Consider the following 57,671-nt stretch of genomic DNA (forward strand, 5'->3'; position numbering starts at 1 on the left):
TTCAAAGCCTTGTTCGATATTGTAAATATTTTCAAAACCCGCATTAAAAGCCACATTTGCAGCGGCTGCGGAACGTTTGCCACTACGACAAAGCAGTAGAATAATCTTGTCTTTTCCAATTTTAGTTTCAAGTTCTTTGGCAAAGCGTGGATTGCGGTTTAGAGCAGTTCCTGTTGCCCAAGGAATATGAATGGTATCTTCTACATAGCCCACAAACTTACGTTCTTCGTTGGTACGTACGTCGACAATCACCACATGACCCGCTTTAAACAAAGCCCATGCTTCATGAGGTAAAATCGTCCCTGTAAATTCTAAATAATGATCTTCTACACGTTGTTTTGCTTGTTCAAAGATGTTTTCAATTTGAGCCGTAGTTAATTCGGTAAAGTGTTGTTGATTTAAACTCGTCATTTCAGTTGCCTTTCTTCAAACTTAGAATTACATCTAAGTCTTGATGTATCAGATGTATTGATAACAACTATAATGATTTTCTATATTCTATAAATTAATAAAAATTGAATTGCTTATTCTTATTTTGAAATAAGGTTTAAATGATTTTTAAAGATATCTTTATACGAAGAATGTTTATCTACAAGATTGCTAATAAAATAGTATTTACATATTCAAAGTGAATAATAAAATTTCATGTTAAGCGCATGGATTGTGAAAGTCGTTTCAGTAGGTAAATATATGACCCAATGGAATATCCCCAATATTGTGGATGAGCTACAACAAGCTCGAAATGAATGGCGTACTCAACGTAAAAGCTTAAAAGACTTTGGCGGTAGGGAATTACCTTCAAAAGATGAAATTAAGAAAATTATGAATGATCTGTGTGGCATTTTGTTTCCAATGCGACTTGGACCACCTGACCTACGCCAACAAAGCGAAAATTTTTATATTGCACATGCACTTGAGAAAACTCTGCATTCATTATTGGAGCAAGTCAAACTCAATCTAACCTATGATTATAAATATAAAAAGCACAACGAAAATGCCGATGTGATTGAGGTATTGGCACAAAGTATCGTCAGTGAATTTGCGCAAAAATTACCAGATCTACGCCGTATTTTAGATACAGATGTTATTGCGGCCTATGATGGTGATCCAGCAGCGCGAAGTGTCGATGAGGTTTTATTGTGTTATCCGGGTATTTTGGCAATTATTTACCATCGTATTGCACATGAGTTTTATAAAAAAGACTTGTCACTGTTAGCACGTTTAATTGCTGAGATTGCACATTCAAAAACTGGCATAGATATACATCCGGGTGCACAAGTCGATCAAGGTTTCTTTATTGATCATGGTACTGGTGTGGTGATTGGTGAAACCTGTATTATTGGTAAAAATGTGCGGATTTACCAAGCCGTAACGCTTGGCGCCAAACGTTTTGAAATTGATGATTCTGGGCGCTTACAGAAAGAATATGCACGTCACCCAATCGTTGAAGACAATGTGGTGATCTATGCAGGTGCAACCATTCTTGGGCGTATTACCATTGGTCAAGGCGCTGTAATTGGTGGGAATGTATGGATTACTCAAAGTGTCGCAGCGAATAGTGCGGTTTCTCAAAGTTCTGCGACAAAGTCAGAAGTGTAAAGCTATTGAATACTTAATGAATAAAGTGGGTTAGAGTTTTTATTAGGTTAAAACACTTCATTAATAAAGTGGAATGATGTAGTAAGTCTGATCAGTGGAGATGATCAGTTTATTTCTACTTTGATATATCCAAGCAGAGTCAATGGGCAGCTTAAATTGTTTATTTTGCCCATGCTGTTTGATTTCGAATACATCATAACCAATGGGCGTAAACCAAAATACATAATGATTTCCTGAGCCCTTAACATCATCAATACTTTGATATTTTAGATATTTGGCATTTACAGGTGATGATTCCGCTGGTTTTTTGCATTCAGGCAGCCCTATTTCATTTTCTAACTGTGGCAGAAATTGCGAAAAATCACGACTATAGATATAACTTTGTGGTGTTTTTAAGAGCTGTGTTTCGGGATCAACCATTAAATAGCATTCTGATTGGTATTGTTGTAGATAAAGCTTTAACTGTTGAATAAGCTTTAAATTAAAAGGTTCGGCAGGTTGAACACGATAATCATCTGGTGAAAAATCACGCTTTGGCTCTTCAGGCCTGTCTCTAAAAATATCTTTGAAATTTTCGATTACAGATTGCTGTTGTTGCTTGAGTTCTTCTTGAGCTTCTGCGGCTTCTTTAGCAGAAATATATTGAGGATCAAAATAAACCGTAGTGCCATATTCTAAAACTTTCTTTTGATAGGTCTTTTCCTGTACCATTTTTTCTAAAATTGTCTGAGAAAATGCAGTATAAGAAAATGAAGTCATGGCCGTTAAATTTTGTGTCTGTGCATTGAACAAATAGGCTTGCATTGGATCATTCACACCAGATTGAAAGGTTTTAATAGTGATGAGAAAGTGATTGTGATTTAGCGCGAACATTTGATCGATAAATTGATTTGTTTGTGCAGCAATGGAATGAGGCTGAATCTGTTGATCGTGATTTAAATCGTAAGTACATATTTTAAAGTTTTTTACAGGTTTTTGTTTCACATCACTTTCAGGGCAACTGTAGATGATAAAATTTTCATTGATGGCTTTTCTATTTATATCATCAGACGTTTTAAACCATTTTAATTCTATGCCTGATATATTCGGTGTTAATTGCTGGATATGTTTGTGCGGAAATTCTTCACTATTTGGCGATTTGTAGCCACAGGCATACAGTGCAGATACTGCAATTAACACAGTTAATGATTTACCGAAAGTCAACATTGTTCTTATACTAAAATCTCTCAATACTCCTTACTCTAAAGCATATCGTTGAAAATACAAACGCTTAAAAAACTAATCCTCTATATTTTTCCATCAGCTTACTTGAAAAATAACGTTTCAGCACAGATATTAATACTGAAATCTATTTCAAGTGTTTTGGTAAGTTTTTGAAAAATATATAAATTAATTCATTATTGCTATTGAAATCGAAAAAAACGTTCCCATTTATTATTCAAGTACAAAATTTGTTGTGAGGAATAACAAGAATGCGATTTGAAAAATTTACGAACCGCCTGCAGCAAGCCTTATCTGATGCACAATCTCAGGCAATGGGTAATGATAATACCGCAATTGAGGGTATTCATATTCTTTCCGTTTTGTTGGAAGAACCATCCAATCTAAGTCTGTTGCAACAGTCAGGCGCCAATCTACCTGAGTTAAAAACAAAACTGCAAAAAGCTTTAGCTGATGCACCAAAAATTGGAACACCGACTGGGGATATCAATTTAAATCCAGAAGCTGTACGTGCGCTTAATTTGGCAGATAGTTTTGCTCAAAAAGCAGGAGATGAATTTTTATCTACCGACTGGGTGATCTTGGCACTTGCTGAAACAGGTGCAACCAAAACATTGTTAACCAGTGTAGGTGTAACAACCGACAAACTACGCAAAGCAATTGAAAATATTCGAGGTGGCGAACAAGTTATGGCAAATAACCATGAAGATCAGCGAGATTCACTCAATAAATATACTGTAGATTTAACGGCACGTGCTGCGGAAGGCAAACTCGATCCAGTGATTGGTCGTGATGAAGAAATCCGTCGTACCATTCAAGTGCTGTCACGTCGGACTAAAAATAATCCGGTATTGATTGGTGAACCAGGTGTAGGTAAAACAGCGATTGTTGAAGGTCTGGCACAGCGTATTATCAATGGTGAGGTGCCTGAAGGCTTAAAAGGTAAACGTGTTTTATCATTAGATTTAGGCTCGTTGCTGGCTGGTGCAAAATACCGTGGTGAGTTTGAAGAACGTTTAAAAGCAGTACTCAAAGATCTGGCTAAATTTGATGGTGAGATCATCCTGTTTATTGATGAGCTACATACGCTTGTCGGTGCGGGTAAAGGTGATGGTGCGATGGATGCAGGTAATATGTTAAAACCTGCATTGGCACGTGGTGAATTACGTTGTGTCGGTGCAACAACTCTGGATGAGTATCGTCAATTTATTGAAAAAGATGCAGCTTTGGAACGTCGTTTCCAAAAAGTTCTGGTGGATGAACCAAGTGTTGAAGACACCATTGCAATTTTACGTGGTCTAAAAGACAAATATGCAACGCATCATGGGGTGCAAATTCTCGATTCTGCCATTATAGCTGCTGCGAAAATGTCACATCGCTATATTACAGACCGTCAATTACCAGATAAGGCGATTGATTTGATTGATGAAGCAGCATCACGTATCAAAATGGAAATTGACTCAAAACCTGAGCCACTTGACCGTTTAGACCGCCGTTTAATCCAATTAAAAATGCAATTGGAAGCGGTGAAAAAAGATGCAGATTCAGTCAGTAAAGCTGAAGTTGAGCATTTGGAAAAACAAATTGCAGATGTTGAAAAAGAATATAGTGATTTGGAAGAAATTTGGATTGCAGAAAAGCGTCTAGTCGATGGTACAAATCAGGCGCAAATCGAACTTGATAAAGCACGTACTGCATTTGAAAAAGCGCAACGTGAAGGTGATTTGGCAGAAGCAAGTCGTTTGCAATATGGCGTGATTCCAGAGTTGCAAAAACGTTTGAATGAAGAAGAGGTTGCGGAAGTCAATGAAGAACCGAAACTGATTCGTACCAAAGTGACTGAAAATGAAATTGCAGAAGTGGTCAGTGCTGCAACCGGTATTCCTGTGTCAAAAATGCTACAAGGCGAGCGTGAGAAATTGCTTCATATGGAAGATTTCTTACATAACCGTGTGGTTGGGCAAGATGAAGCTGTGGTTGCTGTCTCAAATGCAGTTCGTCGTTCACGTGCCGGCTTATCTGATCCTAATCGTCCAAGTGGTTCGTTCTTATTCCTTGGACCAACAGGGGTGGGTAAAACCGAGTTAACCAAGGCTTTAGGTAACTTCTTATTTGACAGTGATGATGCAATTATCCGTATCGATATGTCAGAGTTTATGGAAAAGCATTCGGTGAGTCGCTTGGTGGGTGCACCTCCAGGTTATGTGGGTTATGAAGAAGGTGGTGTTTTAACTGAAGCAGTACGCCGCAAACCGTACAGTGTGGTGTTATTTGATGAAGTTGAAAAAGCCCATCCAGATGTATTCAACATCTTATTACAAGTGTTGGATGATGGTCGATTAACTGACTCACAAGGCCGCGTGATTGACTTTAAAAATACCGTGATTGTGATGACATCGAACTTAGGTTCAAGTGATGTACGTGAACTCGGTGAAGGTGCGAGTGATGAAGATGTTCGTTTAACGGTGATGAATGCCGTATCACAACATTTCCGTCCTGAGTTTATTAACCGTATCGATGAATTGGTGGTGTTCCACTCGTTGAAAAAATCACAAATTCGTGGCATTGCGGATATTCAATTGGATCGTTTACGTTCACGTTTATCTGAACGAGACATTGGATTGAAAGTCGATGATCAGGCCTTTGATATTCTGATTGATGCTGGTTTTGATCCTGTATATGGTGCGCGTCCACTTAAACGTGCAATTCAACAACAGGTTGAAAATCCATTGGCTCAGCAAATCCTTGCCGGTCAATTTACAGCAGGTGATACCATCTTAATCAGTGCTGAAAATGGTCAACTTGATTTTGGTAAATTAAAATTAAGTTAATTTATCCAACAGTATAACCGAAGCCAACTACCGCAAGGTGGTTGGCTTTTTTATTGGATAAGCATTTATATTTTTGCGTGTTATTTTGAATATAAGGTATGGCATTGCAAGCTTGAGGACTTTTTAGTGTTCTACATAAGTGCAAGCATTGGCGTAAGGGGAAGTAATATTGATGGATAGCACTTGTGAAGGGTAATTGAGGTTGATTGAACAGCAGAATGCCACATTAAGACTTTCCGCATAATAGGGAAAACACTACACATCACAGAATTGATGCAAAGGTTTAAAGCCTGTTTGATTCCCCAATCAAGCATCCAGAGCTATAGGGATGCATAGATCTATAAACCATCTAGAAGAAGCAATCGGCATAGCCTTGGCTCTTCATCATATTATTTTAATCATCAGATATTTATGCGTGTTTATTTAGGTTTTACCTATTATCGGGTTTTTCATGAATTTATTGAAAAAACGGTCAAAAATTGATAGTTTTTTCAATGAGGAATAATAAGAAAGGAAAAGTTGATCATGAGGATCAAAGATAAGGACAAATCTGATTATTTAAAAATATTCGGTTTTCTCTTGATGGCATTCAGTTCGATAGAGGCATTGGCAGATAAATTAGATGATCAAGATCTTGCAGCGCAATCTGTAGGTGTGGTTAAACTGTCACCCATTATTATTAAAGCTGTAAAGGAAAATGCACAACAACCTGTCGAAGAGCAAAATAACCTGCATAAACAAGTTGCTCAGGAAAGGTCAGACGATGCTAAAAAAGATGAAATTTATTCTACTGTATTAACTGATTTCGAGTGGCAGAAAAAAGATCCAGATCCAAATCAACCTGGGGATAAATATTTAAAACCACTTGAAAAATATAGAATAATTGAGGTTGGTTATAATCCATATCAACGCCATGATGTCCGAATTACAACCCAAGATCGCGTTACACTTTATATAGGACATGAAATTGACCCCGTGGCTTATAAATAAGCCCGAGGTCTAACATGATTAAACAGGGAAGTGCTTAATTTTCCATGCTCTATGGATTTTTTGATTACGTTTGAAATCTAAGCCAATTGTTTCATTGGTGATCTCTTGTACATCAAACATTGCATCGATTTCTTCGTCCATCTCAAAACCACGATAGTTATTTGAGAAATACAACGTTCCCTCTGTGGTTAGACGATTCATTGCACGTTTAAGTAAAGAAATATGGTCACGTTGCACGTCAAAAGTACCATAGAATTTCTTTGAATTTGAGAAGGTTGGTGGGTCAATAAAAATCATGTCATATTGTTCATGACCTTCTTTTAACCACTCAAAACAATCACTTGAGAAGAATTGATGCTGTTCATCTGGATGATCAACTGTTAAGCCATTCAAGACAAAGTTTTCTTTAGACCAATTTAGATAAGTATTGGATAAGTCAACACTTGTCGTACTTGCAGCACCACCTAAAGCAGCGTGTAGACTTGCTGTAGAGGTATAACTATACAGGTTCAGGAAATGTTTTCCTTTAGCTTCAGCTGCAATACGTAGACGCATTTGACGGTGATCTAGGAATAATCCAGTATCCAAATAATCAGTCAAGTTGATTAAAATTTTGGCTTTACCTTCTTGAACAATAAAACGTTTAGATGCAGTACTTTGTTTTGCATACTGGGTTTTACCTTCTTGACGGGCACGGGTTTTGATAAAGATCGCATCACGACCTAAACCTGTTACGGCACGGATTGAAGCCAAAGCGAGGTTAAAACGTTTTTTGGCTTTTTCTGGGTCAATGGTTTTTGGTGGTGCATATTCTTGAACATGTAAACGATCACCATACAAATCTACAGCGACATTAAAGTCTGGTAAATCTGCATCATAGAGACGTAAACAATAAATATCTTCTTTTACAGCCCATTTTTTCAAAGCTTGCATATTTTTTTGTAAACGATTGGTAAAGTCTTCTGCACCTTCAATTTTTTCAAATTGTTGAGGTTGCCAATCTGCAAGGAAAGGTTTAACCACAGCTGCTGGCTTAATATCACCAAAACGGATATAAATTGGCAATTTACCATTCATTAAACGTAAGATTTGTGGATTGTTAAATGCCAATACATCAGCTTGTTCAACAGCCGCTGCGATAACTGCAGCATGTTGATTGGGGAAATTCTTTTGTAGAAGTGCTGACAGACCCAAATATAAAGCTCGGTTAGAGGCTTTTTCCCCTAAACGCTCACCATAAGGTGGGTTGGTGACAATAAATGAAGTTTTGCCTTCTGCTTGGAAATCAGGCCAATCTGCTAAAGTACGCTCTTCAATTTGAATTTGATCCAGTTGTTGCTCAAATCCAGCAGCAATAATATTTTGTTTGGTTGCTTTTACTGCTTCCCAATCTGCATCATAAGCATAGAATTTAGGTAAAGGTTGTTCTAAGGCAACTTTATGACGTTCAGCTGCTTCAGCTTTAATCGACATCCATAACTCATGATCATGTCCATTCCAGCCATTAAAGCCGAAACGGCGCACTAAACCAGGTGCACGATCAGTTAGGATCATCAATGATTCAATAATAAAGGTTCCTGAACCACACATTGGGTCAAGAATAATTTCTGGATTACGTTGTTTAAGCTGTGCTTTTTGTAGGATAGCGGCGGCTAGGTTTTCTTTAATCGGCGCATCTGTCATAAAACGACGATAGCCACGCTTATGTAAAGAATCTCCAGATAAATCTAAACAATAGGTGTGTTCAGTTTTTCCAGCAAGCACATACAGGGTAATTTCAGGCTGTTTAATGTCGATACTTGGACGTTTACCGACAGCTTCCATGAAGGAATCAACCACACCATCTTTAACACGTAAAGTCGCAAACTGTGTATTGACTTTAATATCACGTTCTACGTGAAGACGAATTGCGAAAGTACTTTGTGGTGCAAAAATAAGTGACCAATCAAAATTGATCGCACCTTCATAAAGTTCTTCTGCAACGTCACGTGCGTCATGGGTAAATTCAAGTTCATGAACATGAATCGGTGTTAGTACACGAGAAGCCAAACGTGACCACATACAAACACGGTATGCATCTTCGAGTTTGCCTTTAAAGATTAAACGTCCAGGAAATTTTTCAATATCTTGAATCCCTAAACCTTGAATTTCTTCTTGCAGTAAGGTTTCTAGTCCATCTGCACAGGTAACCCAATATGTAGAAAGACGTGGTTTCGAATTCATGAATATTTCCAAAGACATTAAAAAAGCAATCGCGTATTTTAGCGTATTTTGATGACGAAAACTTATAGAATGGCCTTTTAAGTCCGAAATTTTATAAAAAGTACTAAATTCAGTTAAAAATTCGGTTTTTTTGCTTGAAATATATTCAAATATCAATATGTAGATAAGATCAAATAACGAATTTAAAAAATGCTCAGTCTTATTGTTTCAATGTTTATTTTTTCGCTATCTATGTCGATTTCACCGGGACCTGTGAATTTGACCATTTTAACTAGCAGTATGAATTATGGTGTAAAAGCAACTTTTGCATTTATTTCAGGGGCGACCATTGGTTTTACCTTGTTATTGGCATCAGTCTGTTTTGGTTTGTATCAAATGATTGTGGTTTATCCTGTACTTCTTGATGTGATCACGATTTTAGGTACAGTTTTATTGTTGTGGATTGGACTCAATATTTTACGTGCAAAAGGGACAGTTATCTCAAGTCAATCCCAAGATGAAGTAAAAATACCGACCTTTATACAAGGTGTGTTAATGCAATGGCTAAATCCCAAAGCATGGATTGCCGCAGTGGCGGGTACAGGGCTATTTTCAACGGGGCATATCCATGCTGTTTTATTGGTTTTTGTAGTGATTTATTTTGTCGTCTGTTATCTATCTTTATTACTGTGGGGGATTGCTGGTGAAAAGTTAGCAAGCTTTTTAAATACAGGAAATCGAGCACGTCTTTTTAATATCGTGATGGGACTGTTATTGATTTTGATTTCATTGGAAATATGTTGGCGCTATTTTTATCATTAAAATTTGATTTAACTTTCTTACATTCAATGTAAGGCTTAAACATGGATTTATTTTTACAATTGCACTGATGTATTGAACAGAATAGTGTCGCTGATAATCATGATGTTTTAGTTGATCGGCTAGGTCAAATGACTAAAAAGCAAAAAAATCGAAACATTGAGCAAAGCTCTGAAATATTTGAAGTATTACTGATTTGCATCAAGTCATTGATCATAAATGAAGCTTATGTTTTTGTATGAACTTTTAGAAACTCTTGGTTATCAATTCATTTTTGTATTTTTGAATCATAGATGGTGATCCTATAGTGGGGCGACAGGGATGTCGCCGTTGGGCGGGGGTACAGGACGTACCCCTAGTTCAATAGAAGATTTTTGTCACTTTTCATCTCTGAAAAGTGAGGCATCGCCTACGCAAAGCTATTTAAACTTTGAATATAAGGTGTGGCATTGCAAGATTTTTAGAATTAAACAATTTATTTTTCTCATGTAATTGATTTAATTTAAAATATTGATTAAGAGAAATTATATTCTTGTGTCTGAGTTTTTTGACAGGTTGAATATAGTTCATGATGAGCGCAAAGTGCATACGGGGCAATTTCTAGATCTATTTGAAGGTCCTCAATGTGTGGGGCGGGTTCTAGTCGGTAAGCGTTTAAATAGAGAATAATGTGTATACATTATTAATTCATTTTATAGTGTGGTTTTGGTACATAATTTGCTTGATTATCCATCGTATTGGCTCAGAAATTTAATTGAATTTTAATGAATTAATAAATACGGGGATTTCTATGCAAGATCTTAACAACAGCAGATTTATTGCACATGCAGATGCGTTTTCCATCGGGGCATTAATCTTAACGCGATTAAGACGTGTGACAGGGCGTGTGATTGATGTGATGTATTTAGTGGATAATAAAAGCTATGCACAGTATGTGATTGATATGTCATTGGCGACTCAAGATCCAGAATTAAATCGTCATGCCTTGCGCTTACAGCATTTATTAGAACAGGAACAACCAGCTTCCTCTGTGAATACAGTAACGACAACGCAAGTTGAACAAAGCGAGGACGCATATGTTTCTGGTGCAACAGAAGAAGAAATTTATCGAGCACAAGTTTCACATCACTATATTGGTGCATTGAGATAAGTCGGGCAATAAGCTCTAGCTATAGCGTTAGAGCTTAATTGATACAGTGTGATTAAAATTAAAACTCATTTATAGTATTTTTAAGCTGAGGATAAGCTGTGAGAAAATCAATTGAGTTATACGAAATTCAATGTAGAAATTAGCAAATATTTAAAAAACAACCAAATGATTTACGTGGGTACGGCTGATGAGTCGGCACAACAAACTGAGCTGCGATTAAGTCATTATCATCAAGCAAAGGCTGTTGTGTTTAAACTGTGGGTTGAACAGAAAAAATATAAAGAATTAATCTCCTGTGCACATGGGCGTTGGTATCCTTATGAGGATTTTACTCTGCCATTGGCACAATATTTTGCTGCTCAAAAGGATTTTCCACATTTAAAATTTCTTTGTGAACACGAGATCCGCTTTCGTTTAGAAGATACCTTAAAGTGCTTAAAACGTGTAAAAGAATATGATGTGACATTAACCAATATACAAATATCGGAATATCTATTGCATGATTTTGATTCACAAAAGTACCATCCCATAGCAGAATTACTTAAATGGCGTAATCAAGCCTTGCTGAGAATAGATGCTTATATTGAGCTGTTAAAAGATCAATCAGATATTGACTACCTCAATATGATTCAGCAACTTCGAGAAAAATTGATGAACTTAACGCTCAAACTGGCAGATTTAAAGCAGATCAAATTTAAAATTTGATCGCTGACTTTTATGACTATTTGTCCAAAACTTCAACTGCCAAAGAAAAAGAAAATCTGTATAATACGTTAACTTAACCTCTAAGGAATCTCTCATGCACTTGGCGGCATTGCATACACCGAGTCAGATTCAACTCAATAATGATGGAAACTTAAAGCATTTCCTGACCATCGAAGGTCTTTCTAAAGCAACCCTCACCAAAATTCTAGATACAGCCCATTCCTTTATAAATGATCAAAATCAACTGATAACGACACCACTTTTAGAAGGTCGTACAGTGATGAACTTATTCTTTGAAAATTCGACACGTACACGAACTACTTTTGAAGCGGCTGCAAAACGCTTATCTGCAAATGTATTGAATATTGATATTGCACGATCAAGTACTTCAAAAGGGGAAACATTGCGCGATACGCTATGGAACCTCGAAGCGATGGCAGCAGATATTTTTGTTGTGCGCCACTCTTCATCAGGCGCAGCGCATTTTATTGCTGAAACAGTTTGTCCGCATGTTGCAATCATCAATGCTGGAGATGGGCGTCATGCTCATCCAACTCAAGCAATGTTAGATATGTTAACCATTCGCCGTGAAACGAAAAAGAATTTTGAAGACATTAGTCTGGCGATTATTGGTGATATTAAGCATTCGCGTGTGGCACGTTCAGATATCGCAGCGTTACAGACTTTAGGTTGTAAAGATATCCGTGTAATTGCACCAAATACTTTGCTTCCGTGTGGTTTTGATGAATATGGTGAAGGCGTTCGCTTGTTCAATAAAATGGATGAAGGCATTAAAGACTGTGATGTGATCATTACTCTACGTATTCAAAATGAACGTATTGATTCACCAGCTTTGTCGTCACAAGCTGAATTTTACAAAATGTATGGTTTAAATAAAGATCGGCTTGCCATGGCTAAACCTGATTGTATTGTTATGCATCCGGGACCTATGAACCGCGGTGTAGAGATTGATTCTAGTATTGCTGATGGTGCGCAGTCGGTAATTTTGCATCAAGTGACCAATGGTATTGCAGTGCGAATGGCTGTTTTGGCTTTGGCAATGCAAGGTCAGTTGCAAGAGAAAGGTTTGTTAGAAGCAATTACAGTTTAAGGTTAAGGATAAAGTCATGAGTAGTGTAAAAATTGAAAATGTACGTGTCTTAGACCCAATTAAAAAAATTGACACTGTACAAACGGTTTATGTTGAACATGGAAAAATAGTCGAATCATCTGCCAATGTCGTAGATACAATTGACGGACAAGGAAAATGGTTGATACCGACCATGGTGGATTTGTGTGCACGATTACGTGAACCAGGTCAGCAACAGCATGGTACCTTGAAGTCAGAAGGTAAAGCGGCACGTGAAAATGGTATTTTGCATGTATTTACCCCACCTGATTCAAAGCCGATCGTGCAAGACAATGGTGCTTTGATTCATGGACTTGTAGAAAAAGCCATGTTAGATGGTGGTATTCATTTACAAGTGATTGGTGCGCAAACCCAAGGTTTAAATGGTAAACAACCCGCAAATATGGCAGGTTTAAAAAAGGGTGGTTGTACTGCCGTTTCAAACGCCTATGCTACTTTTAAAGACGATGATGTAGTTCTGCGTACCTTGGAATATGCGGCTGGTTTAGACATGACCGTGGTGTTTTATCCAGAAGAACACCAGATCGCTAAAGATGGTTGTGTGCATGAGGGATTTATTGCCTCACGCCAAGGTTTACCGATGATTCCAGCACTGGCTGAAACAATTGCTATTGCGAAATACCTATTGATGATTGAAGCGACAAGCGTCAAAGCGCACTTTGGTTTGCTTTCAAGTGGTGCATCTGTAGAGTTGATTAAAATTGCAAAAAACAAAGGTTTGCCTGTGACGGCAGATGTTGCAATGCATCAATTGCATTTAACAGAACACTTGATTGATGGTTTTAATTCTTTGGCACATGTGCGCCCACCATTGCGTGCTGAAAAAGACAAAGAATTACTGCGCCAAGGCGTCAAAGACGGTGTGATTGATGCGATTTGTACTCATCATGAACCTTTGAGTGGTTCTGCGAAATTAGCGCCTTTTGCCGAGACTTTACCAGGTATTAGCGCATTTGATACCTATGTCTCTTTTGGGGTGCAATTGGTTCGTGAAGGTTTGTTTGAACCTTTAGAATGGGTTGAAAAAGTTACGCTTGCTCCTGCAAAAGTGGCCAATATGACGGATCGTTGGGTCAAAGAATCGGGTTGGGCATTGGTTGATCCAGATCTAGAATGGATTGTTAGCAATGACAGTATTTTATCTCATGGAAAAAATACGCCATTAATCAATCAAAAAATGGTCGGTAAAGTACTGCAAACGTTTACTGCCTAAGCTGTAAAATTTACATAAGCGCAAAAATTGAAACAAAAAGCCAGCATAAGCTGGCTTTTCAAATAGATATTGAACACGCTGTGCTACAAAAAGCTATTATAACTATTAGAATTTAATCACTAGAATAAAAAATGATCAATAAAATGATTTTTAATGTGACAAATACAACAATGAAATCGGAGTGTCCAAAATTATGAATATTATTGAGCTTCTAAAAGAACGGGTGACCACAAAAGTTTTACAGGGTGATCTTCAGTTTCAAGATGAAAAAATCGGTGCTTTAAGTGCCTTTTATCCCATTCTCCTCTCTGTTTTAAAATCAAAACCAGAACTTATTAATACACTTCAACAAAATCTAAATCCTCGCTTAGGCGATATTTTCAGTCATCAACCAGAAACGGTCGCGCATTTTTTAGGACTGGTTGCGGGCAATGCACCGACCCAAGAAATTGAAACCACATTAAACCATTCCATTGCTCCGACTTTATCATTGCTTGCAGATCAAGCAGGTTCAGATGGTAAGCATGAAATTTTTGATTTTATTAAAGCGCAATGGAACAATATTCAGGATGCTTTGCCAGCTTGGGCAACAGGATTATTTGCCACATTGGGCTTAAGTGTAGGCGGTCTTGGTTTCGCAGCCACCACGCAAGCTGCACCCGTGGCTGAGGCTGTTATACCCCCTGTAGAACCTGTGGCACCGATACCTGTACAAAGTGTATCTCCAACACCAGTACCCCTTGATACGTCTACAATCACAACAAATTCGATCCAAGATGAACCTAAAAAATCCAATTGGTTATTACCAATTATCGCTCTGTTGGTGATTGCAGGATTGGCCGCATTGTTATTTAAACAATGCAGTAGCAAGCCGCCTGTAGGGGGAGATCCAGTAAGCAGTGGAGCTTCACAAGCTGTTGCTGATTTGCAAGCCGCTGAACTGCAAATTTCTACAGATGCTGAAGGTAAATTAGCAAGTTGTCAGGCACAATCGAGCAGTCAATCTTTACTGGATAGTTTAAAAACCAGTATTGCCTCAGTGTTTGGCCAAACCGATCATTGTCAACTTACAGCCAGTGGTGCTTATGCTGTTGATTTGCCAGATCAAAATGCTGTAGATCAGGTGTTGGCTAAAATTAAAGGCATTCCAAATATTTCACTGGCTTGGATCGGTGATCAACTTACCATTCAAACAGCAGATTTAGCGCAAGCACAAAAATTGGCAGACGAGTTAAAAGCTGTTGTTCCTAATCTACACATTTCTGCACAGCAAACAGCCGATGCAAATGCAGCTCCAACCAGTAGTGCTGCAAATGTAGATACAAGTAATTCACAAGCAGACCAAGCACTTTCAAGCATTCAGGCAGATAAAGCCAATGTAAATGATATTGCCGCTGCATTGAATTTACAGGTGATTAATTTTGCGACAGGTTCTTCAGATATTCCAGAAGCCAATAAAGCGATTTTGGATAAGGCAGCGAATTTGTTAAAACAACTACCAGATGCAAAACTTGTGGTTAAAGGTTATACCGATAATGTTGGGAATGCGGATTCAAACAAAAAATTATCTGAAAAACGTGCAAAATCGGTTGTTGCATATTTGGTTGAAAAGGGCGTACATACTTCGCAGTTAACTGCTGAAGGACATGGTCAAGACAATCCAATTGCAGATAATTCAACCAAAGAAGGGCAATTTAAAAACCGCCGTATTGAGTTTGAAGTACTTGGTGCAACGACGCCATAATCTTTTTGAGCGGTATGTTCGGTGCTAAAACAGGCATAAATTGTATAAAAAGCTTCTGAATATCCAGAAGCTTTTTATTTTTTACTCGAAAATTCTTCAATTATTTGGTTAAATGACCCACATAAAAATATGATCGGATAAACAATGAATAAATCATTAAACCCATTATTTATGATTGCTGCGATTTCGAGTACCTTAATGCTGTCAGGCTGTGATTACTTCAAAAAGAAAAAAGATGAAGGTAATTCTGAACTAGCAGAGTGGAGTTGTACCAATCAAGATAATATCAATCAAATTCAAAAATATTTGAAAGATGAGTATTTGCGTGAAGTCGTAGACAATATTAAAAATTCTGGTTATGAAGCTGACCAAGCACTACTTCAGAAAATTAACAATGCTTTAAAGTTTGAAGTGAAGAATGTTCGTACGATCACTGAAGACTCGTCTAAAACTAATCAACTGGAATGTGAAAGTCAGTTAGTGGTTCAATTCCCGAAAGGCTTACAACAGCGTGCTGAAAATTCATATGCAGAATTTGGGCAAGATTGTGAGGAGGGATGTGAAGGTGATGGGTATCGCAGTATACGTGAGTATATCGAAGCTGGTGAATCTAAATTGGTATTGGCCAATGATCAGCTAAAAGGCAAGTTTAACTATAATGTTGTGAAAACAGACAAAGATGGTTTAACCCTTGATGTGCTTAATCAGGATGCAGTTATTCAAGGGGTAACTTTTGTTACGGTAAAAGCGGTGCAATACGCAGCTTATATGAAAGAAAATAAAGATATGCGTGAACGCGAGCAGGTCAACCAAATTGAAAATGCAGAGCAAACAGCGCTTGCACAAAAAGCCATGGATATCCGCAAAAAAGAGCTAGATGAAGAAAAGCTCAAACAAGTTGATCGTTTAAACCAGACTTGGGATAGTTTGAGTGATGAACAAAAAGCACAATTTAAGCAAGATCAAACAGAATGGTTTGAAAAACGTGATGTTGATTGTAAAGTCATTTCACAGAAAAGTTTTGGTGATATTCCAGACAGTGAAATTGAAACCTATCAGCAACAACGTCAATATTGGGATGATGCGATGTCTCAACAAAATAAAGAGATGCAATATACCAAGTGTTTTAATAAACGTACCGCTGAGCGAATTATTTATTTAAACAATGCATTAAATTGATGTAATCATCATAATCTGAGAGGGATGAATTGATTCATCCCTTTTTTATTGGCATGCTGTAAGTATATTTAAAGTTTTAGATGTTGATATGCGTATTAGTATTGTTGGTTCAGGTCGTGTTGCTACACATTTTGCAAAAGCACTGTCAAAACAACATTATATTGTTCAGATTTATAGTCGTGATTTAAACAATGCACAACGCTTAGCCCAGCAGGTGAATGCTCAGGCAATTGATGCTGTGGATTGTATAGACCCTGAAATTGATTTATTAATTATTGCGGTGAGTGACCAAGCCATTGCTCAAGTCATCCAAACGATTCATTCACAACTTTCGGATGTTTTGATTGTTCATACTTCTGGCAGTACCAATCTCAATATATTGACTGAACACCATGTAAAATCTGGGGTTTTTTATCCCTTACAAACTTTTAGCTTTGAACGTGAAGTGGATTGGCAGAATACCCCGTTGTTTATTGAAACGGCTTTGCAAGAGGATTTGTCTACTTTAACGACGCTAGCAAATAGTCTAAGTAATCAGGTTTATCCATATAATTCAGCGCAGCGGCTGAGCTTACATCTGGCAGGGGTATTTGCCTGTAATTTTACAAATTATTGTTATGACATGGCTAAACAAGTGGTCGATACCCAGCAGGTCAATTTTAATTTACTGTATCCATTAATTTTGGAAACAGCAAAAAAAGCCACTCAAAATGATCCTGAAACAATGCAGACGGGTCCTGCAAGGCGTGGAGATGTGAATATTTTAAATATGCATCAGCGTATGTTACAGGATATGGGGCGGGAAGATCTTAAAGATGCCTATACACTTTTAAGCAAACAGATACAGAAAAAACACTCACTTGATTAAGTGAGTGTTTTATCAATCGTATCTTTTTAAATCAATTGAGATCTAGTTTAAAGCAGCGTGATCTGCACCGATTGTGACAATAACACCAATACAAAACAGGCTACAGTAGATAAAAAACCAGATGATCATGCGTTTAAAGGCTTTGTCTGAAATCGAGCTATCAGCATATTGTGGTTTTTTAGGGCTTTTGTCATCATTCATCGCAAAATCTCTTTCTGCTTAATATAGATTCATTATGGATAGAAACGTATTCACACTGTAGATACAAAAAATTAGAAAAAAACTATAACAGATAAGTAAGCAATGATGAATCTGTTATAAAAATTCAGCTTATGTTGCGACTGATTTACCAATAATATAAATCAATTGGTTTAATGCATTTTGAATCTTTTCATTCATTTCAAATGAACAATTCATCCGAATAAAGTGATTTTGTTGATTGCTAATATTAAATAAGCTGCTCGGCGCGACACTAACACCGTGTTCTAACATGTGCTGATAGATATCATTACTATCGACTTGTTCAGGCAATTCAATCCATAGAAAGTACCCGGAAGGATAATAATTGACATGGCATTGCTCAGGTAAATGGGTTTTTAAATAATTAAAATATTGTTTTTTATAACGTTGTAAGGTGGATCGTAAAGTTTTTAAATGTTTTTCATAATGACGATGAGAGAGGTATTCAACCAAGGCATTTTGGATAAATGAGTTGACTGAAAGGGTGCTCATAAGTTGAGTGTGTTGAATATGTTCAGAGAATTTACCTGCATAGACCCAACCGATACGAAAACCTGCACCTAATGTTTTTGAAAAAGAAGAACAATGTAATACCCAATTTTGTTGATCAAAATACTTCATAGAGAGGGGTTTTTTCTGGTCATAGTAAAGTTCTTCATAGACATCATCTTCAATCAAATAAATTTGATATTGGTTGAGTAACTTCGCCAATTTTAATTTAATTTCGTCACTCACAGTAAAGCCAATTGGATTCTGACCATTTAACATCATCAAACACACTTTAATTGGATATTTTAAAATTGCCTGTTCGAATGCGTCTAAATCAATGCCATGTTCAGGGTGCTCTGGAATAGTAATTACTTTTAATCCAAGTCGTTCAGCCGCTTGCCATGCCCCATAAAAAATCGTTTGTTGTAATAAAATATAGTCCCCAGCTTGTGTAAGTGCTTGCAATGAAAGATTTAATGCATCTAAACCTCCAGACGTAATCACAATATCAGATGGATCAGTGGGGATGCCTTGCATAGCATACTTTTGAGCAATAATTTTTCTCAGTTGATAATTTCCGGGTGGGAGGCTGGGTGTTTGTTCATAGCTACGCCGTTGTCGAGCAAGTTGTCCGAGCGTTTGTATCAGTTTAGCGGAGTAGAGCAACTGGCTATTGGGAAAGGCAGAACCTAAAGGGATAATGTGTTCAGATTGTGTTGATTTTAAATATTTAAAAACAACGGAGTTAATTTCAACTGTTTCATTAATAACATGTAATGTAGTGGGGTGACCTGAGCTTTGTTCTACAACAAAATACCCAGACTTTTCTTTTGAATAAATCAGGCCTTGCGCTTCGAGCTCTTGATAAGCATTCATCACCGTAATCAGGCTTAAACCTGATTGTTCAACCTGTTGACGTAGTGAGGGTAACTTTTCATGTGCTTTCCACGTCCCATTTTCAATCAATAATTTTAGGCTATGGGCCAGTTGTTCAGATTTATACATAGGTCAATGCAAGTGGGTATTTAAAATAACTATAACAGAAGCAATCAGTACAGCTCTATCTGTTATATATTTTTTCTAAAATTTTGTGGCTATATTTCTTTTTGATTTCTTTCCAAAATAGTCGCACGCGATGCAGTATAGAATGAGGCAGGGATATGTTTGTGACGACTCAGTTGAATGTGCTCACACAAGTTTTATGTGAGCATGGTTGCTCTGAAAATGTGATAGAGCAACTCAATCAAAGATTTGTAAACTTAGAAGCAACATTGTTGCGTGCCAAAGTCTTACGTGAATTTTCAAAAAAGAAAAGTACAGTGATTATTCAATCTGCAATTACTTCAAATCATTTGAGTTTGGCTTATTTGTTTTCACCGTTTATTTTGGCGAATTTAAATCAAACAGTGCTTTACTCAACGCTTCTGACTGCACAAGTTCAAGATATTTTAAAACCTTACTATCAGGTGGAAAAAACCATGAACTTGACCAAGGATGATGTCGTTCTAGAAAGTTTAAATCTATTTTTAGACCTACAAGATCAAACATGGGATGCACAGGAATTTGTTTATTTTCAGTTGTTCAAAGCACTGACTCAGGCAGAAATTTATCGTATCTTTTTAATTACAGATCAACCGATCAATCCAGATTATTTGTTTGAAATAGAATGTTTTTTTAAGGTTCGAATTTTCTTGGTAAATCCCGAAAATGATCAAGATGGTCTAAATCTGCAATTAGATCATCATGATCATAAATTAAACATGCAGAAGCTTTTGTTTAAATATAAAGATGATTTTCATGTGGCTTTATGTCGTAAATTTTCAGAAATGAATGCTAAAATTTTAAATTTATCAGGTCTTTATGATTTAGCTCAAGCGCAAAACCTAGTCGAAGATATGTTTTATTCTGAACATATTTATGAAAAACTATCGGTTTATGCTGAATATATGCAAACACGATTACAGAACAATGTGTTTAGTCCAAAATTCAAATCTGTGTCAAGCTTGCAAGCTTAGATGCTGAATAATTGCATAAACAACACTTTGTTAAATTGCTATCTATAAAGATACGACATGAGCAGTGAATACTTAGTTATTAGGTTAAAGTCTAGTCTAAAGCTTTATATTTTAGCGATCAGATAAGTGTTTTTTGAGATGATCTAAAAAGAGCTTCACTTTTTTTGGAATCTTTTGTTGAGATGGTGTGATTGCATAAAAATAAAGTTGCTTTGAATGATAGTCTTCTAAACAGCGAACAATTTTTCCAGCATCTTGATCTTTTTTTGCTAAAAAATCGGGTAAAAATATAATGCCTTGATCTTGTTTACAAAAATCTAAAAGGAAATCGCCACTATTGCATGTCAATTTCGGCGTACAGTAAATAGTTTCTTCTTTTTTATTCTTATTCAGCACAATTTTAGTACTTGAATCGGTTTGTGAATACAACAATAAACTGTGCTGTTTTAACTCATCAATTGTATTGGGTACGCCATATTTTGCAAAATAAGCTGTAGTTGCATAAAAATGTCGATGATAGGTACTAAACAGGTGAGCATTACGCTGATCAATATCCTGACTGATTCTGAGAACAATATCATATTGATCTTCACTGATATTTAAAAACTTATCTGAAAGTAACAAGTCTATTTTGATGTTGGGATACTGTGTCATAAATTTAGAAATGATCTCGGTAAGATGCGCATGTCTAAATGAATGAGGTGCATTGATTCTGAGTTTACCCTCGGGATATTTCTGGTCGTGGGTAAAGTCACTGGTTGCCCATTCAAACTCACTCATAATGACTTTAGAGTGTTGATAAAATTTTTCACCTGAATGAGTTAAATCCATTTTGCGGGTATTGCGGATGAACAGGACCGTATTAAAAATAGTTTCCAAATGGCAAATTCTTTTCGCAACTTGATCTCTAGTAATGTTTAAGTGACGTGATGCACTGCTGAAATTTCCATATTCAACGACACTAATAAAAGTATTGATACAGTCTAATTTATCCATTTAATTTTAAAGTACTCTTCACTTGAATGATTAAAGTAACGCATCATCCTACGCTGATCAATCATTGTATCTTTTTAGGATACAGTTTGTATTTAAAATAGTGTCTAGTGGTTTACGTGTATTTTTGCTTTTATATAAATTCCTTTATAAATGTGTTGCGAATCAAAATGAATAAAGCATTTTTAGAACAACTTACACCTCAAAACTGTCAAATCATCTTTATTGATCAACAACCACAAATGGCTTTTGGCGTACAGTCAATTGATCGTCAAACTTTAAAAAATAATGTGGTGGGATTGGCTAAAGCCGCTCAGGTTTTTAATATTCCAACCACCATTACAACAGTAGAAACAGAAAGTTTTTCGGGACACACTTTTCCAGAATTATTAAATGTGTTCCCTGAAGCACCTTTGCTCGAAAGAACCTCTATGAACTCATGGGATGATCAAAAGGTTCGTGATGCATTGGCAGCCAATCATCGTAAAAAAATTATCGTATCTGGTTTATGGACTGAAGTTTGCAATATTACATTCGCTTTTGGTGCAATGCTGGAAGGTGATTATGAAATTTATATGGTTGCCGATGCTTCAGGTGGAACTTCAAAAGAAGCACATGATTATGCGATGCAACGGATGATTCAAGCAGGTGTGGTTCCTGTAACCTGGCAACAAGTTTTACTTGAGTGGCAACGTGATTGGGCACATCGTGAAACTTATGATGCAGTGATGGACATTGTGCGTGAACATTCGGGTGCATACGGTATGGGCGTAGATTATGCATATACCATGGTACATAAAGCGCCAGAAAGAACCACAACGCAGCATGAAGTTATTGCACCTGTGTCAGCAAAATAAACCTTATGGATATAAATATTCATCTACATGGAGATGATCATGACAGATGTACAGTTAATTCTTAAGAACGGCAAAATTACTACGCTCGACCTGAAACAACCAGAAGTAGATGCAATTGCGATCGTTGACGGAAAAGTGTTTGCCACGGGTGATGAAAATAGCATCATGAAGTTGGCCAAAGCCTCGACAAAAGTGATTGATTTAAATGGTCGTCGCGTTATTCCCGGTTTAAATGATAGCCATCTCCATATTATCCGTGGCGGGCTTAACTATAATATGGAGTTGCGTTGGGAAGGGGTTCCGACGGTTAAAGATGCTTTAAGCTTACTCAAAGAGCAGGCAGAAAATACGCCAGCACCACAATGGGTACGTGTTGTCGGTGGGTGGACTGAATTCCAATTCGCAGAAAAGCGTTTACCAACTTTAGCTGAAATCAATAAAGCTGCACCTGATACCCCTGTTTTTATTCTGCACTTATATGCAAGTGCAATGCTAAACAGAGCAGCATTAGATGTCTTAGGTTTTAATAAAGATACTCCTGATCCACCCGGGGGCAGAATAGAACGCAATGAAAAAGGCGAGCCAACAGGTTTATTATTGGCAACGCCTTCTGCTGCAATTTTGTATTCAACACTGGGTAAGGCACCCAAATTACCCGTCGAAGATCAAGTGAATTCTACTCGACATTTTATGCGTGAGTTAAATCGACTCGGTGTCACTTCTGCGATAGATGCCGGAGGGGGTGGGCAAAACTATCCAGATGATTATGCAGTCATCAATCAATTGCATGAAAAAGATCAAATGACCGTTCGTATTGCTTATAACCTCTTTGCACAAAAAGCCGGTGAAGAGTTAGAAGATTATCAACGATGGACAGAAATGACGTTTCCTGGTGATGGTGATGCATTATTGATGATGAATGGTGCGGGTGAAAACCTGACTTGGTCAGCTGGTGATTTTGAGGATTTTTATGAACCTCGCCCAGATCTTCCAGAAAAAATGGAAACTGAATTAGAAGCTATTGTTGAACATTTGTCTGAGAAGAAATGGCCGTTTCGAATTCACGCCACCTATGATGAAAGCATTAGTCGATTGCTCAATGTTTTTGAACGTGTCAATGGTAAAAAGCCATTTGAAACCCGTTTTATTATTGACCATGCAGAGACGGTTTCAGAAAAAAACATAGAACGGATTGGTGCCCTCGGTGGAGGAATTGCCATTCAACACCGTATGGCGTATCAAGGCGAAATCTTTGTTCAGCGTTATGGTGCCGATGCAGCCAAAGACACGCCTCCGGTAAAAAAAATGCTTGAGTTGGGTGTACCAGTGGGCGCTGGAACAGATGCGACGCGTGTTGCATCATACAATCCTTGGGTCTGTTTGGCATGGTTAACCACAGGTAAAACCGTGGGTGGTTTTACTTTATATGATGAGAAAGACTTACTTGATCGTCAAACAGCGTTAAGACTATGGACCAAAGGATCTGCTTGGTTTTCAGGCGAGCAAAACCATAAAGGCGCTTTAGTCGCAGGGGAACATGCGGACCTAGTTGTACTCTCAGATGACTATCTCACTGTTGAGGGCGATGAAATTCAATTTATTGAATCAGTCATGACGGTGATGGACGGTAAAGTGGTCTATGCGGGTGCCGAATTTAAGCAACAAGATCCACCGATTCCACCCGCATCGCCTGATTGGTCACCAGTCAAGCGATTTGGCGGGCAGTGGCGCCACTCTGAAAATCGTAATGCGCCTTCCTTACAACCCTTACAAAAAGATTCAGCAGTGTGTGCATGTTCTAGCAGCTGTGGCATGCATGGACATTCGCATGCATGGATGCTTGATGTTCCTATCAATGATCAGGATAAAAAATCATTTTGGGGCGCATTAGGCTGTTCTTGTTTTGCTTTTTAAAACCAACCTAAAAAATTCCATCTGAAACTAGGTGGAATTTTATTGGGGGAGAAATTTATGAAAATCTATCTGATCTCTTTGGCCGTTGGGTTGTTGGTTGGCGTGTTGTATTACCTATTAAATGTGAAATCTCCAGCCCCTCCTTTTGTGGCCCTATGCGGTTTATTGGGGATGGTTATTGGCGAACAACTCATGCCAATGATTAAAAACTTATTATCCTAACGATAGGGTGATGCAATAACAGGAGAAAGGGGCAAATGATGCAATTCAGACTAAGTAAGTTATTGAGCTTCAATGCAGGCTATGTCGATACTGCAAGCTTTCTCGCATTGCATGGCTTATTTTCTGCCCACGTGACAGGTAATTTTGTAACATTAGGCGCGGCTTTAGTCTCCGAGAGTCAAACAGGTGCTTGGGCTAAATTGGCAGCACTACCGATGTTCTGTATTACAGTTTTATCGGTCAAATTGTTGGATCAAAAGTTTATCCGACATCAAAACAGTTCATATGCGTTTTTTCTAAAACTGATGTTTTTGCTTTTTAGTATAGTCGCCGTATGTTCCTACTTTTATTTGCCTTTTCCGAAATACGATACCATCATGAGTTTCACTGTAGGCATGTTGTTGGTGGCGGCTATGGCGATTCAAAACGCGATGCACCGTATCCATTGGACGAAAGAATCACCAACAACCGTGATGACGGGTGCTACAACACAATTGATGTTAAATATTGCCGAGCTTTTTTCCAAACCTTCTCAGGAAAAAAGACTGCAAATTCGACAGAGTATTGTTGCAATTTTTCCAACCATGTTGAGTTTTGCACTGGGATGCGCAGTTGCCGCAATCGTATATAAATTTGCACTACTGTGGTTATTTTTGCTTCCCCCAGTTTTATTGCTGATGATTTACATCAATCGGGACAACTATAAAAAAGCTTAGGTTTTGAAAGATCCTAATTCTAATTAATTATTGAATGACGAGTAGAACATGGAAAATATACAAACGACGCCGCCGAGTGGGTTTTGGAAAACATGTCGAGATCCTTTGTTATTGACAATTGTGGGTGGCGCAATTGATACCATTGGCTTTATCGCACTGTTTGGTTTTTTTACTGCGCATGTCACAGGAAACTTAGTCTTAGCTGGTGCTGCTTGGGTCAAAGGTGGGCCTGGGATTTGGATTAAGCTTGGGGCAATTCCCTTATTTATTCTGACTGTTGCCATCACCAAATATTGGATTGATCGTAGCGTACAAAAACATACCACCTTAAGTTATTTATTTTTGGGGGAAGCAATTTTTTTTAATTGGGTTTATGCTTGCGGGTTTATATTTTGAACCGTTTAAAGATGCCAATAGTGTCACTGTCGCAATTACAGGTGGTTTAGGGCTGATCGCCTTAGCTATTCGTAACACTTCAAGTAAAACCTTAATTAAACATATTAGTCCGAGCACCATGATGACGGGAAATACAACACAGTTAGGTATAGATATTTCTAATTATTTAAGAGATCGGAACCATAGCAATATGCAAAAGTTACAGCACAGTTTCAGCATTGTGGTGGGTTTTGTGATTGGCGCATTTTTAGGTGCTTTTTTATATGTGTATCTAGATTTCTGGAGTGTCGCTTTCTTTGTGGCACCCGTGTTGTATCTGTCTTATCTAGCAGCCCAGCAAAGATTTGTCCAACCAAGCCAGTGACTCAATGATGAATAAACGTCAATGAGTAATCATGCTTGATGGAGTTTTGTCATGATTATTGTGACCACGTAGGCGCTTAAAAATTCCCTCAAATATTTATTGGAACAATCGTCTTTTAGTTAAATCAAGCCTTGATTGATTTAACTCGCATTCATCATTCACATTTTTGAGAAATCCAAAAATTAAACCATGTTTTGTCGAATAGCAAAACCAGCATCTGTCATTTATTTAAATTATGGACTTTGTAAAATTAAGGTAAACCTATGTCAAATTTGATTAAATTTACAATTTCTATTGTTTCATTGCTCAGTATACAGTTACATGCTGCTCAATACAGCTTAGACAAAAATAGTCCTTATTTGTTTGGTGATTGGCAGGGGATACGGACTGAACTTTTAAAGCAAGGCATTAAATTAGATGCAAACTTGATTGTAGACAGCGCTTATTTAGTTGATGGTGGCTACAATCCGGGGAGTGATCCTAAATATGCCAGTCAATTTTTAATTGGTTCAACTTTAGATTTAGAAAAGCTGGCAAATTGGGAAGGGATGACATTAAGAGCAACAATCACAGCAAGACAAGGACAAAGTTTATCTTCAGAAGATATTTCTGATCCATCCGCACCACAGCTTGCCAATGTTCAAGCAAATTATGGTCGTGGCAACAGTAAAAGTCGATTGACCGAGTTTTCTTTGGAGAAAAACTTTAAAGAACAGGGGCTCAGTATTAAATTAGGGCGTTTGGGAATGGGTACAGATTTCAATGTGATGTCTTGTGAATTTCAAAATAATTCATTTTGTGCTGCGCAAATGGGAAAATGGCAAAGCGGAATTTGGTATAACTCTCCAATTTCTCAATGGGGTGGTCGTTTAAAATATCAATTTCACCCAGAACTCGCCTTACAAATCGGTGTTTATGAATATAACCCTCAAAATGCTTTAGAACGTCATGGCTGGAATCTGAGTACCCATCAAGCTGATGGTGTCACCATTCCGTTAGAGATGATCTGGCAACCGAAATCATTGATCAATGCATTAGCAGGAACTTATCGCATAGGGGCTATGTATAACACTGCAGATGAAACTAAAAATCAAAAGGATATACGGACGGGGCAGCAACAAAATCATACCTATGGCGCTTGGTTTAATTTTGACCAGCAACTTACTTCAGTTGGTGTAGGAAAGCAGGGCTTACACAGTTTTGCAAATTTTACATTCCATAGCCGTACCACCAACAAGGTGGATCAGTCTCAACAGATCGGTCTAAAGTATTATGGGGTGATAACCAGCCGAGCTGAGGATAATTTGGGTTTTGCGCTTAATCGTATTCATATCAATAATCGTTTTGCAGATGATAAGAAGCAAATTAATGCTGATGCCGAATATAATATTGAATTAAATTATAGTTATTATCCAACAAAATGGCTGATGTTACGTCCAAGCCTGCAATATATTGTTCATCCTGGTGCAACACATGATATCAACAATGCTTGGGTTTTGGCATTGGGGACAAAGCTTAACTTTTAGAATCAAGAATAGTTAATTAAATTTTATCAATGCATGCTGATGTTACGAACACTAGGTATTTATCTATATTGATTATAGATGGGTTTATATACTGCTTGATCCATGCTTATGCCATATAATGTAAGGCAATAAAAAGCCGAAAATAATTCAAAGTATTCTCTTAAATAGAAAATGAAGACTGATTTATTTTTAGTAAAACCACCTTACACAAGCATCTGCTAAAAGTTGCGTAGTATCGAAGCTTACATTTAAAATTGGAGATTGAATGGCGTGTAAGCCCAAGGGAATTTCTGTACAGGCTAAAATAATTGAACCTGCACCTACATCCATAAGCCGTTGACTGAGTTCTTGAAAAATGATACCTGCTTTTTCTGATTCATTCCGTTTAACAGCATAAACTGCAGGCATAAATTTTTTTTCAATTTCTTCTTCAGAATTCATTACATAAGGGATGTTATATTTACTTAATTCACGTTGATATAACTCGGTAGAAAGGGCGCCTTTGGTTGCTAAAATTCCAACTTTATCACCATATTTATAATGATCCAAAATCTGTTGTACAGTAATTTCAATCATATTTAAGATTTCAATATTGGTCTGTTGTTGTAAGTCAGCATGCCAAAAATGTGCGGTGTTACATGGAATTGCCACTTTAGCAACACCACTACGTTCTAAAATTTTTAATCCATGTAACATGGCTTTGAAAGGACTTTCACCTAAGTTTTTAAGTGCAAGTTGTCGGTCAGGAATTCCACCATGATTCCAAACAATAGTTGGAATATGTTCCTGATCTTTAGTTGCAGGGCTTGCATCGAGCAGGCGCTGTTGAAAATCAACTGCAGCACCTGGCCCCATGCCACCTAGGATTCCGAGCGTAGGAAATTCTGAAAAATCAATCATTTTACAAGCGGTATGCGTCTTTGTGAGAGAATGCTTTACGGTACCCAAATAAGCCTACAGCACCACCAGTATGCAGAAAGATCACTTTATCGTTTTTAGTGAAATAACCTTGGCGAATTAGGCCTACTAAACCTGCAAAACCTTTACCTGAGTAAACTGGGTCAAGCAAAATACCTTCAGTTCTGGCAAGGAGTTCAACAGCTTCAACCATGCTGTCTGTTGGGATACCGTAACCATCGCCAACATAGTCACTATTTGCCACAACTTTTTCACGTGCGATAAGATCAGCACTCAAACCAAGATGTTCTAAAGTTGAGCGAGTAAGTTTATAGACGTTTTCTTCTTGTTTAGATTTTTCAGCACGAACGCTGATACCTAACACAGGTAAGTTAGAATTTGTTGCAACAATACCCGCTAAAAGACCTGCTTGAGTTCCAGTACTCCCTGTTGCATGTACAAGATGAGTTGGGGCAAGTTGGATCTGGTTGAGTTGGTTAATTAATTCAATTGCAGTAGATACATAACCTAAAGCACCAATAGCGTTTGAGCCTCCACCTGGAATAATATAAGGGCGTTCACCTTGTGCTTCTAATTCTTTTGCTTTTGCTTCTAAAGCAGCAGCCATGTCTGTACCGCCAGGAACAACTTCAATTGATATGGCACCTAAAATTTCGTCCAGCAATAAGTTCCCATTGTTGTAATATTCATCTGCAGCATCACTGACGCGTTGTTCAAGTAAAACAGATGCTTTTAAGCCGAATTTATTTGCTGCAGCAATGGTTTGACGAACATGGTTAGATTGAGTTGCACCTTGAGTAATCACATGTGTTGCGCCTTTTGCAATTGCATCGCCTATTAGAAATTCTAATTTACGGGTTTTATTTCCACCAGTAGCAAGACCTGTTGCATCATCGCGTTTGATATAAATTTCAGGACCGTTTAATGCTTTGGTTAAGTTAGGTAAAAACTCAAGAGGAGTAGGTGCATGAACAAGTTTAACGCGGGGTAAATGACTTAATAACATAAAAGTGTCCTGTAGATTTAGTGTATGTAATCAATCATGCGGTTAACTTCTTTGCGCATAATTTCTAAAATATGTTTTTTGGCTTCAATGAATTCTGGCTGTGGAGCAATATTTTCAATCGTACGTGTATGGGGTAAATTGACTTGAATATCTTCTGCAATACGCCCAGGATGTCCTGCCATTAAGATAATGCGATCTGCTAAAAGTAAAGATTCGTCTATATCATGAGTGACAAATAAAACGGTCGTTTTGTTATCTTGCCAAAGCTTAGTTAATGTTTCCTGCATCAAAATACGTGTTTGAGCATCCAAAGCACCAAAGGGTTCATCCATGAGTAAAATTTTTGGTTTCATGACCCAAGCACGGGCAAGTGCAACACGTTGTTTCATCCCCCCTGAAATTTGCCAAACGCGATGATTTTCAAATTTTTTTAAACCTGTTTTTTCTAAGTAATATTCAGTTTGTTCGGTAATGTATTTAGGCTCTCCCTTTAATTGCTTAAGGGGAAAATAAATATTTTCTTTCACTGTAAGCCAAGGGAATAATTGTGCTTGTTGGAATACAACAGCTCGATCAATGCCTGGTGCTGAAATAGGTTGACCATCTACATAAATGTTACCAGAGCTAGGTTTTTCAAAACCTGCAAGTAAGTTCAAAATAGTTGATTTACCGCAGCCAGATGGACCAAGTAAACAAACGAACTGACCCTCAGAAATTTCTAAGTTAATGTCTTTTAGAACCGTATTTTCAGATTTGTTTTGCTTGAATGTTTTTTGAACATTATTTAGCTGAATAAATGTTTGAGTCATTATACTTTTCCTGTCCAAGGTGCCCATTTTTGCTGTGCTTTTACAATGAGCCAATCTAAAATAAAGCCAATTGTTCCAAGTAAAATAATACCGACAATCACAACATCAGTACGTAAGTATGAGCCCGCGTTAATGATCATCCATCCTAAACCTGACGTTGCAGCAACCATCTCAGCCGCAATTAATGAGGTCCAACCAATACCAATCGATAAGCGAATCGTGGTGAAAATTTCAGGAAGTGAAGAGGGTAAAATGACACGAAATAAGATTGATGCTTTTCCTAGTCCCATTGTTTGTGCAGCTTGAATTAAACCCTGTGGAACGTTTTGGCTTGCTGCAGTTGCGCCAACAATTACACTAAGTAAAGTAGCAATAAAGATTAGGAAAAATTTTGATGCCTCACCAATCCCCAACCACACAACAACTAATGGGATTAAAGCAATTTTAGGAATAGGGCGTAAAAATTGTACGAATGGATCTAAAATGGCATTGAGTACAGGACTACGGCCCATTAACAACCCCAAAGGAACACCAATAATAATGGCAATGAAAAATGCAAAAAATGCACGTGCCGTACTCACTAAAATGTGTTGATAAAATGGAGCATCTCGATAACCGTTTTGAAATAAATCTAAAACTGTATCTACTATTTGTAAGGGGGATGGCAATAAAATGGGTGACACAAGTTTAAAGGTACACACAAGCTGCCAAATAACAACAAAAGTGATTAGTGATAATGCACTAATTACTTTTGCTTTAAACGGGTTCAACTGACTCATTCTATAACCTTATTTAGTTGCTTCGATAAGGTATTTACTGTCGATATTGGGCGCATAACTTTTTGGAACATCAGACTGTTTTAGCTCGCCGATACCGACTAAAAATTTAGCAATATCTTGAGTTGCTTTTGCCAAGCCTGAGTTTTCATCGTTTGATGTTGTACCTAGGTACTTTTCAGATGCTTGATCTTTCAAAGGAATGTAATCAATACCTGCCAATGTAGTTTCAACTTGCTCGTATGGAAGGTTTAAGTATTTAGAAATTTTTTCAGAAGCTAATTTCGGATCTTTTTTATATTCATCAACTTGTTCTTGGTATGCTTTTAAAAACTTAATCACAAGATCGGGGTGTTTTTCTGCAAACTCTTTGCGGACAGCGAAGTTGTTATAAACCAAAATGCCTTGTTCATTTAGTGTCGTTGTACGATAAATCTCTTTGCCACCTTGTTTTTCTAATTGTTGTGTAAATGGGCCCCAAACATAGGCAGCATCAATATCGCCACGAGTCCATGCAGAAACAATTTCAGCAGGTTTAAGTGGTAATAATTTGATTTTTGATTTATCAATTTTATTTAATGTAAGTGCTTGTTCTAATGCATATTGTGCAGTTGAGTTTGCAGGGAAAGCAACTTTTTTACCCACTAAGTCTTGTAGAGTTTTAATTTCAGGTCGAACAATCAAACGCTCTGCACTTGAAATTAGACCCTCTAAGCCAATGACTTCAATGGGTAATCCGCGAGTGATCCCTGCAACAGCAGGACTTGAACCAAAACGGGCGATATCAATTTCATTGGCAGCAAAGTAATTAATCACATCTGCTCCCGATGCAAATTCAACCCACTTAATTTTGGTGCCTAAAGCTTTTTCAAAATCTCCGTCGGCTTTACCTAGGACCCAGACACGGGGACCACCACCCCAAGCAAAACGGACCTCTTGTGGTTGTTCTGCTGTTTGTGACGCTTCAGCTTTGGGTTCATTGTTTTGTGGCGATTTATTTCCACAACCAACTAAAAGTGTAAAACTGAGAATACCGAGGGACAAAGCCAAATTTTTAAAATGAAAACCTGTTGTATTCAACATTTTTCTTTCCAGTGTTTTTGAAATTTCTCCGATCTTAATGAGAATTTTAAATTAATAAAAATATGAAAAAATGGAATAGTTATATATAAAATAGATGTTATCTTTATGAATAAAAAAGAAATATTTATAGTTTTTAAAAGTAAAGATTATACCTTGTAGTCAAATTTTTAAGATGATGTGCTTTTAAAGCATAGGTAGAAATTTGATTATAAAATCATTTATTTAAATAATTGATGATCACATTCTGATTACTTCAAGTAAAAAATATCAAAAATACACATGCTGGTTTTCGTATTGATAAGTACTTTCGGACCAAGCCTATAAGTTTAATTAAAAAGGGTGATTAAAATGAGAATGATCAATTAACAAACAAACTAAAATTTGGTTTGATTAACATTCATTTAACTTATCTAACTAGGTATATGAATTTTAAACCATTATTAGATTAGGAGGTAATGAACATGTGCTTGATCAAAATTGTGGAATATTAAAGCCAATCAGTTACGCACAAAAAATGTATAAGTAATTAGCCTCTCCATTAAAAATATATTATTGAATATATCTTTAGTGATGGCTTTATAAAATGAAGTCAGGTGACTTTAGCTTAAATTCTTCTTTAATGATGATAATTTTAATATAATAGGCAAAATTTTTGTTAGGTTTCATTTGTGACAGCACAAAAAATTCAAAGTATTGCATTGCAGCGATTCGCAAAACAAGGCTTTACTGCAACATCAATGAATGAAATAGCCGAAGACGTTGGCATTAAAAAACCCTCTATTTATGCACATTTCAAAAATAAAGATGATTTATATTTGAGTCTAATTCCGATTATGATTAATCATGAACTGACTTATGCAAAAAATACATTAACTGGTGGAGAAAATTTTCATCAACAACTTTGTGCATATTTCTGCAGCATAGGTGAACGATTTGATGCTTCATATGATGTACAATTTTGGATGAATGCGCTCATTAACCCACCACAGCATATTTATGATCAAGTGATTGATCCGATGCATATATTTATGGATGATTTGGAGAATATCTTTAAAAACGTATTCCCTGAAAATATAGAAAACAAGAAGTTTGATTCAACAACTTTGGCTCGACTGTGCATGTGTTTTGTAGATGCTTTGCAAAGTGAGCTCATTTATGGTGGTAAAGATAAATATAAAAAAAGATTAGATGCGATCTTAAAAGCACTTGAGGTGTTAATCGGTTAAAAGGTGCTAAATATCTAATATTAGATATTTAGCACTATCTATTTTTAAGCATTTTTATGAGCAATTGTATTTAATATAATCATACAAAAAGCACATATAAGTAAAGTTACAGGAAGGACGAGGATATTTTCTGTTGCAAGACTGGCAATAAAACCAATAACTGCTCCGAAACTATATTGAAGTAAGCCAATTAAAGCTGAAGCGATTCCTGCTAAGTGATGTTGTACCTGTTGCATGGTCAGTGCTGTAAGATTACCAAATAAAAGCCCTGTAGAACTAATAACCACAGTCAGTAATAGGGTGTAAGCCCATAAACTTGGTGTATACAGTAACGTTACTAGGCTAAGCATAAGTGTAAAAAACATTAAAATAATAGAGCCTAGCTTTAAAACTTGGTAAGCAGACCATCCTCTATTCAATAACCAAATTGAAAGCTGACCAAAGATGATGAAACACAGTGCATTGAGTGCAAAGAGATAACTATAATGTTCAGGGCTGACTGAGTAATGTTGAATAAAAATATAGGGTGAATTGCTAATGTAGAAGAAGAACCCACCGAGTAGAAAGCCTCCAGCAAGGGTAAAACTGAAATAGCTTTTATTTCTACATAGAAGATAGTAATTTTTGAAAATATTTTTTAGATTTAAGGGTTGTCTATTCGAAAGAGCTAATGTTTCTGGAACAGATATACTACTCCACACCAATAACATAAAAGATAGTAAGGCTAATGTATAAAAAATAATATGCCATGTGCCGTAGTTCAAAAGTTGACTTCCAACCAAAGGGGCAATGATTGGAATGACCATCATGACTTGCATTAACACAGAAAAATGGCGAGCTGCATCTTGCTCATTACAAATATCGCTAATAATTGCTCTAGGTGTGACCAGACCAGACGCAGCACCAATGGCTTGAAGAAAGCGTGCGAACAATAATAGTTCAAGTGAAGTTGCGACTGCTGCGAGCAGAGAACCCAAAATAAAAATAATTAAACCAATTAATAATGGAATTCTTCGACCAAAACGATCAAGAAATGGTCCATATAAGCCTTGGCCAACAGCTAAACCTACTAAAAAAATTGATAATGTTTGTTGAATTTGACTGGTAGATACCTGTAATGAGGTCGCTATCACTGGAAATGCGGGCACATAAATATCAATTGCTAAGGCATCTAAAGCAGTTAATAGTGAGAGTAATATGATAAATGAAGCACTCATTTTGTGAGTCTTTAAGTGACCTTGCATAAAATTTCACCAAATTTGTATATTTAAAACTACCTAACGGTAGGTAGTTTATTTTTGTTTGTTTTTAAAATCAACCAAAATACGATTTTTAATGGAGTTAAAGAGCAGGGTGCCAAAGGTAGCTTTATATGTATAAAAAAAATCCTTACTAAATAATCTTTTAAAATGAACCAACTATCGTCATTAAATTACAACATATAAAATAATAGTCACGCTGAGTGAATGCTGAAAGTATTAGTCAAAGCGCTTGATGTAAAATTACATGCAAGAGGAGTATGTTGTTTTAGAACCGGTTTCAATTTGTAGCCGTTCAGACTTTGATCTGACAATTATCAATATTTGTTTGAATATCAAAAAATGACCATTATTTAATTGACCTTTAGCCCTGATTTCTTCTCTTGATTCTTATCCGGCTGAATTTTGCGCTGAGTAGAGACTATGGCTCGTATGAGGTCTTATATTTATGTTTTGATTGTTTGAATTAATTATTTTTAGAACAAGAATTAACTCGAATAATTACCTAAATTTAGATGTAAAAATAGGGTTAAATAATTGATATTTAACCCTATAATATTTAATTGTAGACTCAGTCTAGTTTTCTTAGATCATTAATTTATTTTCTTAAAAATAAAGTCATTAATCTTATGGCCTGCCTCAATACCACGACGTTCAAACTTGGTTTGTGGACGCCATTCAGGACGAGGATAGCTATTGCCTTTGCCTGCTAAGTTTTCTAAACGAGGGCGATTGTCTAAAACATCGAGCATCCATTCAGCATAGGGTTCCCAGTCTGTTGCAGCATGGAATGTACCACCGATTTCAAGTTTTTCTTCAACCAATGGCATACGATCATGAGAAACAAAACGACGTTTAAAATGACGTTTTTTCTGCCAAGGATCAGGGAAATAAAGTTGAACCGTATTGATACTATTGTCAGGCATTTCTCGTAAAACTTGAATTGCATCTGCATCTAAAACACGGAGGTTTTTAACTTCCGCCATACCTGCTTCATAAACACATTGCGCAATACCAGGTACATGCACTTCGATTCCAACAAAATTACGTTCAGGATTGGCTTTTGCCATCAGAACCAAAGAACGGCCCATACCAAAACCAATTTCTACCGTAAGTGGACGTTCAGGATGTTCAAAGTGTTGACGTAAATCGCCGACAGGGTATTCCAAAATTAAATCACGATGTTGTTCAAGCGCAGTACGTTGTGAAGTATTGAGTGGTGACGATCTACGCATAAATGTCACAATTTCACGGTGTTCTTGCAAATTGTCTAATTCTACAATTTGTGCTTCAATTTGATCGTTTGACATGATTTAGGTAATACTAGAAATCTAAAAGGCGTATTGTAAGTGCTGAGCTTCGCAAGTCAAATTTTTTATAGAATTTCATTCAATTCTAATAAATTTACAATGAAAACTGGATAAAATAAAATCACTATCGAGCGCTGAGTCAGAGAGTATTGCTGTTACTCAAAGAGTCGTTATGTTCATTTAGACTTTGTCTAATTAACTCGATTAATTCGCGCGATGCTTTAGGTAGTGCTTTATCTTTTAACCAAATCAGATAAATCGGAACAGAAAGTTGATTGTAGGTATTTTTAAAATCAATTTGGATTAAACGCCCATCATCAATATGTGACTTAACCAATGAATATGGAAAATTTCCCCATCCTAAGCCGATCTCAACCATATCAATCGCCGTTTGTAGATCATTGGTTCGCCAGTAAGATGCAGCAATTACCGATCTCAAATCTGCAATATCAAGCGCACTACTCGCAACAACAATTTGCCGAACATTAACCAAATCCTCGATATAAATAGGATGAACTGCTTGATTCATCAAGGCATGATTTGCAGATATAGTTGCAACAACAACCTCCATGCTGACCAACTGCAAATGTTCTTGCATTTTGATATGTTGCCCTGAACCCGCTAAACAAATTGTGATTTGTTCTGAATACAGTAAATGCAAAATATCATCTTGTGGCGCAGTAATGATTTCGATATTGAGCAACGGGTATTTTGATGCAAGTTTATCAATAGATTGTAAAAGTTTCTGATTGTTTACATCCGATACAACACCTATTTTTAAAGTACTCTCCAAACCTAAGGACAGTTCATAAGCATGCTTACTCAATTGTTTTAATTGTTCTGAGATGATTCTTGCTTGTGGGGCTAAGGCAAGTGCTGAAGCTGTTGGAATCACTTTGCGGGGTGTTCTTTCAAACAGCTGTAAGCCTAATTCTGCTTCGATATTTGCGATACCCATACTGACGGCTGATGGTACTCGATTTAAGGCACGAGCCGCAGCAGAAAAAGAGCCTGTATCCAGTACTTTTACAAATAATTCTATATTTTCGCTGGTGAAATTCATAATTGGTATCAGTCAAACTGAAAGCTATTGTCTTTATCTATTATTATAACTGAAATTAAAATAGCTTTTTTGAAAATCTGTTTGGGTAAGTTTATGCAAGGTCTTAAACGTAGAGTAATTTATGTAAGTACCTATGAAATCATTGGATTAGGTATTTCTTCTTTAGGGCTGGCACTACTTTCGGGTACACAATTAACCCATACGGGGCCTTTGGCTTTCCTGATTACCACGATTGCTGTGAGCTGGAACTTTATTTATAACTTAATTTTTGAAGCATGGGAAAGACGCCAAACTTTACGTCAACGTACAGTAAAACGCCGTATAGCTCATGCGATTGGGTTTCAATTAACCTTGGTGGTTTTTCTTATTCCATTGATTGCATGGTGGATGAATATTAGTTTTCTAGAGGCATTTTTATTAGATGCGGCTTTAATTGTTATCATTCCAATTTATACCTTTATTTTTAATTGGTCTTTTGATCGATTATTTGGTGTCCCACTTTCCGCTCAAGCTTAAAAATGTAGTTGTTTCTGCTTAAGTTATTTGCCCATTCAATTGAATGGGCAATAATTCAGGTTTTTTCTAGCACAATAATTTCTATTTAACGCTTTAAATTTATACGACAGCTCATGTCGCAACAATAAAGAAATCGCCGTTGTTGACCGCTCATAATTTATATAATCACTAAAGTTCATTCGGAAAATTAGGTGTGAGTGATGACAGAGCGTATTAGAGAAAAGCTGCAAATTTTAGCAGATGCTGCGAAGTATGATGTGTCATGTTCATCCAGTGGCAGTAACCGTAAAAACAAAGACAGTGGGCTAGGCAATACGGGGGCTGGAATTTGCCATAGTTATACCGAAGATGGTCGATGTGTGTCGCTGCTTAAAATCTTATTTTCCAATGTGTGTATTTTTGATTGCTCATATTGTGTTTCTCGCCGTTCTAATGATGTCAAACGAGCTGCTTTTACGGTACAAGAAGTTGTTGATTTAACCATTAATTTTTATAGAAGAAATTATATCGAAGGGCTGTTTCTCAGTTCAGGAATTTTTAAGTCAGCAGACTATACCATGGAGCGCATGCTACAAGTCGTTAAAAAGCTACGATTAGAAGAAAACTTTAATGGCTATATTCATCTTAAAACGATTCCAGGTGCTTCACAGGAGATTATCCATGAGGCAGGGCTTTATGTAGATCGGATGAGTATCAATTTAGAAATGCCTACCGCGGAAGGCCTTAAAAAGTTTGCTCCTGAAAAAACCCATGATGAAGTGCAAAAAGATTTGGGTATTATTCGAGATCGTTTGATTCAATTTAAAGATGAAAGAAAAATTATAAAAACTGTGCCGAAGTTTGTTCCAGCAGGACAAACAACTCAAATGGTGGTGGGCGCACATAATGAAACGGATCAGGATATTATCTTAATGGCTGATCATCACTACAAAGAATTTAAACTCAAACGGGTATATTTTTCGGGCTATATTCCGATTAATGATGAAGAAAAAGCATTGCCTTCAGTGGGTTCAGCACCGCCATTATTGCGTGAAAATAGATTGTATCAATCTGATTGGTTAATGCGATTTTATGGTTTTGAAGCGACTGAAATTGTCAATGCAAAGCATCCAAATTTAGACTTAGATATCGACCCCAAACTGAGCTGGGCGCTACGTCATCCTGAACAATTTCCTATCGATATCAATCAAGCTGAATATCGAATGATCTTAAGAGTCCCTGGAATTGGGGTACGTTCAGCTAAAAAGATTGTTCAAGCACGTCGCTTTGGTAAAATTCATATTGATCAAATCAAAAAATTGGGGATTGCTTATAATAGGGCAATGCATTTTATTCGTTGTGCAGATACTCCACCATTTTTAAAAGATCAATTACCCAGTCAAATTCGCCAGAAAATATTACAGACAGGGCATTCAAAATATACTCAACAACTTTCACCCCAGTTGGACTTGTTATTCTAAATGGCGAAATATATTTTTGATGGGACCATGACAGGGATTTTGTGCTGTGTATTTCGTGCATTTCAATTTAAAGAGTTCGATGTCATTGTCTCAAGTGAAAACAACACCCAAGCCGCTTTATTTGATGAAACGATTTTTGTTGAATCCAATGACGCTCAAGCCAATAGAGTTTGGCAAGGCCTAAAGTTAAAAGTTTCAGCAAGTGGTTTGCGTAATTTTTACTATACTTTTTTATCTGAACAGGAAGATGCTTTTCAACATCTGTTTAATTTTAGTGTTTATGCATTCTTCGCTCAAAAAGCGATTGATCGAGATTATGGTCATCCAGATGTTTTGGCACTGTCAAAATGGGCCAAACAAGTGGGAAGAGAAAAACATCGTATGGAAGCTTTTGTTCGCTTTAAAAAATGTAAAGATGAATTATTTTTAAGCTTGGTTAAGCCAGATTTCAATGTTTTGCCTTTGATCGAAAAGCATTTTAAAGCACGCTATCAAGACCAGCGCTGGCTTATTTATGATGAAAAACGAAATTTTGGTATCTATTATGATTTAAGACAGGTTCATCAAGTCAATATGAATGTCTTAGAAATTGATCAAAATATTCATCAAGGCTCTAGTCAGGATTTTAGTGTTGAATTAGATCATCAAGAGGTTCTATATGATCAGCTTTGGAAAGATTATTTTAACAGTGTAAATATTTCAGCGCGAAAAAACATTAAACTGCATATTCAATATGTACCAAAGCGATATTGGCGCTATATGAATGAGAAAACGATTTAAATATTTTTAAATCAATAATATGGGTTTGGTTTTGATGTGTAGCTGATTTTCTCTATTACATTCATGAATGAGTTTGGAAATTTGTCAATTCTTAGGTATTAAACTTGATTCTCTAATTATTCTATATTTCTAAGACTCGTGTTTTTTCAATTGAGTTTTTTTGGGAATCAAAAACCTTATAAATGCTAGTTTATAAGGTTTTAATGCATCTATCTGAAATAATATAAATCAGATATTTCGGGATTGATCATTTATTCACTTTGACTTAATCATCTAGCACTTTAGACTGTCGTTCATTATCTGCTTTCCCAATCTGCCAGTAAGAACAGGCATAACAATCTTCTTTGCCCCAATCACTTTGCTTTCTTAAGATATTACGACATGCGCGTACAGCTTGTAGTTCAGCGGTAATATGTGCAAAACGGCTTGCTGGTAGATTAATGAATTCAGGATGGCGTAACAACTCGTCAGCCAATAAGCTTTGTTGAAGCGGGTTCGGATTGAACAGCCATATTTGCTCTAAATCACCTTGCGTCTGCAGTTCGATTTGATCTTTTACAGTTGCCACTTCTGCAATGACATATACTTTGGCATCAGCTGTTAATTTTTCTAAGATCGCTTGAGTGACTGCAAGTCCCGTCCCATCGGTGATAATGAGATAATGATTTAGTCCTGTAGGGATTGAATTTTTAGCGGCAGTAGACATGGTTACGCCAATTTGATCTCCAGGTTGAGCAAGATCTGCCCAGTGACAAGCCACCGTATCTGTACCATGCATTGCAAACTCGATGGTTAGGGTTTTGTTGACTAAATCAATATCTCGATGGGTATAAGTCCGAATTTCTGGCATCATCTCAGGATTACTGACAATCCATTTACGTTGATTAAAATCAAAATCAGGAATTTCTATTGTGGTTTGATCATGCCTTGGAATAAAAATTTTATTGTTATCACCAATACTGGTGTGTTTGAATTTCTCTACATCTGCACAGTCAAAAATAATACGGATATAGTTTGGACCTAGATATATTTTCTCTTTCACTTGAATAAAAGTGCGATGTGCATTCAGCGCCATGATTTATTCCATATAAATAACAATAATTCTCATTATCGTATCGGCTTTTACATGAAAATGCCACTATTACCGTGAGAGTTGATGATAAAACTGCAAAGATGCTCAATATCCTGCATCAATAAATCATAAACAATTTAATCTATCCATTGGTATTATGCAGTATGAGGAGGAATAGCATAGGTTACAGAATCATATTTAGGTTTCTTTTTATACTCAGAAATAACCCCACCTAAAGATTCCGCGATATGGCGACTGGCATAATTTTCGACAGCTACAGGATAAATAAAATTTTTAAAACTCAAATTGACTGAAGCCCAATGAACCATGCTTGTTACCGCATCTTTACCAAATCCTGACTTATGTCGATCTTCTCGAATCCAAATGCCTAATTCAGGTGTTTCCGTTTGTATTTGATGCAGTCCTGCAAGGCCAAGAAACTCATGATTGGCAATGTTTCTGACGACGAAAATTAACTCATTCCCATCTTTAATATTCTCTAGCCATTTATGCCAGATCTCATCAAACTCTTGACGGCTTTGCGGAGGATCCCAAGCCATATATCGAGTCAAGGTGGGAGTAATATGCTGAAATACCTCATCAGCATCTAAAGATGTAAATGGTTTTAAAACAACTTGAGAAAAATGGATCTCTATATTATTCCAGTTCAAAAAAACCTCGAAAATTCAGAATTACAGTTAATTTATCGCATAGATGACAAAAGTTACATGGTTAAAATTAGGATAGTTTAAGCTAAAAACCAATCCTAAATTGAAGTCATCAATAGGGATGTCGATTCTAATTTTCTAATTCTATTCTGAATATCGAGTTTCAATTTAATCCCTGAACTCATAGCAATCAGAATTTTTATTGATCTACTTTAATCAATAACCCGCGGAGTAAAAGGTTTAGTGCTGTTCTTCCAGACTTGAGTCTTTGATTATGGTCTTCACCATCAGCTATCCAAAACGCGGTTTCAGCTAAACTGCCATAAATTAAGCAGGCGAGTGCTTGCGGATCAGCTTGCTCAATGATTCCTTGCTGGATAAGTTGTGCTATCTGTCTTTGCATAGAATCAATACAGTGCTGTTGCGAATCTATAGATGCACTACCCAATACCGCCCGTGCATCACGCAGTACGATGCGTTGATATTCTGATTCTATTGCCATGTCCAGATAAGTATGACAACGCTGACTAAATCCTGACCAAATATCTTTAGCTTGTTCGGAGATCATATCTAAACGTTGATCCATTTCATGATCGATTTGTGCGACGACTGCAGCCAGTAATCCTTTTTTATCACCAAAATGGTGATACAACGCACCACGAGTGAAACCTGCTTGTGCGGTGAGATCATCCATTGAGGTATCGGCATAACCGCGTTCACTAAAGACTTTTCGAGCCATTGCGATCAGTGCAGCACGGGTTTCTTCCATTTCAATACGTGTACGACGAACCATCAATTTCTCCTTACATACATTTCGTATGATTATTTACATACATTGCGTATGAATGTATGCTTTATTCATACGCAATGTATGTATTTTTACTGAATCCTTATATGTTTGCAAGAGATTGTATTCAGGAGAGTCTGATGATTGGTCCATATAGAGAACTATTTTTTGTCGCGGGGACCCAAGGTTTTGCTTTGGCTGGGCTATTGGCTCGGATTGCCTTACCGATGACCGGCATTGGTATCATTGTTATGTTGTCTCAAATGAGGGGGAGTTATGCGCTGGCAGGAGGAGTATCTGCGGTATTCGTATTGACATACGCATTAGTGTCGCCCCAAGTATCAAAGTTAGTTGATCAATATGGACAAAGCCGCATACTGCCTATCGTAACAACGATCAGCAGTATTGGTTTACTAGTATTGGTATTTGCTTCATGGTGGCGGGCAGCTGATTGGACGTTGTTTGTGGGTGCATTATTGGCGGGTTTTATGCCCAGTATATCTGCCATGGTAAGGGCGCGTTGGACGGCAATATATGCTGGACAAGCTCAATTACAAACCGCTTACTCACTAGAAACAGTACTTGATGAAGTCACCTTTATTATTGGCCCGCCATTGTCTGTTGGCTTATCGGTAGCAGTGTTACCACAAGCAAGTTTACTGGTTGCAACATTGTTGTTGATTATCGGTGTATTTTTACTGGTGTTACAACGAGGTACAGAACTCCAAATCGACATACAAGATTTAACTCATAAGCGTTCCAGCTCAATCATAATGCTTGTTCAGATACGCTTGCTGACATTGTTAATGGTTGGAATGGGGATCATTGTAGGCACGATTGATATCGTTAGTGTCGCCTTTGCTGAACATCTTGGTCAGCCTGCAGCTGCTAGTTTGGTGCTTTCTGCATATGCGTTAAGTTCATGTTTAGCTGGCTTATTATTTGGTGCAGTTAAATTGAAAATGTCTTTACAGCATCTTTTATTACTCGGAGGCGTGGCAACTGCAGCGAGTACATTACCCTTATTATGGGTGAATAGTATTACGATGTTGGCAAGTAGTGTTTTACTGGCAGGAGTATTTTTTGCACCGACGATGATCGTCGCAATGGCACTGGTTGAGCGCATTGTGCCAAAACATCGCCTGACGGAAGGTATGACATGGTTACTGGCTGGGTTAAATGTTGGTGTGGCACTAGGAGCAGCAATCTCTGGACAAATGGTTGATGGCTATGGGCTAAGATCGGGTTTTCTCGTTGCATTATGCGCAGGGGGTATGGTGTTGGTGATTGTATTATGGGGACATTACCGTATGGCTAATGACAGCATAGCCATATCAAATGATCCGTCATGATGATCAGCACGATTCTTTTTGCTGTGCTTCCTGGAGTGGTCTTCGATTGAGGGCTTTAGTTTAAGTGAATAACTGTGATTCATAAAAAAACCATTTCAGCGACTCAATGCGGAAATGGTTTTTATGAAATATGTGTGCTTAAGATAGCGTTAAAGGATTTTATCTAAAGCGTATTGTGTTGCTAATAGTGCGTTGGTTATGTAGTACATTGGTTTTGCTACAGAATAAAACTCTAATTTTCCCCACTATGTGTTAATTGCGTTTTAACTGCTCAATTCATTTTTTGCCCAGTTCGGATCATCTAACATTTGATGTACACGTTTCTTATCAACATCATTTTCCCATACACCAATCACTAAAGTTGCGACACAATTACCAATCAAGTTGCTTACTGCTCTTAAAATACCAATCAGCCAATCCACTGAAAGGATCAATACCAAGCCAATCGCCGGGATAACAGGAAAGCTGGATAAAGTCGCAGCGAGTACAACGATCGCTGATGCAGGAATGCCATGTGCTCCTTTTGAGGTAAATAAGGTGATTAAAAGAATCATGATGAGGTCTGAAATTGTTAGGTGAACACCTGTCGCTTGCGCGATAAATACAACAGCAAGGGTGAGATAAATTGAAAAGCCATCTAAGTTAAAAGAGTAACCCGATGGAATGACTAGGCTTACAGTGGAGTCTTTTATCCCTAATTTTTTTAGTTTATACATCACTTGCGGTAATACTGAATCAGAAGATGATGTTCCACATACAATGGTGATTTCCTCTCTAAAATAGCGAATGAGCTTAAAAATATTGAAACCTAAGAGTTTTAATACCAGACCAAGTATGACGATCACAAAAAAAATCACAGTTGCATAATAAATTAAGACCAAATAGCCCAAATTTAGTAAGGTTTCTATTCCAAATTTTGCCACGGTAAAAGAAATTGCACCAAAAACGCCGATAGGAGCCAGTTTGATGATGATGGACATGATTTTAAAAATAACTTGAGATATTTTGTCAATAAAAGAGGCGACAGGTTCACTGACATCTTTAGACAGCATAGATAATGCAACGCCAAATAAAATTGAAAAGACAACCACTTGCAGAATATCATTCCCTGTAAATGCGCCCACAGCGGTTTGAGGAATCATATTTAAAAAGAAATCAGATACGCCTGTAACTGCATGGATATTTTCATTGTACTTGGTCATTTGGGACGCATCTAAAGTTGAAATATCCACGTGCATACCATGCCCAGGTTTAAATATGTAGGCTGCGGCTAATCCTAAAATTAAAGCGATAGTGGTCATTATTTCAAAATAAATCAGCGTTTTTATTCCCACTTTCCCAGCTTTTTTTAAGTCTCCTGCACCATAGATTCCTAACACAATGACACAGAATATAAGCGGTGCAATCAGCATTTTGACAAGTTTGACAAAGCCATTACCAAACACTTGAAAATTGATCGCAATATGAGGCAAAAAGTAACCGAATAAACAACCAATCACCAATGCAATCATCACTTGTAAAAATAAAGAGCGTTTAATAAGCTTCATTGAGGAGATTCATAACTAAAAGGTCACTTGAAAAAGCAATAGTTATGCCATTTTTTGAATGAATAATTTTTGGTCTTTTCTGTAGTTTTTGTTATGGCGGTATTTGATGTTTAATACATAGGCTGCTTAATAGTGGTGTTTAATTATTTATAGATCAAAAAAATAAAAGGATATATAACAAGCCTTAAAACAATATCCTAAAACATTTAACAATAAGAAGCTAAAATTTGTACATCTACAATCGTATTTTTTGTTAGCTTGAAATATACCGTATTGTTGGAGTAAGAAAATGACTAAAAAAGTACTATTCATCACTTCCAATTCTGGCGTTGAGCATGATGAGCTTAAAAAACCTTTGGACTTTTTGACGAGCAAGGGCATAGAAAGCATACACGCTGCGATTGAATTAAACGATGTACGAACCGTTGTTCATGATGATGAAAAATCGGTGTCATATAGTCCGCATGCGATTTTGGAAAAAGTAGATCCAAGTGATTATGATTTGCTGGTTATTCCAGGGGGAACGGTCAATGCCGATCAATTGAGAATTGATGAGAATGCTAAGAAAATCATTCAATCCTTTACAGACCATAAGAAACCGATTGCTGCCATATGTCATGGACCATGGGCTTTAATCAATGCAGAAAGAATTAAAGATAAAAATTTGACTTCATATAAAAGTATTCGTATAGATTTAGAGAATGCAGGTGCAAACTGGATAGATGAAGAAGTTCATCGTTGTAATACGGGGGGATGGGTACTCATTACATCGCGTAATCCAGATGATATTCCTGCCTTTAATGAGGCGATATTAAAAGAGTTGGAATAAGTGAATAGAGCAGGCTAGGCAAAGTTTAAACTTTTGAGATAGCCCTTTAATCGAGGGTTATTTCATATAATCTTTGAATATGTTGGGTTTTAATTCCCCATACGGAACCAGATATTCTACGTTGATGATTTTCAAAACTTTGTCGATTCTCAAAAACTTCATGTACATCCCAAATTAAGGGATTTTGGCTTTGTTTGACCTCAAAAGAAACACAACCTTGTTCTTGTCTGGTTAACTTGATATGTTCTGGAAGACACTTGATTACGATATTTAATTCTTGTTCAGACACACAGATTAACTGACCACTTAGCTTAACCATAGCATTCTCATTGATAAAATATAGCTGTTGTTTTATGTAGGCGTAGGACGAGTCTTATATATTATTATTTATTGCGTAAAAATTTAATACCCATTTTTTATTGGATTGCTCACATATTACTTATAGAGAAGTGATACTTAAAATATAAGGTTAATATTTAGAGCGTAAATCGTCATATTTCTCAACATAAGAAAATAAAAATTTGTAGGAAAAGTCATAAAAAACGTAAAAGATCGCCACGATAAAATAAAGTTAAATCATAAAAAAACTTGAGCTTTTGAAAGAGCATAAAGGTGATGCTGACTCACTCTAAAAAGCAGTTGACCGCTACAGACTTCAATCTATTCAGATGAACAAGTGGATGAAGTTGCCTAAGTAGAGCACCAATTTTATAAACCATCCTATATTGCACTCATAAATAGCAAGCTTGCATTTTGACTAAAAAAAATTGATCTAAATTATTGCATATCAGTCTCACATATATAAAAAGAATATAAAAAACAGATTGTTAGTTTTTGGCATGGATCCTGCAAATGTAATTCAAACTTGTATACAAGATGGGATTCAAAAAATGTACTTAGAAAAAATGAGTGGCTGGACGATTAGTGATTGGCAACGGGCTTATCAAACTGGTGAAATTAATATCGAAAAATTGTGTGACTTAGTGAGTGAGTTTGATCCGCAGGATAATGCATGGATTTCAATTGCGACTGTCGAACAAATCAAACAACAGATTGAAGATCTTCAAATCGATTCTCATGACTTAGAGAATATTTATCAGCAATTTCCGTTATATGGAATTCCATTCGCAGTTAAAGACAATATTGATGTAAAAGGATTTGTATCTACAGCGGCATGTAAGATCATCTCTCATCCTGCTGAACAAGATGCCGCACTTGTCCAGTTATTGAAAAATGCTGGTGCGGTTGTCGTCGGTAAAACAAATTTGGACCAATTTGCAACTGGATTAGTTGGCACTCGATCTCCTTATGGCGCAGTTAAAAACAGCTTTAATCCAAATTATGTAAGTGGTGGATCAAGTTCTGGTTCAGCGAGCGTAGTGGCTCGTGGTCTGGTGCCTTTTTCATTGGGAACTGATACTGCAGGGTCTGGCCGTGTTCCAGCTGGTTTTAACAATATTGTGGGATTAAAACCAACCAAAGGGCGTTTTTCAAATCATGGTCTATTGCCTGCCTGTAAGACTGTTGATTGTATTTCGATTTTTGCTTTAACAGTTGTAGATGCTGAATATGTTGCCAATCTATTAGAAAAATATGATGCGCGAGATAGTTACTCGCGGAAAAATCCAAAAACAGCGCCAGCACGCTTTACCTCAAAACTCAATTTTGCAATACCCGACACTTTAAATTTTTTTGATGATCAACAATCGGAACAAGCGTTTAACCAAGCACTAAAATTACTTGAGTCTTTTCAGGCTTCTATTACAGAGATTGATTTTACGGCTTTTGAAAAACTCGCAGTACAACTTTATCAAGGACCTTGGGTGGCTGAACGAACTGCTGCTTTAGAAGATTTTATCGAACAAAATCCTGAAGCATTTGATCAAACAGTTTTAGAAATAGTTAAACAGGGTTATCAATACACAGCGATTGATGCTTACAACGCAGAGTATCTAAAACAAGATTTGGCACGTGAAATTCAGGAAAAATTGGCTCAATTTGATGCTTTGATCGTACCAACATCCCCCACAATTTACACAATCGAAGAAATGAAAATTGAACCCATTAAGTTTAACTCTCATTTTGGTACATATACTAATTTCACCAATTTGGCTGATTTAAGTGCACTGGCTTTACCCGCAGGGTTTCGAGAAGACGGCTTACCTTTTGGAATTACTTTAATTGCACCTGCTTGGCATGATGCTGCATTAACTCATTTTGGAAAACTCTGGCAGCGATATCTCGATTTAAAGTTAGGGGCAACACAAGCAAAATTGAAATCTACTCAACTGGATTTAACCCGATCTGATCATCATATCCGTGTGGCTGTTGTTGGGGCTCATTTAACAGGTATGCCACTGAATTTTCAATTGACCAACAGAGATGCTGTACATATTGAAACGACCAAAACTGCCAGTAAATATTCTCTATATGCATTGAATGGGACAGTGCCGCCTAAACCGGGCCTTGCACGTAATGAAGCTGAGGGGAAAGCCATTATTGTAGAACTTTGGGATATTCCAACTGCTCGTTTTGGGGAGTTTGTTGCAGAAATCCCGACACCACTGGGTATGGGAAATGTGGAACTTGAAGATGGGCGCTGGGTAAAAGGCTTTATCTGTGAACCTTATGGTTTGGAAGATGCAGAGAATATCAGTCATTTGGGAGGATGGCGGGCATATATCCAACAGCGAAATAATCCAGTACCAGCTGTATCGAATTAAGGGGGGAAAGCATCATGTTTCATACTGTATTAATTGCAAACCGTGGTGAAATTGCTGTAAGAGCCATTCGAACCTTAAAGAAATTAGGCATCAAAAGTATAGCTGTCTATTCAGACACAGATCGTTATGCTCAGCATGTATTAGATGCAGACCTCGCAGTTGCTTTACAGGGGATTAAGCCAGCAGATACGTATTTGAATATTGAAAAGTTAATCCGAATTGCAAAAGACACAGGCGCACAAGCGATTTTCCCGGGTTATGGTTTTCTTTCTGAAAGTGCTGAGTTCTCTCAAGCATGTGAGGAAAACGATATTGCATTTATGGGGCCTACAGCCGAGCAAATTTTAGAATTCGGACTAAAACATCGTGCACGTGAACTGGCGGCCATAGCCAATGTGCCAATGACACCCGGAACAGGTTTATTAAATAGTTTAGATGAAGCACTCGAAGCTGCGGAAACAATTGGTTATCCGATCATGCTGAAAAGTACCGCAGGTGGTGGCGGTATTGGTTTAACCCGCTGTGACTCAAAAGATGCCTTAATGGAAGCTTATGAAAGTGTGAAACGCTTAGGTGAGCAATTTTTTAAGGATGCTGGCGTCTTTTTAGAACGCTTTATAGATAAGGCTCGTCATGTAGAGGTACAGATATTTGGTGATGGTCAAGGTCAAGTGGTTGCTTTGGGAGAACGGGATTGTTCACTACAACGTCGTAACCAAAAAATTGTTGAAGAAACACCTGCAGCAAATTTACCTGACGCAACACGAAAAAAACTACATCAAGCTGCAATTGAGCTCGGAAAATCGGTTCAATATCGTAGCGCTGGAACCGTTGAGTTTATTTATGATGCAGCACGAGATGAGTTTTATTTCTTAGAGGTCAATACTCGACTACAAGTTGAACACCCTGTAACAGAAATGGTAACAGGGCTGGATTTAATCGAATGTATGCTAAAAGTCGCATCAGGGGATCGGTTGGATTGGGATGACTTAGCGCATATACAGCCCCAAGGTGCAGCTATAGAAGTTCGGGTCTACGCAGAAGACCCAGTTAAGAATTTTCAGCCGAGTCCAGGTGTTTTAACTGATGTTTATTTCCCTGAAGGAATTCGGGTTGATACATGGGTATCTACAGGCACTGAAATTTCTCAATATTTTGATCCAATGATTGCTAAGATCATCGTTCATGCTGAAAATCGTGAGGCTGCGATACAAAAGTTAAAACAAGCATTAGTTGAAGCACGACTCAACGGTATTAGTACCAATCTTGATTATGCGCGTGAGATTATTTCAGATGTTCGCTTTGAAAGTATGCAAATCTGGACACGGATGTTAGACGATTTTAAATATACACCTCGGGTGATTGAAGTGGTTCAGCCGGGAACATTAAGTTCGATTCAAGATTATCCTGGGCGTATTGGTTATTGGGATATTGGCGTCCCACCATCAGGCCCTATGGATGATTTTGCTTTCCAATTGGCAAATAAAATTGTAGGCAATGATGCTAAAGCTGCGGGTTTTGAATTTACCTTGATGGGGCCTACGTTAAAATTTCATGCTGATACCACCATTGCATTAACAGGTGCGCCATGTTCTGCATATCTTGACGATCAAACTATTCATTTTTGGCAACCGATCACAGTCAAGTCTGGACAGATACTTGAGTTAGGGCAAGTTGAATCCGGTTGTCGAACATATCTTTCAGTACGGGATGGTTTGGATGTCCCAGTATATTTAGGCAGTCGCTCGACTTTTGCATTAGGTAATTTTGGAGGTCATGCTGGTCGTACACTTCGTGCAGGTGATACGATTAAAATGGTGAATCCGACTTTACTTATGAATGAGTTACCTATTGCCATTGCACAACCACAAGCATTGTCTAACCACTTAATTCCAAGCTATAGCACCGAATGGAAAATCGGAGTGCTATATGGCCCACATGGCGCACCAGATTTTTTTAAACAAGAATATATTGAAGAATTCTTTGCTTCAGAATGGACGGTTCATTTTAACTCAAACCGTTTAGGAATTCGTTTAAGTGGGCCAACGCCTAGTTGGGCACGAGAAAATGGTGGAGAAGCTGGATTACATCCTTCCAATGTACACGATTGTGAATATGCCATTGGCGCAATCAACTTTACAGGTGATTTCCCTGTTATTTTAGCTAAAGATGGACCAAGTCTTGGTGGGTTTGTTTGCCCAGTAACGATTGCTAAAGCAGAATTATGGAAAATCGGACAACTTAAAGCAGATGATAAAATCTCTTTTTATCCATTAAGCGTAGAACAAGCGAATCAATTAGAACAACAGCAGCTAGATTTGATTGAAAACTTTTCAACTGCTGTTCCAGATGTAGCCCCTATTTCTAAAGCGGAAATGGGTACGACGATTTTGGCACAGAGAGAGGCTATGCAGCTTTCTCCAAAAACAGTTTATCGTCAAGCCGGAGATAGTTATATCTTACTTGAGTATGGTGACAATATTCTGGATCTTTCCCTTAGGTTACGTGTCCACAAATTGATAGAGCTGATACGTGCTCACAATATCGCAGGTATTTTAGAATTATCACCTGGTGTTCGTTCCTTGCAAATTAAATATGATGGTTTGATCATCCCGCAAAAAACGCTAATCGCTGAACTGCTCTATTTAGAAGAACAAATGGGAGATCTAAGCCAAATAAAAATACCATCACGTATCGTTTATTTACCCATGGCATTTGAAGATAGTGCCACCCTGAGTGCAGTTGAACGATATCAGGAAAGTGTTTGCGCCAAAGCACCATGGCTTCCAAATAATGTGGATTTTATTCAGCGAATTAATGGTTTGAAACACCGTGATGAAGTTAAACAAATCTTATTTAATGCAAATTATCTTGTGCTTGGATTAGGAGATGTTTATCTGACAGCACCTTGCGCAGTACCGATAGACCCGCGTCATCGTTTATTAAGCTCTAAATATAATCCAGCACGTACATTTACCGCAGAAGGGACTGTGGGAATTGGTGGTATGTACATGTGTATTTATGGAATGGATTCACCAGGTGGATACCAATTAATTGGTCGCACATTACCGATCTGGAATAAATTTAAAAAGAATAAACAATTTGGCGATAAACAATGGTTCCTGCAATTTTTTGACCAAATCAAATTTTTTGAGGTTACTGAAGCTGAATTAGATCAGTGGCGTTTAGATTTTGCCAATGGTCAAGCTCAAATTCAAATTGAAGAAACTGAATTTGATTATGCGCAATACTGTAAATTTTTAGAGGATGAAGCTGACAGCATCGAGGTCTTTAAAGAAAAACAACAGTTTGCTTTTAAAACTGAAGTTGAACGATGGAAAGAAGATTTTATCCATCCAGAAGAAACCCAAAAGGATTACATTGAACAGCAAGATTTTAGTCACTTTGTCGCTTTAAATGCATCAATGACAGGCAATATATGGAAAATATTGGTTGAACATGGTCAAGTGGTGAAGAAAGGTGAAACTGTAGCGATCATCGAGGCTATGAAAATGGAATTACCTGTATATGCATCTGAAGACGGTATTGTAAAAGCTGTGACTTGTCGCGCTGGTCAGACAGTACATAGTGGTGAGCCATTGGTCTATATGGAATAGGATATGACTGAAATAAAGAATTCTTTAAAAAGCTCAGACAATTTGTCTGAGCTGGTTTATCGAAGAATCAAGAATGATATTTTTGATTTTAAACTTATGCCGAGTGAGCGTTTTACTGAGTCAGAAATTGCTAAAACTTATCAAGTGAGTCGTACCCCTATACGTCAAGCTTTATATCGTTTACAGCAGGAAGGTTATGTAGAGGTTAGTTTTCGAAGTGGTTGGCAGGTGAGACCACTGAACTTTAGATATTATGAAGAACTGTATGATCTTCGCATCATTTTAGAAAAAGCAGCCATCGAAATACTTTGCGCTCATATTGGGGAGCCATCAATTGAGTTGGCAGTATTAAAAGATTTATGGTGTATCGAACCTGAGCAATACCTAAAAGATATTAAGGCGCTTTCTCAACAAGATGAAGATTTCCATTGTTCTCTTGTTCGTGCAGCAGGTAATCAGGAAATGGCACGAATACATCGAGAACTGAGTGAAAAAATTAGAATTATTCGTCGCTTAGATTTCTCCAAACAATATCGTATAGAGGCAACTTATGCTGAGCATCAGACTATTTTAGGTTTTATTTTTAGAAAAGAACGGCATTCTGCGCTAAATGCGACTACAGAGCATATCAAACAGAGCCGTGATGAGGTAAAGAAAATTACATTGCAAATGCTAGATTCTAGTCAATTTATTTAAGCTAAAATTTTGATTAATTGACTTATACTTCAATGCTTTTAAGGGAAGGATGATGAATATTTGTTGTAAATTGAGAGAAATGTATAAATGCTGAAAAATGAGGGGGCGCAAGTTCCACACTTCGATTAAAAGAAAAAAGCTAATTGACGATAAAGCAGATGTAAAATAGTTAATCAAGAATAGCAAACAACAAAAAACCACTTAGGATTAATGCACCTAAGTGGTTGTCTTATTTGGTGGGCCCGCCCAGACTTGAACTGGGGACCAACGGATTATGAGCGGAGACAGATTTTCATGGTTTTATAATATAAAACAATAGCTTGTAGCTTATGAAAATAGTAAAAGCGAATAAAATCAAAGAGACCACAGATAAATTTGGAAGTTTAAGAAAATTAAGGCTTTTGACTTTTCTAAGACAAAAATGACCCAAATATCAGTTTTTCTAGGTATAAGAATAATAAGCTATTTTTTGTGCAAAAAACTCACGAAAACCGCAAAAAGACCGCGGTCTACAACTGGACAGCAAAGATAGACCGCAGAAATATAAAGATTTTTCTATAGACCGCAAAGGCCATGCTTATTATAAGTAAAACACTAGACCTCAATAATAAAGATATTTAACTTATAAATTTTGAAAGTTCAAATTTGAATAAATCATCTTGTTCAAGCATAAATCTTTTAAATTCCTCATTTGCTATAATAGCACCATTTTTGTTTAAGGCTAAGTTTTTAAGTTGATTATTTTTTTCTAAAGCAAAAACAATATTACTACTTAAACCCAATCTGATATAATCATTACTTTCTTTATTAACTGTACCATAGATAAAGAGGTTATATTCATCCTCATTCAATAAATTAATATCAAATAGTACATTGGCAAACTTATAAAGTTTAAATGATAAAAAGTCTGACTCCATTTTTATTTTAACTAATGCGATATTAACCATTTCTTTTTCATTTTTTTCAGAAAGATCTATATAATTTTTAAAATAACTATCATCAGATATCGAAAACTCTCCATAGGATGAGCCAACATAAAAATTTTTACCAGCAAACTCTTCTCTAATTGAGTAAAAATATCTAAGCATATTCTTAATATTTTCACTCATATTTAGTTTTTGCCTATTTTCATTAAAAACTCTATAGAATTTTTTTGCTTCAACTTTAGCTAGGCGTAATAAATTTTTTTCATTAATTTCATCTTCAAGGTCTTCAATAAAAAATAGTGATATTTTGTCTAAAACATCTTTCTCGTTCCACTCATGGTTATTCTTATAAATTTTAAATTTCAACTCTAATATATTATAGGATTTTTCAAAATTCTTATATATAGAATCTATATTAGATTCAATTAGAGAGCACTTTAATTTAAATTCTTCATTATGATCATTTTTGATTAGAAAATCTTCTCTAAATTTGATCATATTTTCTGATTCAACTTCCAATTCAACCAATTTATCAGTAGTCATTTCTGTTTTATTTTTATCATTTTTATTAAAACTATAATTCAATAAAACAGGGTTAGCCACAACGTCAGTAAAAACACCTGTTTTTATTTTTGAAATTGTACTCCTTAACTTTGAATTTTTACTAGTGAAATTATCTGCATAGACAAAGTGAACATCAGGGTTTAATTTATTCAGGTTGTTATTATCCAAGTCAAAAACTTCATTTAATCTGTTGACGCGACCAATTAGGTTTATAAGTTTTTTTGTGTCTAACATGTAAGTATTTAAAATATATAAATTATCAATTGGAAGGTTTACACCTTCTAAAATAACTGAATTAGAAACCAAATATTTAATTTCAAATATTGATTTGAATTTATATTCAAGGTACTCTTTAACTATATCTGGTAACTTTCCATGTAAATATATTAATCCTTTTTTCACATAATCCACACAGTAGAAATCCTTGTGAATATTATCCGATAAGCTTTTGCTAATTAAATCTAAATTATCAGAGGTTTTATAGATTTTTTTTGAACAAATTTCTTCAGCAAGTAATTCAACACTTTTAGGTTTTCTAAGATAAAAAAAGTTTTTATTTTTTTCTTTGGAAAAAATATAATCCAAATAATTATGATATCGTTTAATATTATAATACTTATCCAGATATTTATTGTAGATGTAATGATTTTGATCTTGATCATAAAGATGTATTGATACTTCTTTAATATTAAAATCAATCCTCCGCTCAAAAACCTTTTGATCACCACTGTGCTTTATATTTTCAATATTAGCAATTAATGGTGACAAATATAGGACATTGCTTAATTTATTTCTAATTTCATTTAGTCGTATTAATCGTAATAGTAAAATACTTCTTATATCCTTATCCATTAGGTTGTGTGCTTCATCTATGACAAGAAGATCGAAACTTAATCCTTTATTTTTACTTAGTAGTCGTAAAGCTCGCTCTTGTGTGAATATAGAAATAAACTCATTTTCACCCATATACATTTCATCATGAAATATTATTTTTCTTTCATTAAAAAGTTTTTTTATTGTATTAAATGTTTGCATTAATAAAGATTTTGTTGGAACAATAATAGCAATCTTCGTATATTCTTTTCTTTTTAGAAATTCTTGAATAAGTTTACTTTTTCCAAAAGAGGTTGGTGCAATATATGCTTTTTCTATATATTTAGAATCTAATAAATCAACTCTATTTGTCTTTTGCTTAAATGTCTCAATGATTTCATCAAATTTATATTTATCTACTTTTGCATCAGAAATGACTTGAGATAAGTTATTTGATGCATTAAGATTTTTATCGAAAATAAACCTAGAAATAGGGTACCAGCCCATGTTTATTGATATATCATATAAAGGAGTATAATAATCATTAACTAAAGCTACTTTTAAAAGAATAAAATACGCAAATGTAAGGCAATTTTTTTCTATTTTATCATTTTCATATTTTTTTAGAAAAAGAATTGCACAACTCAATATAAAAGTTAACTCACTTTCACTAAGTTTTTCATTTAAAAATAATTTCTCGATATTCGTGGAAAATCTTTCATTTTCTTTTAACAATGATAAATTAATCATTAATTTCCTCCGATTCTAAAAAGTTAATAAAACTCTGTAGTTTTAATTTTGTAAGTACAATTAAATCAATTTTATTTGCATTAAAATCATTCAAGTCATCTATAGAATCCATGAAATTAATAATAAAATCCTCATTCCAATTATCATTCAAAAATATTGTTGAACAAGGAATTATGTTGTAATCTTCAATATTACCATATGATTCATCATCATATAAATTAGCAAGAGTTCTGATTTGCTTTTTTAAAGAATCTTTTGCTTTAATATCACCATGACTTGCATGATTATATGCATTTCTCCAAGGATTATTATTCCCCTTACTACTGGTACCGTCAAAGTATTTTTTCAAGTCACTATAAGCTTCTTTTAACTTATTTATATGTGATATCCCACTTGTTTTTTCATTTCCAGATTTACTTTCAACTATATATATTTTATCATCTTTTGTATAAACACCATCAAACCCTTTTTTTATTGAGGTTTCTTCCAAATTAAAAAAAAGAAACTCTTGTTTATATTCACAATCATTTAAATACAAATGTATGAAAAATTCTGCCACTGCTCCCATTTTTGTATTTTCATGTTTGCTTAGTATAAATTTAAGTAATCTCTTTTTTACTCTTACAACCCCTTCGGAGTCTTCCCCTTCGCAAATTTTAACTAAATACTTATCGATTAATTTTATTAGTTTTGCATCGTATGTACTAACTTTTAAAATATGCAAATCTTTACTTACATCTAATGCTTGCGAAAACACTTCCATGCTACACCATAAAATTTAAAAACCATATTTATTAAAATTCAAATTTTGAGTAATTTTTTAAAGGCTCATTTAACTTTAACTAAAATAATAGATTTATACTACTTTTAAATTTTAATGTTTACTATTATACCTTTATCTCAAATTGTAACCTAATATTATTCCAAAATTAACAAAACTCCCCCTTAACATCTCCACACAATACGATGGAACGGAACACACTTCCAAAAATTTCCCTCACTAGAAAAAACTCCCCCCACAAAAATTCTGCTACATCGTGCAGAAATAAGTTACTTTCAGATAGAGCCTCCTATGAAAGCGTAAGAGCTGAAAGTAACTTATTTGTGGACATTGGCCTATGCGAATGTTGGAATCAAGTTAAGAAGCTGATTAGGCCAACTTAACCAAATATTTAATCTAATTCCTCTACGGTTCCTTTTCGTAACATATTCGTCGCACCTGTATAAGCATCATAGGTTTTACCATCCATAATAAATGGCTCTTTAGGAACAAGATGTTTACCTTGCCAATCTTTTAGATGCAGATATTCAAAACCACCTTGAGCAATTCCTTGAAACTCAAGATAACGTCGCTCAGGTTTATTCTTATTCCGATCTTTAACATCAAAATATGTCGCAAGATAGTTAAGTGCTTTGCTTTCTTCAATTTCAAATGAATCAGAGCTAGAATTATAGGTCATCCCCTTAATAAGATAAGCTTTAATAATGGATTTCATTGGAAGGTTTGTCTGTTTCTGCACTGCCTTTAAAGTACTACACAGTAATTTACTTGCTTGTGGCCCTTTCAGTTTGTACTGATTGGTTAAGTATTTTTCGGGATTAAGCTTGTAAAACTTATGAGTTAGATTCCGCACAAACTCATTATCTTTATATGCATTAGCCACTTTAGAAATTGTATTGAAAATTCTCAGGGTTAGAATCTGATGAATATCATGGAC

At 36.4% G+C, this 57,671-nt stretch carries 48 protein-coding genes and 1 pseudogene (2 of these 49 cut by a window edge); 27 read left to right on the forward strand and 22 right to left on the reverse strand.

What is annotated here, in order from left to right; all coding sequences use genetic code 11:
* Positions 1-411 carry the 5' portion of a rhodanese-like domain-containing protein gene (locus tag ASC84_RS00275; protein WP_004721117.1) on the reverse strand. The gene continues 78 nt to the left of window position 1, outside the view, so the window shows 411 of its 489 coding nt (coding positions 1-411); its start codon is at positions 409-411; the stop codon falls past the left edge of the window.
* Between the two features lie 279 nt (positions 412-690).
* On the opposite strand from ASC84_RS00275, the gene epsC reads away from it, so the two are divergent.
* Positions 691-1,599, forward strand: a complete 909-nt coding sequence (gene epsC / locus ASC84_RS00280; protein ID WP_004820985.1) for a serine O-acetyltransferase EpsC — start codon at positions 691-693, stop codon at positions 1,597-1,599.
* A gap of 60 nt (positions 1,600-1,659) precedes the next feature.
* Here epsC and ASC84_RS00285 read toward each other — a convergent pair whose 3' ends face one another.
* Complete coding sequence (locus ASC84_RS00285; protein ID WP_056510550.1) at positions 1,660-2,805, reverse strand: hypothetical protein; 1,146 nt, start codon at positions 2,803-2,805, stop codon at positions 1,660-1,662.
* A gap of 266 nt (positions 2,806-3,071) precedes the next feature.
* Here ASC84_RS00285 and clpB point away from each other — a divergent pair, with 266 nt between their 5' ends.
* Both clpB and ASC84_RS00295 read left to right on the forward strand, forming a co-directional pair.
* Positions 3,072-5,651: an ATP-dependent chaperone ClpB gene (clpB, locus tag ASC84_RS00290; RefSeq protein WP_004721111.1), complete on the forward strand. Its 2,580-nt coding sequence runs from the start codon at positions 3,072-3,074 to the stop codon at positions 5,649-5,651.
* Between the two features lie 525 nt (positions 5,652-6,176).
* A complete protein-coding gene (locus ASC84_RS00295; protein WP_056510553.1) occupies positions 6,177-6,641 on the forward strand; it encodes a hypothetical protein in 465 nt (154 codons plus the stop codon).
* A gap of 18 nt (positions 6,642-6,659) precedes the next feature.
* On the opposite strand, the gene rlmKL is transcribed toward ASC84_RS00295, so the two are convergent.
* The gene (gene rlmKL, locus ASC84_RS00300; protein WP_004721106.1) at positions 6,660-8,864 is read right to left on the reverse strand and encodes a bifunctional 23S rRNA (guanine(2069)-N(7))-methyltransferase RlmK/23S rRNA (guanine(2445)-N(2))-methyltransferase RlmL; all 2,205 of its coding nucleotides are present in this window, start codon (positions 8,862-8,864) and stop codon (positions 6,660-6,662) included.
* Between the two features lie 189 nt (positions 8,865-9,053).
* Between rlmKL and ASC84_RS00305 the strand changes: the two genes are divergently transcribed.
* From ASC84_RS00305 to ASC84_RS00340, 8 genes are all read left to right on the forward strand, one after another.
* Complete coding sequence (locus ASC84_RS00305) at positions 9,054-9,665, forward strand: LysE family translocator (RefSeq protein ID WP_056510557.1); 612 nt, start codon at positions 9,054-9,056, stop codon at positions 9,663-9,665.
* 787 nt (positions 9,666-10,452) lie between these two features.
* Complete coding sequence (locus tag ASC84_RS22815; RefSeq protein WP_034612908.1) at positions 10,453-10,812, forward strand: hypothetical protein; 360 nt, start codon at positions 10,453-10,455, stop codon at positions 10,810-10,812.
* Positions 10,813-10,923: 111 nt separating this feature from the next.
* Positions 10,924-11,517 (forward strand): hypothetical protein, encoded by a 594-nt coding sequence (locus ASC84_RS00315; RefSeq protein ID WP_081409298.1) that lies wholly within the window; start codon positions 10,924-10,926, stop codon positions 11,515-11,517.
* 94 nt (positions 11,518-11,611) lie between these two features.
* Positions 11,612-12,628, forward strand: a complete 1,017-nt coding sequence (locus tag ASC84_RS00320; RefSeq protein ID WP_056510559.1) for an aspartate carbamoyltransferase catalytic subunit — start codon at positions 11,612-11,614, stop codon at positions 12,626-12,628.
* Positions 12,629-12,644: 16 nt separating this feature from the next.
* The gene (locus tag ASC84_RS00325) at positions 12,645-13,880 is read left to right on the forward strand and encodes a dihydroorotase (protein WP_056510562.1); all 1,236 of its coding nucleotides are present in this window, start codon (positions 12,645-12,647) and stop codon (positions 13,878-13,880) included.
* 193 nt (positions 13,881-14,073) lie between these two features.
* Positions 14,074-15,624 carry an OmpA family protein gene (locus ASC84_RS00330; protein ID WP_056510563.1) on the forward strand — a complete coding sequence of 517 codons (1,551 nt, stop codon included), beginning with the start codon at positions 14,074-14,076 and terminating at the stop codon, positions 15,622-15,624.
* Positions 15,625-15,768: 144 nt separating this feature from the next.
* Positions 15,769-16,803, forward strand: a complete 1,035-nt coding sequence (locus ASC84_RS00335) for a hypothetical protein (RefSeq protein ID WP_056510564.1) — start codon at positions 15,769-15,771, stop codon at positions 16,801-16,803.
* Positions 16,804-16,891: 88 nt separating this feature from the next.
* Positions 16,892-17,671, forward strand: a complete 780-nt coding sequence (locus ASC84_RS00340) for a Rossmann-like and DUF2520 domain-containing protein (RefSeq protein ID WP_056510565.1) — start codon at positions 16,892-16,894, stop codon at positions 17,669-17,671.
* A 42-nt stretch (positions 17,672-17,713) separates the two neighbouring features.
* Here ASC84_RS00340 and ASC84_RS22850 read toward each other — a convergent pair whose 3' ends face one another.
* Entirely contained in the window at positions 17,714-17,872 is a 159-nt protein-coding gene (locus ASC84_RS22850; protein ID WP_004721086.1) for a hypothetical protein, read from the reverse strand.
* Between the two features lie 129 nt (positions 17,873-18,001).
* Positions 18,002-19,405 (reverse strand): PLP-dependent aminotransferase family protein, encoded by a 1,404-nt coding sequence (locus tag ASC84_RS00345; RefSeq protein ID WP_056510567.1) that lies wholly within the window; start codon positions 19,403-19,405, stop codon positions 18,002-18,004.
* Between the two features lie 155 nt (positions 19,406-19,560).
* On the opposite strand from ASC84_RS00345, the gene ASC84_RS00350 reads away from it, so the two are divergent.
* Positions 19,561-20,415: a hypothetical protein gene (locus ASC84_RS00350; protein ID WP_056510576.1), complete on the forward strand. Its 855-nt coding sequence runs from the start codon at positions 19,561-19,563 to the stop codon at positions 20,413-20,415.
* Positions 20,416-20,526: 111 nt separating this feature from the next.
* Here ASC84_RS00350 and ASC84_RS00355 read toward each other — a convergent pair whose 3' ends face one another.
* On the reverse strand, positions 20,527-21,411 hold the full coding sequence (locus ASC84_RS00355) for a LysR family transcriptional regulator (RefSeq protein WP_004721080.1): 885 nt from the start codon (positions 21,409-21,411) through the stop codon (positions 20,527-20,529).
* Between the two features lie 167 nt (positions 21,412-21,578).
* Here ASC84_RS00355 and ASC84_RS00360 point away from each other — a divergent pair, with 167 nt between their 5' ends.
* The 6 genes and pseudogenes from ASC84_RS00360 (at position 21,579) to ASC84_RS00380 (ending at position 27,403) form a co-directional block, all read left to right on the forward strand.
* A complete protein-coding gene (locus tag ASC84_RS00360; RefSeq protein WP_004821006.1) occupies positions 21,579-22,265 on the forward strand; it encodes a hydrolase in 687 nt (228 codons plus the stop codon).
* Between the two features lie 39 nt (positions 22,266-22,304).
* Complete coding sequence (locus ASC84_RS00365; RefSeq protein WP_056511851.1) at positions 22,305-24,179, forward strand: amidohydrolase; 1,875 nt, start codon at positions 22,305-22,307, stop codon at positions 24,177-24,179.
* 57 nt (positions 24,180-24,236) lie between these two features.
* Complete coding sequence (locus tag ASC84_RS22070; RefSeq protein WP_004721074.1) at positions 24,237-24,401, forward strand: DUF1427 family protein; 165 nt, start codon at positions 24,237-24,239, stop codon at positions 24,399-24,401.
* A 38-nt stretch (positions 24,402-24,439) separates the two neighbouring features.
* Complete coding sequence (locus ASC84_RS00370) at positions 24,440-25,117, forward strand: YoaK family protein (RefSeq protein WP_227515068.1); 678 nt, start codon at positions 24,440-24,442, stop codon at positions 25,115-25,117.
* 48 nt (positions 25,118-25,165) lie between these two features.
* Positions 25,166-25,877, forward strand: a pseudogene (locus ASC84_RS00375) (YoaK family protein).
* 263 nt (positions 25,878-26,140) lie between these two features.
* Positions 26,141-27,403 (forward strand): carbohydrate porin, encoded by a 1,263-nt coding sequence (locus ASC84_RS00380; RefSeq protein ID WP_056510579.1) that lies wholly within the window; start codon positions 26,141-26,143, stop codon positions 27,401-27,403.
* 189 nt (positions 27,404-27,592) lie between these two features.
* Here the strand turns inward: ASC84_RS00380 and ASC84_RS00385 are convergent, their stop codons facing one another.
* Genes ASC84_RS00385 through ASC84_RS00405 form a run of 5 tightly spaced genes read right to left on the reverse strand, consistent with a single transcriptional unit; the run spans position 27,593 to position 31,995 of the window.
* Positions 27,593-28,303, reverse strand: a complete 711-nt coding sequence (locus ASC84_RS00385) for an aspartate/glutamate racemase family protein (protein ID WP_056510580.1) — start codon at positions 28,301-28,303, stop codon at positions 27,593-27,595.
* 1 nt (position 28,304) lies between these two features.
* A complete protein-coding gene (locus tag ASC84_RS00390) occupies positions 28,305-29,327 on the reverse strand; it encodes a D-cysteine desulfhydrase (protein ID WP_056510583.1) in 1,023 nt (340 codons plus the stop codon).
* Between the two features lie 17 nt (positions 29,328-29,344).
* Positions 29,345-30,136: an ABC transporter ATP-binding protein gene (locus ASC84_RS00395; protein ID WP_056510588.1), complete on the reverse strand. Its 792-nt coding sequence runs from the start codon at positions 30,134-30,136 to the stop codon at positions 29,345-29,347.
* Positions 30,136-30,915 carry an ABC transporter permease gene (locus ASC84_RS00400; protein ID WP_056510591.1) on the reverse strand — a complete coding sequence of 260 codons (780 nt, stop codon included), beginning with the start codon at positions 30,913-30,915 and terminating at the stop codon, positions 30,136-30,138. Before ASC84_RS00400 ends, ASC84_RS00395 begins: the two co-directional genes overlap by 1 nt.
* A gap of 9 nt (positions 30,916-30,924) precedes the next feature.
* Positions 30,925-31,995: an ABC transporter substrate-binding protein gene (locus tag ASC84_RS00405; RefSeq protein ID WP_056510594.1), complete on the reverse strand. Its 1,071-nt coding sequence runs from the start codon at positions 31,993-31,995 to the stop codon at positions 30,925-30,927.
* Between the two features lie 668 nt (positions 31,996-32,663).
* Here ASC84_RS00405 and ASC84_RS00410 point away from each other — a divergent pair.
* The gene (locus ASC84_RS00410; RefSeq protein ID WP_056510597.1) at positions 32,664-33,221 is read left to right on the forward strand and encodes a TetR/AcrR family transcriptional regulator; all 558 of its coding nucleotides are present in this window, start codon (positions 32,664-32,666) and stop codon (positions 33,219-33,221) included.
* 44 nt (positions 33,222-33,265) lie between these two features.
* Here ASC84_RS00410 and ASC84_RS00415 read toward each other — a convergent pair whose 3' ends face one another.
* The 3 genes from ASC84_RS00415 to ASC84_RS00425 form a co-directional block, all read right to left on the reverse strand.
* On the reverse strand, positions 33,266-34,465 hold the full coding sequence (locus ASC84_RS00415) for a multidrug effflux MFS transporter (RefSeq protein WP_056510600.1): 1,200 nt from the start codon (positions 34,463-34,465) through the stop codon (positions 33,266-33,268).
* 608 nt (positions 34,466-35,073) lie between these two features.
* Positions 35,074-35,790: a tRNA (guanosine(46)-N7)-methyltransferase TrmB gene (gene trmB, locus ASC84_RS00420; protein ID WP_004821023.1), complete on the reverse strand. Its 717-nt coding sequence runs from the start codon at positions 35,788-35,790 to the stop codon at positions 35,074-35,076.
* A gap of 139 nt (positions 35,791-35,929) precedes the next feature.
* Complete coding sequence (locus tag ASC84_RS00425; RefSeq protein WP_004721057.1) at positions 35,930-36,853, reverse strand: LysR family transcriptional regulator; 924 nt, start codon at positions 36,851-36,853, stop codon at positions 35,930-35,932.
* 93 nt (positions 36,854-36,946) lie between these two features.
* Here ASC84_RS00425 and ASC84_RS00430 point away from each other — a divergent pair, with 93 nt between their 5' ends.
* From ASC84_RS00430 to ASC84_RS00440, 3 genes are all read left to right on the forward strand, one after another.
* Entirely contained in the window at positions 36,947-37,369 is a 423-nt protein-coding gene (locus tag ASC84_RS00430; protein WP_004721056.1) for a PACE efflux transporter, read from the forward strand.
* Between the two features lie 200 nt (positions 37,370-37,569).
* Positions 37,570-38,829 carry a putative DNA modification/repair radical SAM protein gene (locus ASC84_RS00435; protein WP_056510602.1) on the forward strand — a complete coding sequence of 420 codons (1,260 nt, stop codon included), beginning with the start codon at positions 37,570-37,572 and terminating at the stop codon, positions 38,827-38,829.
* Positions 38,830-39,609 carry a TIGR03915 family putative DNA repair protein gene (locus ASC84_RS00440; protein WP_004721052.1) on the forward strand — a complete coding sequence of 260 codons (780 nt, stop codon included), beginning with the start codon at positions 38,830-38,832 and terminating at the stop codon, positions 39,607-39,609.
* A 265-nt stretch (positions 39,610-39,874) separates the two neighbouring features.
* Here the strand turns inward: ASC84_RS00440 and ASC84_RS00445 are convergent, their stop codons facing one another.
* The 3 genes from ASC84_RS00445 to ASC84_RS00455 form a co-directional block, all read right to left on the reverse strand.
* Complete coding sequence (locus tag ASC84_RS00445; RefSeq protein WP_056510604.1) at positions 39,875-40,684, reverse strand: siderophore-interacting protein; 810 nt, start codon at positions 40,682-40,684, stop codon at positions 39,875-39,877.
* 152 nt (positions 40,685-40,836) lie between these two features.
* Positions 40,837-41,352, reverse strand: coding sequence for a GNAT family N-acetyltransferase (locus tag ASC84_RS00450; RefSeq protein ID WP_056510607.1), 516 nt, complete (start codon positions 41,350-41,352; stop codon positions 40,837-40,839).
* A 196-nt stretch (positions 41,353-41,548) separates the two neighbouring features.
* On the reverse strand, positions 41,549-42,142 hold the full coding sequence (locus tag ASC84_RS00455) for a TetR/AcrR family transcriptional regulator (protein WP_004721048.1): 594 nt from the start codon (positions 42,140-42,142) through the stop codon (positions 41,549-41,551).
* 134 nt (positions 42,143-42,276) lie between these two features.
* Between ASC84_RS00455 and ASC84_RS00460 the strand changes: the two genes are divergently transcribed.
* Positions 42,277-43,488, forward strand: coding sequence for an MFS transporter (locus ASC84_RS00460; protein WP_056510611.1), 1,212 nt, complete (start codon positions 42,277-42,279; stop codon positions 43,486-43,488).
* Between the two features lie 263 nt (positions 43,489-43,751).
* Here the strand turns inward: ASC84_RS00460 and dctA are convergent, their stop codons facing one another.
* Entirely contained in the window at positions 43,752-45,035 is a 1,284-nt protein-coding gene (gene dctA / locus ASC84_RS00465; RefSeq protein WP_056510614.1) for a C4-dicarboxylate transporter DctA, read from the reverse strand.
* Between the two features lie 289 nt (positions 45,036-45,324).
* Here dctA and ASC84_RS00470 point away from each other — a divergent pair, with 289 nt between their 5' ends.
* Positions 45,325-45,864, forward strand: coding sequence for a type 1 glutamine amidotransferase domain-containing protein (locus ASC84_RS00470; protein WP_004821051.1), 540 nt, complete (start codon positions 45,325-45,327; stop codon positions 45,862-45,864).
* 46 nt (positions 45,865-45,910) lie between these two features.
* Here ASC84_RS00470 and ASC84_RS00475 read toward each other — a convergent pair whose 3' ends face one another.
* Entirely contained in the window at positions 45,911-46,183 is a 273-nt protein-coding gene (locus ASC84_RS00475; protein WP_004721040.1) for a putative quinol monooxygenase, read from the reverse strand.
* Between the two features lie 571 nt (positions 46,184-46,754).
* On the opposite strand from ASC84_RS00475, the gene atzF reads away from it, so the two are divergent.
* From atzF to ASC84_RS00490, 3 genes are read left to right on the forward strand one after another with little or no spacing between them, the layout of a single operon-like run.
* Positions 46,755-48,587, forward strand: coding sequence for an allophanate hydrolase (atzF, locus tag ASC84_RS00480; RefSeq protein WP_056511855.1), 1,833 nt, complete (start codon positions 46,755-46,757; stop codon positions 48,585-48,587).
* 14 nt (positions 48,588-48,601) lie between these two features.
* Positions 48,602-52,204, forward strand: coding sequence for an urea carboxylase (uca, locus tag ASC84_RS00485; RefSeq protein ID WP_056510617.1), 3,603 nt, complete (start codon positions 48,602-48,604; stop codon positions 52,202-52,204).
* A gap of 3 nt (positions 52,205-52,207) precedes the next feature.
* Positions 52,208-52,900 carry a GntR family transcriptional regulator gene (locus ASC84_RS00490; RefSeq protein WP_056510619.1) on the forward strand — a complete coding sequence of 231 codons (693 nt, stop codon included), beginning with the start codon at positions 52,208-52,210 and terminating at the stop codon, positions 52,898-52,900.
* A 617-nt stretch (positions 52,901-53,517) separates the two neighbouring features.
* Here ASC84_RS00490 and ASC84_RS00495 read toward each other — a convergent pair.
* The 3 genes from ASC84_RS00495 to ASC84_RS00505 all read right to left on the reverse strand — a co-directional run.
* Positions 53,518-55,953, reverse strand: a complete 2,436-nt coding sequence (locus tag ASC84_RS00495; protein WP_056510622.1) for a DEAD/DEAH box helicase — start codon at positions 55,951-55,953, stop codon at positions 53,518-53,520.
* Positions 55,946-56,716, reverse strand: coding sequence for a hypothetical protein (locus ASC84_RS00500; RefSeq protein ID WP_056510624.1), 771 nt, complete (start codon positions 56,714-56,716; stop codon positions 55,946-55,948). Before ASC84_RS00500 ends, ASC84_RS00495 begins: the two co-directional genes overlap by 8 nt.
* 409 nt (positions 56,717-57,125) lie before the next feature.
* On the reverse strand, positions 57,126-57,671 hold the final stretch of the coding sequence (locus ASC84_RS00505; RefSeq protein ID WP_227515069.1) for a hypothetical protein. It continues 1,413 nt past the right edge of the window; 546 of the gene's 1,959 nt are visible here — the last part of the coding sequence; its start codon lies beyond the right edge, outside the window; it ends in the stop codon at positions 57,126-57,128.

It is taken from the genome of Acinetobacter sp. Root1280 (assembly GCF_001425285.1).
Lineage (GTDB): Bacteria > Pseudomonadota > Gammaproteobacteria > Pseudomonadales > Moraxellaceae > Acinetobacter > Acinetobacter guillouiae.

Bases quoted from the DNA above. Each gene is read 5' to 3' on its own strand.
- epsC (WP_004820985.1), top strand. From the start codon at position 691: ATGACCCAATGGAATATCCCCAATATTGTGGATGAGCTACAACAAGCT.
- ASC84_RS00285 (WP_056510550.1), bottom strand. From the start codon at position 2,805: ATGTTGACTTTCGGTAAATCATTAACTGTGTTAATTGCAGTATCTGCA.
- clpB (WP_004721111.1), top strand. From the start codon at position 3,072: ATGCGATTTGAAAAATTTACGAACCGCCTGCAGCAAGCCTTATCTGAT.
- ASC84_RS00295 (WP_056510553.1), top strand. From the start codon at position 6,177: ATGAGGATCAAAGATAAGGACAAATCTGATTATTTAAAAATATTCGGT.
- rlmKL (WP_004721106.1), bottom strand. From the start codon at position 8,864: ATGAATTCGAAACCACGTCTTTCTACATATTGGGTTACCTGTGCAGAT.
- ASC84_RS00305 (WP_056510557.1), top strand. From the start codon at position 9,054: ATGCTCAGTCTTATTGTTTCAATGTTTATTTTTTCGCTATCTATGTCG.
- ASC84_RS22815 (WP_034612908.1), top strand. From the start codon at position 10,453: ATGCAAGATCTTAACAACAGCAGATTTATTGCACATGCAGATGCGTTT.
- ASC84_RS00320 (WP_056510559.1), top strand. From the start codon at position 11,612: ATGCACTTGGCGGCATTGCATACACCGAGTCAGATTCAACTCAATAAT.
- ASC84_RS00325 (WP_056510562.1), top strand. From the start codon at position 12,645: ATGAGTAGTGTAAAAATTGAAAATGTACGTGTCTTAGACCCAATTAAA.
- ASC84_RS00330 (WP_056510563.1), top strand. From the start codon at position 14,074: ATGAATATTATTGAGCTTCTAAAAGAACGGGTGACCACAAAAGTTTTA.
- ASC84_RS00335 (WP_056510564.1), top strand. From the start codon at position 15,769: ATGAATAAATCATTAAACCCATTATTTATGATTGCTGCGATTTCGAGT.
- ASC84_RS00340 (WP_056510565.1), top strand. From the start codon at position 16,892: ATGCGTATTAGTATTGTTGGTTCAGGTCGTGTTGCTACACATTTTGCA.
- ASC84_RS22850 (WP_004721086.1), bottom strand. From the start codon at position 17,872: ATGAATGATGACAAAAGCCCTAAAAAACCACAATATGCTGATAGCTCG.
- ASC84_RS00345 (WP_056510567.1), bottom strand. From the start codon at position 19,405: ATGTATAAATCTGAACAACTGGCCCATAGCCTAAAATTATTGATTGAA.
- ASC84_RS00350 (WP_056510576.1), top strand. From the start codon at position 19,561: ATGTTTGTGACGACTCAGTTGAATGTGCTCACACAAGTTTTATGTGAG.
- ASC84_RS00355 (WP_004721080.1), bottom strand. From the start codon at position 21,411: ATGGATAAATTAGACTGTATCAATACTTTTATTAGTGTCGTTGAATAT.
- ASC84_RS00360 (WP_004821006.1), top strand. From the start codon at position 21,579: ATGAATAAAGCATTTTTAGAACAACTTACACCTCAAAACTGTCAAATC.
- ASC84_RS00365 (WP_056511851.1), top strand. From the start codon at position 22,305: ATGACAGATGTACAGTTAATTCTTAAGAACGGCAAAATTACTACGCTC.
- ASC84_RS22070 (WP_004721074.1), top strand. From the start codon at position 24,237: ATGAAAATCTATCTGATCTCTTTGGCCGTTGGGTTGTTGGTTGGCGTG.
- ASC84_RS00370 (WP_227515068.1), top strand. From the start codon at position 24,440: ATGCAATTCAGACTAAGTAAGTTATTGAGCTTCAATGCAGGCTATGTC.
- ASC84_RS00380 (WP_056510579.1), top strand. From the start codon at position 26,141: ATGTCAAATTTGATTAAATTTACAATTTCTATTGTTTCATTGCTCAGT.
- ASC84_RS00385 (WP_056510580.1), bottom strand. From the start codon at position 28,303: ATGATTGATTTTTCAGAATTTCCTACGCTCGGAATCCTAGGTGGCATG.
- ASC84_RS00390 (WP_056510583.1), bottom strand. From the start codon at position 29,327: ATGTTATTAAGTCATTTACCCCGCGTTAAACTTGTTCATGCACCTACT.
- ASC84_RS00395 (WP_056510588.1), bottom strand. From the start codon at position 30,136: ATGACTCAAACATTTATTCAGCTAAATAATGTTCAAAAAACATTCAAG.
- ASC84_RS00400 (WP_056510591.1), bottom strand. From the start codon at position 30,915: ATGAGTCAGTTGAACCCGTTTAAAGCAAAAGTAATTAGTGCATTATCA.
- ASC84_RS00405 (WP_056510594.1), bottom strand. From the start codon at position 31,995: ATGTTGAATACAACAGGTTTTCATTTTAAAAATTTGGCTTTGTCCCTC.
- ASC84_RS00415 (WP_056510600.1), bottom strand. From the start codon at position 34,465: ATGCAAGGTCACTTAAAGACTCACAAAATGAGTGCTTCATTTATCATA.
- trmB (WP_004821023.1), bottom strand. From the start codon at position 35,790: ATGTCAAACGATCAAATTGAAGCACAAATTGTAGAATTAGACAATTTG.
- ASC84_RS00425 (WP_004721057.1), bottom strand. From the start codon at position 36,853: ATGAATTTCACCAGCGAAAATATAGAATTATTTGTAAAAGTACTGGAT.
- ASC84_RS00430 (WP_004721056.1), top strand. From the start codon at position 36,947: ATGCAAGGTCTTAAACGTAGAGTAATTTATGTAAGTACCTATGAAATC.
- ASC84_RS00435 (WP_056510602.1), top strand. From the start codon at position 37,570: ATGACAGAGCGTATTAGAGAAAAGCTGCAAATTTTAGCAGATGCTGCG.
- ASC84_RS00440 (WP_004721052.1), top strand. From the start codon at position 38,830: ATGGCGAAATATATTTTTGATGGGACCATGACAGGGATTTTGTGCTGT.
- ASC84_RS00445 (WP_056510604.1), bottom strand. From the start codon at position 40,684: ATGGCGCTGAATGCACATCGCACTTTTATTCAAGTGAAAGAGAAAATA.
- ASC84_RS00455 (WP_004721048.1), bottom strand. From the start codon at position 42,142: ATGGTTCGTCGTACACGTATTGAAATGGAAGAAACCCGTGCTGCACTG.
- ASC84_RS00460 (WP_056510611.1), top strand. From the start codon at position 42,277: ATGATTGGTCCATATAGAGAACTATTTTTTGTCGCGGGGACCCAAGGT.
- dctA (WP_056510614.1), bottom strand. From the start codon at position 45,035: ATGAAGCTTATTAAACGCTCTTTATTTTTACAAGTGATGATTGCATTG.
- ASC84_RS00470 (WP_004821051.1), top strand. From the start codon at position 45,325: ATGACTAAAAAAGTACTATTCATCACTTCCAATTCTGGCGTTGAGCAT.
- ASC84_RS00475 (WP_004721040.1), bottom strand. From the start codon at position 46,183: ATGGTTAAGCTAAGTGGTCAGTTAATCTGTGTGTCTGAACAAGAATTA.
- atzF (WP_056511855.1), top strand. From the start codon at position 46,755: ATGTACTTAGAAAAAATGAGTGGCTGGACGATTAGTGATTGGCAACGG.
- uca (WP_056510617.1), top strand. From the start codon at position 48,602: ATGTTTCATACTGTATTAATTGCAAACCGTGGTGAAATTGCTGTAAGA.
- ASC84_RS00490 (WP_056510619.1), top strand. From the start codon at position 52,208: ATGACTGAAATAAAGAATTCTTTAAAAAGCTCAGACAATTTGTCTGAG.
- ASC84_RS00495 (WP_056510622.1), bottom strand. From the start codon at position 55,953: ATGATTAATTTATCATTGTTAAAAGAAAATGAAAGATTTTCCACGAAT.
- ASC84_RS00500 (WP_056510624.1), bottom strand. From the start codon at position 56,716: ATGGAAGTGTTTTCGCAAGCATTAGATGTAAGTAAAGATTTGCATATT.